The organism is uncultured Streptococcus sp., from assembly GCF_963456385.1.
Lineage (GTDB): Bacteria > Bacillota > Bacilli > Lactobacillales > Streptococcaceae > Streptococcus.
The window spans coordinates 1-57,671 of record NZ_CAUOLF010000012.1; the positions used below are offsets into that span (position 1 = coordinate 1).

Annotated in this window: 42 protein-coding genes, 1 pseudogene and 1 other annotated feature (1 of these 44 running past the window's edge); of the genes and pseudogenes, 9 read left to right on the forward strand and 34 right to left on the reverse strand. The window is 43.0% G+C overall.

The features are described 5' to 3' along the window. The 7 genes and pseudogenes from RP262_RS06230 to RP262_RS06260 form a co-directional block, all read right to left on the reverse strand. Positions 1-63: pseudogene (locus RP262_RS06230) on the reverse strand (bL21 family ribosomal protein); the annotation flags it as partial. Positions 64-96: 33 nt separating this feature from the next. Beyond that, positions 97-276, reverse strand: a sequence feature (ribosomal protein L21 leader region). 170 nt (positions 277-446) lie between these two features. Continuing rightward, positions 447-968 (reverse strand): isoprenylcysteine carboxylmethyltransferase family protein, encoded by a 522-nt coding sequence (locus RP262_RS06235; RefSeq protein WP_268688353.1) that lies wholly within the window; start codon positions 966-968, stop codon positions 447-449. A 21-nt stretch (positions 969-989) separates the two neighbouring features. Then, positions 990-2,204: a tRNA uracil 4-sulfurtransferase ThiI gene (gene thiI, locus RP262_RS06240; protein WP_125347768.1), complete on the reverse strand. Its 1,215-nt coding sequence runs from the start codon at positions 2,202-2,204 to the stop codon at positions 990-992. A gap of 3 nt (positions 2,205-2,207) precedes the next feature. Beyond that, positions 2,208-3,350, reverse strand: coding sequence for a cysteine desulfurase family protein (locus RP262_RS06245; protein WP_311154595.1), 1,143 nt, complete (start codon positions 3,348-3,350; stop codon positions 2,208-2,210). Positions 3,351-3,450: 100 nt separating this feature from the next. Next, entirely contained in the window at positions 3,451-5,361 is a 1,911-nt protein-coding gene (locus tag RP262_RS06250; RefSeq protein ID WP_311154627.1) for a fructose-1,6-bisphosphatase, read from the reverse strand. 42 nt (positions 5,362-5,403) lie between these two features. Next, complete coding sequence (locus RP262_RS06255; protein WP_080555413.1) at positions 5,404-6,222, reverse strand: pyruvate, water dikinase regulatory protein; 819 nt, start codon at positions 6,220-6,222, stop codon at positions 5,404-5,406. 5 nt (positions 6,223-6,227) lie between these two features. Continuing rightward, positions 6,228-6,857 (reverse strand): CBS domain-containing protein, encoded by a 630-nt coding sequence (locus tag RP262_RS06260; protein WP_002915339.1) that lies wholly within the window; start codon positions 6,855-6,857, stop codon positions 6,228-6,230. 244 nt (positions 6,858-7,101) lie between these two features. Between RP262_RS06260 and ppdK the strand changes: the two genes are divergently transcribed. Further along, entirely contained in the window at positions 7,102-9,723 is a 2,622-nt protein-coding gene (gene ppdK / locus RP262_RS06265) for a pyruvate, phosphate dikinase (RefSeq protein ID WP_311154596.1), read from the forward strand. A 184-nt stretch (positions 9,724-9,907) separates the two neighbouring features. Next, positions 9,908-10,324 (forward strand): DUF6556 family protein, encoded by a 417-nt coding sequence (locus tag RP262_RS06270; protein WP_311154597.1) that lies wholly within the window; start codon positions 9,908-9,910, stop codon positions 10,322-10,324. Positions 10,325-10,395: 71 nt separating this feature from the next. Here the strand turns inward: RP262_RS06270 and RP262_RS06275 are convergent, their stop codons facing one another. From RP262_RS06275 to RP262_RS06310, 8 genes are all read right to left on the reverse strand, one after another. Further along, on the reverse strand, positions 10,396-11,466 hold the full coding sequence (locus RP262_RS06275) for an ABC transporter substrate-binding protein (RefSeq protein ID WP_223312834.1): 1,071 nt from the start codon (positions 11,464-11,466) through the stop codon (positions 10,396-10,398). Beyond that, positions 11,463-12,236, reverse strand: coding sequence for an ABC transporter permease (locus RP262_RS06280; protein ID WP_002900472.1), 774 nt, complete (start codon positions 12,234-12,236; stop codon positions 11,463-11,465). The genes RP262_RS06275 and RP262_RS06280 overlap by 4 nt, the downstream gene beginning before the upstream one ends. Next, positions 12,233-13,039 (reverse strand): ABC transporter permease, encoded by an 807-nt coding sequence (locus RP262_RS06285; protein ID WP_311154598.1) that lies wholly within the window; start codon positions 13,037-13,039, stop codon positions 12,233-12,235. The genes RP262_RS06280 and RP262_RS06285 overlap by 4 nt, the downstream gene beginning before the upstream one ends. After that, the gene (locus RP262_RS06290) at positions 13,020-14,177 is read right to left on the reverse strand and encodes an ABC transporter ATP-binding protein (protein ID WP_002906676.1); all 1,158 of its coding nucleotides are present in this window, start codon (positions 14,175-14,177) and stop codon (positions 13,020-13,022) included. Before RP262_RS06290 ends, RP262_RS06285 begins: the two co-directional genes overlap by 20 nt. A 181-nt stretch (positions 14,178-14,358) precedes the next feature. After that, the gene (murB, locus tag RP262_RS06295) at positions 14,359-15,264 is read right to left on the reverse strand and encodes a UDP-N-acetylmuramate dehydrogenase (RefSeq protein ID WP_002897679.1); all 906 of its coding nucleotides are present in this window, start codon (positions 15,262-15,264) and stop codon (positions 14,359-14,361) included. A gap of 107 nt (positions 15,265-15,371) precedes the next feature. Next, positions 15,372-16,283 carry a hypothetical protein gene (locus tag RP262_RS06300; protein ID WP_311154599.1) on the reverse strand — a complete coding sequence of 304 codons (912 nt, stop codon included), beginning with the start codon at positions 16,281-16,283 and terminating at the stop codon, positions 15,372-15,374. 122 nt (positions 16,284-16,405) lie between these two features. After that, positions 16,406-17,272, reverse strand: coding sequence for a homoserine kinase (gene thrB / locus RP262_RS06305; RefSeq protein WP_268683020.1), 867 nt, complete (start codon positions 17,270-17,272; stop codon positions 16,406-16,408). Position 17,273: 1 nt separating this feature from the next. Continuing rightward, positions 17,274-18,560 (reverse strand): homoserine dehydrogenase, encoded by a 1,287-nt coding sequence (locus RP262_RS06310; protein ID WP_311154600.1) that lies wholly within the window; start codon positions 18,558-18,560, stop codon positions 17,274-17,276. 140 nt (positions 18,561-18,700) lie between these two features. On the opposite strand from RP262_RS06310, the gene RP262_RS06315 reads away from it, so the two are divergent. Then, a complete protein-coding gene (locus tag RP262_RS06315) occupies positions 18,701-19,666 on the forward strand; it encodes a polysaccharide deacetylase family protein (RefSeq protein ID WP_268682180.1) in 966 nt (321 codons plus the stop codon). Positions 19,667-19,771: 105 nt separating this feature from the next. Here the strand turns inward: RP262_RS06315 and RP262_RS06320 are convergent, their stop codons facing one another. From RP262_RS06320 to RP262_RS06355, 8 genes are all read right to left on the reverse strand, one after another. Beyond that, complete coding sequence (locus RP262_RS06320; protein ID WP_268683019.1) at positions 19,772-20,728, reverse strand: ABC transporter permease; 957 nt, start codon at positions 20,726-20,728, stop codon at positions 19,772-19,774. 1 nt (position 20,729) lies between these two features. Then, entirely contained in the window at positions 20,730-21,860 is a 1,131-nt protein-coding gene (locus RP262_RS06325; protein WP_311154628.1) for an ABC transporter permease, read from the reverse strand. Between the two features lie 487 nt (positions 21,861-22,347). Then, complete coding sequence (locus RP262_RS06330) at positions 22,348-23,883, reverse strand: ABC transporter ATP-binding protein (RefSeq protein ID WP_311154601.1); 1,536 nt, start codon at positions 23,881-23,883, stop codon at positions 22,348-22,350. 140 nt (positions 23,884-24,023) lie between these two features. Then, positions 24,024-25,079 (reverse strand): BMP family protein, encoded by a 1,056-nt coding sequence (locus RP262_RS06335; protein WP_311154602.1) that lies wholly within the window; start codon positions 25,077-25,079, stop codon positions 24,024-24,026. A gap of 71 nt (positions 25,080-25,150) precedes the next feature. Continuing rightward, on the reverse strand, positions 25,151-25,540 hold the full coding sequence (locus tag RP262_RS06340) for a cytidine deaminase (RefSeq protein ID WP_311154603.1): 390 nt from the start codon (positions 25,538-25,540) through the stop codon (positions 25,151-25,153). Further along, positions 25,527-26,189: a deoxyribose-phosphate aldolase gene (gene deoC, locus RP262_RS06345; RefSeq protein ID WP_311154604.1), complete on the reverse strand. Its 663-nt coding sequence runs from the start codon at positions 26,187-26,189 to the stop codon at positions 25,527-25,529. The genes RP262_RS06340 and deoC overlap by 14 nt, the downstream gene beginning before the upstream one ends. Before the next feature lie 17 nt (positions 26,190-26,206). After that, positions 26,207-27,484, reverse strand: coding sequence for a pyrimidine-nucleoside phosphorylase (locus tag RP262_RS06350; RefSeq protein WP_048773263.1), 1,278 nt, complete (start codon positions 27,482-27,484; stop codon positions 26,207-26,209). A gap of 1 nt (position 27,485) precedes the next feature. Further along, positions 27,486-28,073, reverse strand: coding sequence for a class I SAM-dependent methyltransferase (locus tag RP262_RS06355; RefSeq protein ID WP_268682177.1), 588 nt, complete (start codon positions 28,071-28,073; stop codon positions 27,486-27,488). A 94-nt stretch (positions 28,074-28,167) separates the two neighbouring features. On the opposite strand from RP262_RS06355, the gene coaA reads away from it, so the two are divergent. The 3 genes from coaA to RP262_RS06370 all read left to right on the forward strand — a co-directional run bounded on the left by coaA (position 28,168) and on the right by RP262_RS06370 (position 29,974). After that, entirely contained in the window at positions 28,168-29,088 is a 921-nt protein-coding gene (coaA, locus tag RP262_RS06360) for a type I pantothenate kinase (protein ID WP_268682176.1), read from the forward strand. Between the two features lie 70 nt (positions 29,089-29,158). Further along, the gene (gene rpsT / locus RP262_RS06365; RefSeq protein WP_002895661.1) at positions 29,159-29,395 is read left to right on the forward strand and encodes a 30S ribosomal protein S20; all 237 of its coding nucleotides are present in this window, start codon (positions 29,159-29,161) and stop codon (positions 29,393-29,395) included. Positions 29,396-29,452: 57 nt separating this feature from the next. Then, positions 29,453-29,974 carry a DNA topology modulation protein gene (locus RP262_RS06370; RefSeq protein WP_268682175.1) on the forward strand — a complete coding sequence of 174 codons (522 nt, stop codon included), beginning with the start codon at positions 29,453-29,455 and terminating at the stop codon, positions 29,972-29,974. A gap of 4 nt (positions 29,975-29,978) precedes the next feature. On the opposite strand, the gene RP262_RS06375 is transcribed toward RP262_RS06370, so the two are convergent. After that, a complete protein-coding gene (locus RP262_RS06375) occupies positions 29,979-30,563 on the reverse strand; it encodes a TetR/AcrR family transcriptional regulator (protein ID WP_002906696.1) in 585 nt (194 codons plus the stop codon). A gap of 134 nt (positions 30,564-30,697) precedes the next feature. Between RP262_RS06375 and RP262_RS06380 the strand changes: the two genes are divergently transcribed. Together RP262_RS06380 and RP262_RS06385 are read left to right on the forward strand one after the other, a co-directional pair. Next, positions 30,698-31,540 carry a DegV family protein gene (locus RP262_RS06380; protein WP_311154605.1) on the forward strand — a complete coding sequence of 281 codons (843 nt, stop codon included), beginning with the start codon at positions 30,698-30,700 and terminating at the stop codon, positions 31,538-31,540. A 104-nt stretch (positions 31,541-31,644) separates the two neighbouring features. Then, positions 31,645-32,418, forward strand: coding sequence for an XRE family transcriptional regulator (locus RP262_RS06385; protein WP_268682173.1), 774 nt, complete (start codon positions 31,645-31,647; stop codon positions 32,416-32,418). Between the two features lie 75 nt (positions 32,419-32,493). Here RP262_RS06385 and RP262_RS06390 read toward each other — a convergent pair whose 3' ends face one another. Next, positions 32,494-34,131 carry a hypothetical protein gene (locus RP262_RS06390; protein ID WP_311154606.1) on the reverse strand — a complete coding sequence of 546 codons (1,638 nt, stop codon included), beginning with the start codon at positions 34,129-34,131 and terminating at the stop codon, positions 32,494-32,496. After that, positions 34,121-34,864, reverse strand: coding sequence for an ABC transporter ATP-binding protein (locus RP262_RS06395; RefSeq protein WP_311154607.1), 744 nt, complete (start codon positions 34,862-34,864; stop codon positions 34,121-34,123). Before RP262_RS06395 ends, RP262_RS06390 begins: the two co-directional genes overlap by 11 nt. Positions 34,865-35,060: 196 nt before the next feature. Between RP262_RS06395 and RP262_RS06400 the strand changes: the two genes are divergently transcribed. Next, a complete protein-coding gene (locus RP262_RS06400) occupies positions 35,061-36,527 on the forward strand; it encodes an alpha-amylase (protein WP_311154608.1) in 1,467 nt (488 codons plus the stop codon). Positions 36,528-36,572: 45 nt separating this feature from the next. Here the strand turns inward: RP262_RS06400 and RP262_RS06405 are convergent, their stop codons facing one another. From RP262_RS06405 to RP262_RS06440, 8 genes are all read right to left on the reverse strand, one after another. Further along, entirely contained in the window at positions 36,573-39,644 is a 3,072-nt protein-coding gene (locus RP262_RS06405; RefSeq protein ID WP_311154609.1) for a MucBP domain-containing protein, read from the reverse strand. Between the two features lie 12 nt (positions 39,645-39,656). Beyond that, positions 39,657-40,772 carry a glycosyltransferase gene (locus RP262_RS06410; protein ID WP_311154610.1) on the reverse strand — a complete coding sequence of 372 codons (1,116 nt, stop codon included), beginning with the start codon at positions 40,770-40,772 and terminating at the stop codon, positions 39,657-39,659. A 92-nt stretch (positions 40,773-40,864) separates the two neighbouring features. Beyond that, positions 40,865-41,911: a M42 family metallopeptidase gene (locus RP262_RS06415; protein WP_311154611.1), complete on the reverse strand. Its 1,047-nt coding sequence runs from the start codon at positions 41,909-41,911 to the stop codon at positions 40,865-40,867. Between the two features lie 119 nt (positions 41,912-42,030). Then, entirely contained in the window at positions 42,031-42,498 is a 468-nt protein-coding gene (locus tag RP262_RS06420) for an ABC transporter permease (protein WP_311154612.1), read from the reverse strand. A gap of 263 nt (positions 42,499-42,761) precedes the next feature. Beyond that, entirely contained in the window at positions 42,762-45,179 is a 2,418-nt protein-coding gene (locus tag RP262_RS06425; RefSeq protein ID WP_311154613.1) for an SHIRT domain-containing protein, read from the reverse strand. Between the two features lie 388 nt (positions 45,180-45,567). Then, positions 45,568-54,585 carry an SIALI-17 repeat-containing surface protein gene (locus RP262_RS06430; RefSeq protein ID WP_311154614.1) on the reverse strand — a complete coding sequence of 3,006 codons (9,018 nt, stop codon included), beginning with the start codon at positions 54,583-54,585 and terminating at the stop codon, positions 45,568-45,570. Between the two features lie 210 nt (positions 54,586-54,795). Next, on the reverse strand, positions 54,796-55,869 hold the full coding sequence (locus RP262_RS06435; protein WP_311154615.1) for a hypothetical protein: 1,074 nt from the start codon (positions 55,867-55,869) through the stop codon (positions 54,796-54,798). Further along, positions 55,856-57,671, reverse strand: the 3' portion of a protein-coding gene (locus RP262_RS06440; protein ID WP_311154616.1) for a phosphoenolpyruvate synthase. Its footprint extends 668 nt past the window's final position; 1,816 of the gene's 2,484 nt are visible here — the last part of the coding sequence; its start codon lies off the right edge, out of view; it ends in the stop codon at positions 55,856-55,858. Before RP262_RS06440 ends, RP262_RS06435 begins: the two co-directional genes overlap by 14 nt.

A 57,671-nucleotide genomic window follows, 5' to 3' on the forward strand; every position in this document is an offset into this window, starting at 1 on the left:
TGCTTGACCAACTTCAACTTTAACTTGTTTTCCGCCAGTTTTAATGATTGCGTATGTGCTCATTATGCACCTCCTATGATTTTTAGGGTTTCCCCGGATTTTGTGAAGACTCGCCTAGCATCGTGGGACGAACCACTTAAGAGAAGAGCTCTAAGTATAACAAAGAATAAACTAGGAATTGAGCCGAAGGCATAACTTGTGTTAGGCAAGGCGATAATGACGAAGTTTAAATTTGTTATACGACGAGCAACGATGTTCGTGCGGTTGCACAGGAATGTGCATAGTCAACTCTACAAGTATAGCACTTCTGCCGCTCTTTAGCAAGCTTTTTCATCTCATGAAAACGGATTTTCAAGGATTATCTTTAGATTTTGTCCACTAATGAACATAGACAATTTCAGTTATCCGCTAACCTCCTTGTTAAATAATGATTAGATAAAAAATTTCTAAATATAACGCCGCACCCTATCTTGATAGTCTTGGTAAGACTTTCCGAATTTTTCAAGACACCAGCGCTCCTCGGAGAGGATAATCCAGTGGGCCGAAGTCTGAAACATGACTAAAATAAGACAGAAAATCATTGACTTAGTCAAAAAAGCTATTCCCAAAAAACAAACAAAGTAAGCTACATACATGGGATTACGGGAATAGCGATAAAGGCCCTTTGTATTCATGCCGTTTGCATCTGGTCTAGCAAAATCCCTCATACTGATAGCACACAAAGCCAAACCAAGCAGGTAAATAGCCACTCCAGCATAAAAGAAAACAGAAAAATCAAACTTAATTTCAAGCAAAAAAGGAGTTATGAACACGGCTAGATTGCTCAATTGATAAATCATATAAGCTATCTTTTCCTTTCCTTGGACTGGTGCAAAATAAGCTGCGCGTGACAAAGCATTTTTGCCAAAATGACTTAATAAAGGAAAACGAATCAGCAGAAAAGGAATTAAGAGAAAAACAGCAAGCATAAACGTCACCTTCTCTCGCTTTTACAAGAGCCCCTCAATCAGCTCATCAACTTCGTCGGTCTCAGCTTCTGGTCTGATTTCTGTAATCATGATTCCTGCAACAGCGCGCTCCACCAAGCCTTCAACATCTAGGTAAGCTTCGTACTTCTCAGCATTCTTGATTTTCGGATTAGTTTTAGGTCGGTCTGGAGCAAAAATGGTACAGCAGTCTTCAAATGGTTGGATAGAGATTTGGAAAGTATCAATTTTCTCTGCAATCTCAATGATTTCCAGCTTGTCCATGGTCACGACAGGACGGATAACCGGTGTATTGGTCACAGCGTTGATAGCCTGCATACTTTCAATGGTTTGACTTGCCACCTGACCAAGACTTTCTCCGTTGATGATGACTTGAGCGCCCCTCTCCTCCCGAATCCGGTCCGTAATGCGCATCATAAAGCGACGTGTCAGTGTCATGAGGTAGGCTTCTGGAGCCTTGGCCTTGATTTCCTCCTGAATCTCTGTAAAAGGGACTTCGATAAACTGGATGTTGCCGCCAAACTTGGTCAGTTTCCGCGTCAAATCCTGAGCTTTTTTCAGAGCACCTGGACTGGTATAAGGCGGACTGGCAAAGTGAACTGCTTCGATGTCTACACCCCGCTTGAGAGCTAGATAGCCTGCTACCGGTGAGTCAATCCCGCCAGAAAGCATGAGCATACCCTTTCCTGAAGTGCCGACTGGCAGGCCTCCAGCACCACGAATGGTCTCATAAGAGATATAAGCCGCTTCTTCACGAATTTCGACCCGAAGTTCAATATCTGGCGCTTTCATCTTGACCTGAACATTGGGAATGGCCTCAAAAACAGCATCACCAAGTGTCTGGTTAAGCTCGCGGCTATCCAATTCAAAACTGTGGTCACTGCGCTTGCTGGTAATCTTAAAGGTCATGCCTTCCTGATAGACTTGCTTCATGATGGTTTGAACAGCTTCAATCAAGGCTGGTACAGACTTTTTAACCCTATAAGATGGCGAGAAATTCTGAATCCCAAAAATCTGCTTGAGTGATTCAGCAACAGGCTGATAATCGGTTCCTTGCAGATAGATATGAGTGCGGTCACGGTCAGCCTTGACATGGACCTGCGGATAGACTGACAAAACAGCCTGAATATTGCGTTTGAGTTTGTTGATAAAGCGCATGCGGTTCTTGCCCTTGGTAGACAGCTCACCGTAGCGTACCATAATTTCTGAATAATGCATTGTTTACCTTACTTTTCTAGTTTTTTCGTAAATGATTCTAAAAGTTGTCAAAAACTGCTCCATCTGGCTCATATCGTTGTTAAGATCCAAACTGATACGGACAGCAGTCTGAGCGAGAGATTTCTCAACGCCCATAGCGATTAGGGTTCCTGCTGGCTTTCCAGCCTTAGAAGAGCAAGCACTGGTAGTCGAGATATAAATCTCATAGTCTTCAAATGCATGAACGACAACTTCACCTCGCACTCCCTTGATACCAAAGGTTAGTATATGGGGCGCAAAATCCTCCATGTCTGAGAAAATCATCACATCTGGATACTTCTGCAACTCTTCAAGAAGAATTCTCTTCATCTGAGCCGTCCGCTGGGCAAATACTTCTTGCTTTTCCATGGACAAACGCAGAGCTTTGGCTGTCGCTGCAATGCCTGCTAGATTTTCCGTCGTTGAGCGCTTATCCGACTCCTGGCCGCCACCGGTCAAGAGCGGGCTGATTTTCTTGCCAGACTTGATATAGACAAAGCCTACTCCCCGGACACCGTGAAATTTATGACTGGAAAATGTCGCAAAATCCACGCGATCCGTCAGATAAGCAGCTGTAGGAATCTTCGTAACAGCTTGTACTGCATCCACATGAAAGGAAATAGTCGGCTTGTCTGCTAGTAGTTCGGATATCTTCTGAATGGGCTGAATACTGCCGATTTCATTATTGACAGCCATGATGGAGATTAGAGTGGTGTCTGGTCGAATCAACTCAGCCAGCTTGTCTACCTCAATAAAACCCGCCTTGTCTACTGGGGCAAAATCTATTTCAAAGCCTTGACTCTGAAGCCAGAGGGCTGATTCTTTAACTGCAGGATGCTCAATGTTAGATACGATGATGTGTTTGCCAAAAGGAACCTTTTCAAAAGCAACTCCCTTTAGCACCCAGTTGTCCCCTTCAGTCCCTCCAGACGTAAAAAAAATCTCCGAAGAAGACTTGCCTAAAAGCTCTGCAATTTGCCTGCGTGAAGCTGCTAAGAGACGGGTTGCCTGACTGCCTAAACTGTGCAGACTGGATGGATTGCCCCAGATTTTAGAAGCGACCTCTGTGTAGGCGGCCAAAGCCTCAGGATAAGGCTTGGTTGTCGCTGAATTATCTAAATAAATCATGTTCTTTCCTCTAAATTTCAATACTCCTATTGTAACACGAAAGAGAAGCTGGAACAAGAAAGAAAAGGCCCTAAATTCTGTTAGAACTTAGGGATAAATATCACCGGTCATAAAACTCATGCAGCAAGCTAAAGAGTTCCTGTTGTTGAGCTAACAAGCTCTGACCTATGGTAGTAGATTTGATGAGGGTTCGTTCCTCTACATTTTCAATCACCTTTTTCAGAGAGGTCTGAGCAAAAGGAGATTCAACGACTTTTTGAGCGTTTTGGAAAGGCTGATGAGTCACCAACTGGAAGCCATAGGAATTATTGAGCAGTGAATAGCCGGCCGTTCCAGTTTTCTTCTGATATGCCTTGCAGAGGCCACCATCAATGACAAAGAGCAAACCGCCACCACGGATAGGCGACTCTCCCTTGCCCGTCTTAACCGGAGTATGACCATTGACCATCCTAGACTCTGGAGAAAAGAGGCCAAATTCTTCCAAAATCAGCTGGCAGACTTTCTCAGAATTTCGATAAGAAAAATAAGAATTTTCCACTTCCTTGTGGGTGTCCTTATCTTCGATGAAATAGCGCTCCAAGGTAGTCATCTTTTCTTTTCCAAACAGGGGCGATAGCTTACCTTTCCAGCAATACCAAATCAAGTCAGTCGACAAATCATCGCCCACTTCCTTGTTCTTGGCCGACTGTCGAATATGATACTCAAAGAAATCCAGCAATTCCTTGCCTGAATAATGGGCTTGATTGAGAATGAAAGGCTGGAATTCTCCTGACGGCTCCAGAGGAATGCAACCGTGAAAAAGCAAGTGCTGGTTGTAAATCTTATACATAGAGCCCTTGTTCATCAGAAGACTCATATGCTCAGCCATCTTAAGAGAATTTTGGAATGAGGCCATCATACTGTCTACAGCTTGATTTTCTTCTGGTGTCAAAGCTGATGGATTTTCCGGATTGATAGTTTGGAAGCAGGTATTAACCAGGGCATGTTTAGTATCGTCAATCGTAATGCTTTCTTCCCAATAGTCAATCTTGTCCAACATGACATGGTCCTGCATCTGGAATTCAGGCCGTCGTTTGATGAGTTGATTTTCCAGCTTGAACTGGATAATCGCTAAGGCTTGGTGAACCTTTTCCAGCTGCAGAATTTCCTCATCTGAAAATTCCTGCTCTCTGCCTCCAAGAATGGGTCTAAACTTAGGATTAGACTGGTAAGTCTTATCCGCAAAAAGAGTCAAGGAGCGTAGGTTTAAACCATAATCTTTCTCGATATCCCAGAGATAGCCATAGCGAGCTGCGATGCGCAGCACATTGAGCAAGCAGGCCTTAGAGCCAAAAAAGGCTCCCATCCAGATAATGTCGTGATTGCCCCACTGAATATCAAGCGAGTGAAAATGCTGCAGTTCATCCATGACCTGAGCACTGCCAGCTCCTCTGTCAAAAATATCTCCAACCACATGCAGATGGTCAATCAACAACTGCCGAATACTTCGGGCCAAGCCTAGAATAAAAGGCACCGCTTCCCGCAATTCAATCACATAAGTCAGGATATTCTCAAAATAGGATTTTTTATCAGCTAAAGCCCGGTCACTATAGAGCAACTCCTCGATAATATAGGCATATTGTGGCGGCAAGGCCTTTCTGACCTTGGACCGACTGTATTTGGCACCTGCAAAAGCCAGCAAGTTCAAGAGCTGGGGAATGGTTTCCTGATACCAGTCTTTGCCTTTAGTTTCTTCCCCCAGCACAAGCTCAGGATAGGAAACCAGCGCTGACAGGCGGTCTTTGTGATCTTCTGACAAGCTGTCTCCAAAACAGTCCTTAATCTTCTCATTGAGGATACCTGCACAGCTTCTCAAAATATAGTCAAATGCAGCAAACTCCCCGTGAATGTCACTGATATACAGCTCCGTTCCTTTGGGCAGATTCAAAATTGCCTCTAGGTTGGTCAGCTCTGTAATGACCTTCTGCCGACTGTCAAATTCTTTCAGTAAAATACGCTTATATTGCTCCATCATATGCCCTCACTCTATAACCGCTTTTTGCAATCTTCTCTCTTATCTCAATTTCTTCAAATGATCTTCAATCAAGAAAGCCGTCTCCTCGATTGACTTATCGGTGATATTGATGACATGAGCCCGATACTTTTTAAAGACTTCTTTTGAGTAGTCTAGTTCTTCGTATATCTTTTCCAGATCCGTGTAGCTGGTCGACTGGGTTAATCCCAGAGAATTCAAGCGATTACTGCGTATCTTAGACAGTTTTTCTGGCTCACATAAAAGGCCGATAATCCGCTCCGGATCAACCTTATCCAAAACTTGAGGCAGAGGGACTTCTGGAATCAAAGGCAGGTTAGAAACCTTATAGCCTTTATTAGCCAGATAAATACTGAGTGGCGTTTTAGAAGTACGTGAGACACCCAAGAGGACCAAGTCTGAATCTAAAAATCCTTGTGGTGCCTTGCCATCGTCGTATTTGACTGCAAACTCAATAGCAGAGATTTTATTAAAATACTCAGTGTCTAGCCGGTGCAGAGTACCCGGCACCTCTATAGGACTGGTGCCCGTCTTTTCTCTGATAATCTCAAAAAATGGATGCATCAAATCCAGATAAGCAAGGCCATTGGACTTACTGAACTCCCTAGCAGCTGCTGCCAAGTTGCCATCAACCAGTGTACTGATGACAAGGGCATCATCCTTGATGGCATCACGTAGAATTTCCAGCAATTCTTCTTCCTTGTTGATAAATGGGAAACGATAGCTGTTATTAAAAATAATATCTGGGTACTGGGCTGTCACTGCAGACAGCAACTTCTGCGAAGTCCCCCCCAAAGAATCTGAAATGCTGTAAACAATAATTTCTTTCTTCATGTTCATTCCTCTTATCTATTAACCTCAGCGCTTCTAGCCTCTTGAATAATATAATCCAGCAGAGCTGACTTGGTCACAGTTCCTAAAATTTTACGCTCATTATCCTCATCGACTACCGGCAGTGAATCAATCGCAAAATCCTGCAAAACTGCTGCCGCTTCCAAAATATTCATATCCTTGTAGCAAGTTTTAATATGGGGCATTCGGGTCATGCAGACCGCTACGGGTGTGCTGTCAATGTTAGTATTGAGCGAAGCCCGCAGCAAGTCTTTACGCGACAAAATCCCCAAGAGCAGCTTATGCTCATCAATGACATAGAGAACATCCGCATCATACATAAATAATGTAATAATGGCATCTTGAATAAAAGAATCATGAGATACCAAAACAGGCGAAGTCATAATCTCAGCCACTTCCTTTCGAAAGGTATCGAAAAAGAAAAGCGTCTCTAAATCTGAGCCTGAGTATGTGTAACCAACTTTAGGTGTAGCCTTCAAAATTCCAACCAAGGTCAGAAAAGACAGGTCCGAGCGCAAGGTCGCCCGAGAAATATCCAGTAATTCAGAGATTTTCTCACCGCTGAGTGGCTGGTGTTCTTTTACAATTTCTACAATTTTCTTTTGCCGTTCACTTAATTTCAAATAGGTCTGACTCCTTTATTCTTTATAATAGATGATTAGCCTGATTTCTCTTAAAAGTTGTTATTATTACTCATATTTCATTTTCAGACGTTTAAATAATCATCATTTTGTAACACATTATAACAAAAAAAGAAAAATTGTCAATAAAAAAAGATACTTTTTTCGGTTGACAAATATATGTGATGTATATTACAATGTAGTTGTCCTACAATATGACACATATTTCATAATTTTGGAGGTAAATATGGCGAAATGGATTTACTCCTTCGAGGAAGGATGTGCAGATGACAAAGCTCTGCTTGGCGGAAAAGGAGCCAACCTAGCTGAAATGACCAATTTGGGACTGCCTGTCCCTCCAGGTTTTACTATTACCACAGAAAGCTGTATCGAATATTTAGAAAAACCTTATTTCTTTGAATCTTCTTTAAAAGAAGATATTTTGAAAGCGGTTACTGATTTAGAAGAGAAAACAGGTAAATATTTCAGCGGCAACGACTCTGCCTTGCTCTTAGTGTCTGTTCGAAGCGGAGCCAAGTTTTCCATGCCGGGCATGATGGACACTATTCTCAATCTAGGTCTGAACGATTTAAGAACCCAGACTCTGGCTGAGCAGACCAATGCTGACTTTGCCTACAACTGCTACCGCCGGTTGCTGCAAATGTTTGCTGATGTGGTTTATGGAATTTCCAAGGATGAGTTCGATGACCTCTTGGGCTATTTTGAAAGAAATGCTGGCAAACAGGCCAAGGATTTCACATTGGAAGAACATCAAGCATTAATCGACCAGTACAAGCAGCTTTATCGTGAGCATCATCAAACCTTCCCGCAAAGCTCAAAAGAACAGCTCTATGCAGCTATCAAGGCGGTCTTCAAGTCTTGGAATAATCCCCGAGCTAAGGTTTACCGCAACTTGAATGATATTCCTCATGATTTGGGAACAGCGGTAAATGTCCAAGCCATGGTCTTTGGCAATAGCGACCAAGCCAGTGGTACAGGAGTCGTCTTTACGAGAAACCCTGCCAGTGGTGAGCATCAGCTATTTGGCGAATTTTTGCTCAATGCACAAGGAGAGGATGTCGTAGCCGGTATTCGGACTCCTGAGCCTATCGCTGCACTTGAGACAGCTCTCCCTCAGGCTTATGCAGCCTTCCAAGACTATGCTAAGATTCTCGAAAACCACTATAAGGACATGCAAGATATCGAATTTACCATCGAAAAGGGTAAACTCTATATTCTCCAAACTAGAAACGGTAAACGGACTGCCAAGGCATCTTTGAAAATCGCCTTAGATCTGGTAGACGAGGGCATTATCAGCAAAAAAGAAGCTCTCCAGCGTGTATCTCCTGCTACGATTAGCCAGCTCATCCATCCTGTATTTGAAGAAAAAGCTCTGCAAGATGCTCCTTTCTTGGCTCAAGGACTGCCAGCCAGCCCTGGTGCTGCAACTGGTGAGATTGTCTTTACAGCTGAGCGCGCCAAAGACTACCACTCCTTGGGCAAAAAGGTCATTTTAGTACGGCAGGAAACTTCACCTGAAGACATTGAGGGCATGGTCGTCAGCCAAGCCATTGTAACCAGTCAGGGCGGCATGACTTCTCACGCAGCTGTCGTAGCTCGAGGAATGGGAACCTGCTGTGTGGCTGGATGTGGAGAGTTGAACATCAGCGAGGATAGCAAGACCGTTTCCTGCGGAAGTCTTGTCTTGACTGAAGGTGATGTCATTTCAGTTGATGGCAGCTCTGGGCGCATTTATAGCGGTGAGATTCCGACAGTTCTAGTCGAAAATGATCAAGAACTCCACCGCTTGCTTTCATGGGCAGATGAGTTCGCACAACTCAAAGTCCGTGCCAACGCAGAGACCGTTCAGGATCTGAAAACAGCTATTAAGTTTGGGGCAAAGGGTATTGGTCTGGCTCGTACCGAACACATGTTCTTTGGTCAAGAGAGGATTCTGGAAATGCGGCGCCTGATTCTAGCCGACAATGAATTGGAAACCAGATCCGCCCTCAAAAAACTACTGGAGTTCCAAGAAGAAGACTTCTATCAAATGTTCCAAGCAGTTCTGGACAAACCAATGATTATCCGTCTTTTGGATCCACCGATGCATGAATTTCTACCTAAAGATTCACAGGAAATCAAGGCTTTGGCTGACAAGCTGCACAAGTCACCAGAAAAACTGACTCGCCGCATTGAACAACTGCAAGAAAGCAATCCAATGCTAGGCCACCGCGGCTGCCGTCTGGGGATTACGCAACCAGAGATTTACAAGATGCAGGTCGAAGCAGTCTTCAAGAGTGCTATCAAGCTGAGTCAGGAAGGATTGACCGTCAAGCCAGAAATCATGATTCCGCTGATTGCAGACAAGGCTGAGCTGAACTCTGTCAAAGCCTTTCTCACCAAACATATCAACAAGCTCTTTAGGCATCAAGGTCAGGAGCCTTTCCCTTATGAAATCGGCACCATGATTGAACTTCCGCGCGCCTGTCTGGTTGCAGACCAGCTGGCTCAGGAAGCAGACTTCTTCAGCTTTGGTACTAACGACCTGACCCAGATGACCTATGGCTTCTCACGGGACGATATTGGAAAATTCATCGGCCATTATAAGGAGAAAGAAATCCTTCCTTTTGATCCTTTCCAAACTGTCGACCAAGCTGGTGTTGGTGAATTGATGCGGATAGCCATCAGTAAGGGCCGTCAAGTCAAGCCTGAACTTCCTATCGGCATCTGTGGCGAGGTCGGTGGTGATCCTACTTCCATCCCCTTCTTCCAAGAAATTGGTGTCACCTACGTTTCCTGCTCTCCTTATCGGGTTCCAGCAGCTAGGCTGGCTGTCGCTCAAGCGGCACTCCAAGATGAGAAGGCGTGATTACTTTGCTATTCTAGCTCAAGAAGCTGCTCAACCAAAATTTGAGCAGCTTCTTTTCTTAACAACAATATTCTGTGTGCGTTTTCATAGATAAAAATTTGATTTTTTTAAGACATTTTCAGATAAAAAACGTATAATGAGAGATAAGAAATCATTGAAATTTTAAAAGGAGATTCTTTCGAGCATGGAAAACTATTCTCGCAGCAATAAAAACAAGACAAAATCATCTAAAAAACCTACTAAACAGCATATTAAAACTGGTCTTTCAGCCTTCCAAAAAACTATTGCAACTGTTGCCAGTATCTTATCTATCATCATTGCCAGCATCACGATCATGAATCTAACGGACCAAAAGGATGAAAAATCAAAAACCGATACCAGCAGCTCTACTGCAACGACTACCATTATAAAGGAAATCGAAAAAGAAACAAGCAGCCCTGCTTCAACAACTGCAACTGATACAGCAGCTTCCAGCAGTGATACAGCAGCCGTTGAGACTAGTGCGTCTAGCTCTGCTGCAGATACAGCAGCAGGCGATACTACTGCCTCTAGCTCTGCGGCAGACACTGCAACCAATACTCAGACAGAATCTTCAAACTAAGTAAGCAGCAAACGCCCAGCTCATTGAGCCAGGCGTTTTTCTTGTATTCATCAAGCAAACTTGTTTGATGATCACTTCCGATACATCTTGACTTGAAGATAGAGGTCGTTGTAGGTTCCCAACCATTTAGGGCCCAACTGCTCATAAACTTCCAGATGTTTCATCGTTTCCTCAGTCGGATAAAAAGCCTCATCTTCCTGAATTTCCTTAGGCAACATGGCTTTGGCAGGAAGATTTGGTGTCGAATAGCCGACATAAAGAGCATTTTTATAAGCATTTTCCGGTCTCAGCATAAAGTTAATAAACTGATAGGCCGCTTTTTTATTTTTGACCGTTTTGGGAATGACAATATTGTCAAACCAAAGATTGCTGGCTTCTGTAGGCACGACATAGCGCAAGTCTTCATTGGCCTCCAGCATCTGCCGAGCCTCGCCAGAAAAGGTCACACCGATAGCAGCATTGTTCTGAATCATATAACCTTTCATCTCATCAGCCACAATGGCCTTGATATTTGGTGTCAAAGTATAGAGCTTGTCGACAGCCTCCTGCAGCTGATTAGCATCTTTGGAGTTGAGACTATGACCGTCTGAGTTCAGACCAAGTCCCATGACTTCACGAGCTCCATCAATCATCATAATAGAGTTTTTGTATTCAGGACGCCAGAGGTCATTCCAATGCTCAGGAACTTTATCAACCATTTTTTCATTATAGACAATACCCAGCGTTCCCCAAAAATAAGGAATCGAGTATTGATTTCCAGGATCGAAAGGCTGGTCTAAAAAGTCAGATCCGATATTTTCCAAACCTTTAATCTGGCTATGATCTAGCTTCTCTACCAAGCCTTCTTTCATCATCTTGGCAATCATATATTCACTGGGAATAGCAATGTCGTAGGTTGTGCCGCCCTGCTTCACTTTTGTATACATGGCTTCATTGGAGTCAAAGGTATCGTACTGGATTTGGACACCAGTTTCCTTAGTAAACTCAGTCAGAAGTTCAGGATCGATATAGTCACCCCAGTTGTAAATGACCAGCTTATCGCTCTCCTTGCTCTGCGTCCGACTTTCAATCTGGTAACTGACACCCCACAAGACTAAGATAATCAGCAGAATCCCCGCTAAAAATGAATAGAGTTTTCTCATACAGTCTCCTCCTTCTCACGGGTGATAAAGTAATACCCAATTACCAAAGCAATGCTGAAGAGAAAGACCAAGGCTGACAGGGCATTGATTTCCAGAGAAATTCCCTGACGAGCGCGGGAGTATATCTCAACAGACAGAGTCGAGAAGCCATTGCCTGTAACGAAGAAGGTCACTGCAAAGTCATCTAGCGAGTAGGTAAAGGCCATGAAGTAGCCAGCGATGATGGCTGGAGTCAGATAAGGCAGCATGATTTCTTTCAGCATTTGCAATTGGCTGGCGCCTAAGTCATAGGCAGCCTTAATCATATCATCATTCATTTCCTTCAGACGCGGAAGAATCATCAGCACCACAATCGGAATGGAAAAGGCCACATGGCTAGCCAGCACAGAGAGAAAGCCCAGCTGGAATTTAGCTGTGGTAAAGAGAATCAGAAAACTTGCTCCAATCATGACATCCGGCGCCACCATGAGGATATTGTTGATAGACAGAAAGGCATCCTGATATTTCTTGCGGGCTTGATAGATATAGATGGCTCCAAAAGTTCCAATCAGCGTCGCAATCAGTGATGACAGGAAAGCCAGAAAGAAAGTCTGAACCAAAATCAGAATCAAACGTGAATCCTCAAAGAGATTCTGGAAATGGCTGAGACTGAATCCTGTAAAACGATTCATATCTTCCCCTGCATTAAAGGCATAAGCAATCAGGTAAAAGATGGGGATGTAGAGCACCAAAAAGACAAAGGCCAGATAGAGATTTGCAATTTTTTTCATCGCCCTCTCCTTTCCTTGGTCGCCCACATGGTAAAGAGCATAGCAAGAATCAACACCACACCGATAGTGGAGCCCATGCCCCAGTTCTGAGTAGTCAGGAAGTGCTGCTCAATGGCAGTTCCCAGAGTAATTACTCGATTACCGCCGATTAAGCGAGTCAGCATGAAGAGACTGAGACTAGGGATAAAGACAGACTGCACTCCACTTCTGACACCATTCAAAGACAAAGGGAAAACAACCCGACGGAAAGTCTCCCAGCGATTAGCTCCCAAGTCGTAGCTGGCATTGATAAGATTTGGATCCAAATCATCCAGAACATTGAAAATGGGCAGAATCATAAAGGGCAGCTCGATGTAGCTAGCTACAAAGATAAATGAAAAGTCCGTAAAGAGAATCTGCTGCGGTCCTATTCCGATAAAAGTCAGAAATTGATTGATTGAGCCATTCTGACCGAAAATACCAATGAAAGCATAAGCTTTGAGCAGGAGATTGATCCAGGTCGGCAAGACAATCAGCATCAGCCAGAGCTGCTTGTGCTTGAGCTGAGTCAAAAAGAATGCAGTCGGATAGGAAATCAGCAGGGTTACAACAGTAATAATCCCTGCATAAAGAATCGAATTCAGACTCATCTTGAGATAGGTCCAGTTCTGCGATGTGAAGTAGGTCTGGTAGTTTTCCAGAGTAAACTGGCCTTCAATGTTAAAGAAGGATTTCCAGATAATCATGACAACAGGTGCCAAGACAAAGAGGAAAATCCAGAGCAGGTAGGGCAAGAGAAAAAGATTAGAGGTTGTTTTCTTCATCGCGTTCCTCCTCAATAGCATTGATCAGACCCGCTTCCTGCTCTTCTACTTCAACATATTCTTCGATACGGGCATCGAACTCTTCTTCAGTTTCATTGAGACGCATGATATGGATATCCTCTGGCTCGAAATGCAGACCAATTTCTTCTCCGACAATGGCCTTGCGAGTCGAGTGAATCATCCATTCATTGCCCAGTTCATCATAAGCGATAATCTCATAGTGAACGCCGCGGAAAAGCTGGGTATCAACTTTAACCTGCAGCTTGCCTTCTTCTGGCAGAGTAATCCGCAAATCCTCCGGCCGAATCACCACCTCGACAGCTTCATTTGGGCGCATCCCACCATCTACTGCTTCAAAGCGCTTGCCGTTAAACTCAACCAGATAGTCTTCAATCATCTTACCTGGCAGAATATTGGACTCGCCAATGAAGGTTGCAACAAAATGATTAATGGGCTCGTCATAAATATCGACAGGCGTCCCCGACTGAACAATTTCACCGTCATTCATAACGAAAATCCAGTCGCTCATAGCTAGGGCTTCCTCTTGGTCGTGCGTGACAAAGACAAAGGTAATGCCGAGACGCTGCTGCAATTCCCGCAACTCATACTGCATATCTGTACGCAGCTTCAAATCCAGAGCAGACAGCGGCTCATCCAGTAAAACAACCCGCGGCTGATTAATGATTGCCCGCGCGATGGCTACACGCTGGCGCTGACCGCCCGACAGTTTGCGAATAGAACGGCGCTCAAAGCCTTCCAGCTGAACCATTTTCAGTACTTCAGCAACCCGCTCTTGAATTTCTTTTTTATCAACCTTGCGCAGACGCAGCGGAAAGGCCACATTTTCAAAAACATTCATATGCGGAAACAGTGCATAGGACTGAAAAACAGTGTGGACGTCTCGTTTATTAGTTGGAATATCATTGATGCGGACGCCATCAAGAAAAATATCCCCGTCCGTCGCGTCCAAAAGACCGGCAATAATGTTCAGAATCGTTGATTTTCCTGAACCAGAAGACCCCAGCAAAGTATAGAACTTTCCTTCTTCCAGCTCGAAATTAATATCTTTCAGAACGACAGTATTATTATCTTCAAAAACTTTTGAAACGTTTTTAAACTCGATGATTGGTTTTTTCAATTGTCATAAATTCCTTCTTTCTCGTATTAACAGATTAAGGGTTCTGTCAGACCGCTGCTACCTCGTGAGGGCTGTAAAGGCCCTTTATAAATTCCGTGTCGATAGGCTTTCACCCCCTTACTAAGTTGCAGCCAGCTGCAGTTCCTTATCCAGCATACTTCTACTGGAAATCATATCTGTCTTACAGAGATTCACCAATGATGCGGACTTCGCGCTCCAGAGTAATACCTGAATTTTCCCGCACTCTTTCAATCACATGGGCAATAAGATTTTCATAATCTTGAGCCGTTCCTTTATCGACATTAATCATAAAGCCGGCATGCTTCTCGGATACTTCTACACCACCGATCCGATGGCCCTTGAGGCCTGCTTCGCTAATCAGCTGACCAGCAAAGTGACCCAAAGGACGCTTGAAAACAGAGCCACAAGATGGATATTCCAAAGGCTGCTTGAGCTCCCGCAGATGGGTTAAGCGCTCCATTTCCTGACGAATCGTTCTGTGAACACCAGGCGAAAGAGCAAACTTAGCAGAAATAACAATGTCGCCTGTTTCTTGAACAAGTGAGTGACGATAACCAAACTTCATATCCCGAACATCCAGCGTTTTGACTTGACCCTGAGGAGTCAGTACCTTGCAAGATACCAAGACATGAGCAATCTCGCCACCATAAGCCCCAGCGTTCATAAAGACAGCTCCGCCGACGCTACCAGGAATGCCACAAGCAAACTCAAAGCCTGTCAGACTATTCTGCAGGGCGATATGGGTTGTCTGAATCAGATTAGCTCCAGCCTCTGCCTCAATCATATAGCCATCTACTGCTACATTGTTGAGCTTGTCAAACATAATCACGAAACCTCGGATACCGCCATCTCGCACAATGATATTACTGGCATTTCCCAGCACCATCCAAGGAATGTCTTCTTGATTGGCAAAATTGACAATACGAGCCAGCTCATAACGATTACGAGGGAAAACTAAGAAATCGGCTGCGCCCCCGACCTTTGTATAAGTGTATTGGCTCAAAGGCTCATTGAAGCGAATGTCGATTCCCTCTAATTCAGATTTTAATTTCTCTAGTTTTTGCATGATTTTCTCTCTTTTATGTAAACAAAATACACTCTATTATATCAAAAATCTATGGCATTTACGATAGATTACAAAGAAAAAGCTGAGAAAGTTCAGCTTTTTAATGGTTATAATTTTCTAGTAGCAAAACGTTGTGTTTGAGTAGAAAGAGCATTCCTGATGGCACCGAAAGCTCCCGCTCCAGTGAAAACATAGAGCAAGATCAAGTTGAACCAATAGTTATCTGGGATGATTCCATTAAAAATTGATTCGTTAACAGCTGAAAAGGCATCAAATATATTCGCGTCTGGATATTCTCGAACAAGTAACAAAGCATAGTCAAACTGATTGACTAAGAAAGTCACCAAGACCATAAACACGATACTAATAGCAATACCTGCTTTAGATAGCTTTTTACCCAGCAACTCATACCCTTTGATAGTACAGTAACCCATGGCCAACCCTCCAGCAACAGCCACATAGTTCATCTGTGCAATCAACAAGATCACCGCTCCTCCGATGAGACTGCCAACAAAAGCACCAACAATACCACCAACGATACTTTCTTTTTGATTGTCATAGATCTGATTTTCCAGCGAAAGACCTGAACTCAGAGTCTCAAAGCTTTGTCGCGACAAAATCAGGATATTTCCTCCCAATTGATAGACATCAATCTGCCCAGGCTCACCACTCTGCTCACAAACATTTACAAATCCTCTTTCCTTGAAAAAGACAAGTGCTTCTTGAACAGCTTGTGCAAGAGCTTGATTGGTTTTGGCTTTAGCATAAAGTACTAGCTTATAGTGATTCAGTTGGCTACTGGTTAGAACCTCTGAGTTTTTAATCAAATCATCAAAGGCATTTGGCGCAGTAAAAGCATCGCCAGCCTTAACAGAAAAACAAATCCTATATTGCTTTCTTTGCTCTGTAGGCTCAATATAGAGCGTGTAACCTTCTATCTGTCCGAAGACAAGAGACGAAAATTCATCAAACTGTAAGCCTAGCTCAGTCGCTAGAGCCTGTAATTCTAAATGATCCATAAAGTGAATTAACCTCCTTTAAGCTAGACCCATTATAGCACAGTTAGGTATAAAAAGATAGGGATATCAAATCCTTATCTTACGAAAAGAAAAAAGAGGCTCATGGAAAACCTCTTGATGATTTATTTTTCTACTCGGACGCCCTCAGTATCCACCTGAAGTCGGAAGATTTGCCCTTTGAAATTCTGTTTTTGCAGAAGCTGATAAATCGTCTCCGTCTTGTGCTTAGGCGATAAGACCATAACAGTCGGCCCCGCTCCTGAGATATAGGTTGCATAAGAGCCGTTTTTTCTGGCCAAGAACTTAATATTTGAAAATTCCTTGATCAAAGGCTGACGGTATTTTTCGTGGAACAAATCAGACTCGATAGCCCGACCAGCGATTTTCATATCACCTTTTAAAAGAGCTGCAATCGCAACATTGGCAATGGAGCTAGCTGCAACAGCTTCCTTGTAAGAAAGCCGATTTGGTAAGACTTGGCGGCTCTCAACCGTCCGAAGCTCATAGTCTGGGATATAGGCGATGAAGTCTGCGTCCGGAAAGTCCGCTACCACAGCAGACACCTGATTTCTAGATGAGCTAGATACGATCAAATTACCATAAATCGCTGGCGCAACATTGTCAGGATGACCTTCAATCTTTGTAGCGATTTTCAGTTTCTGATAATCCGACAAATTAAGATGAGCCAGCTGGTTGGCCAATTCAATCCCAGCCACAATGACCGAACTAGAAGACCCAAGTCCACGAGCCAATGGAATATCACTGGTCATTTTCAAACGGCGTGGCTGAATATCTGGAGCCAACTGCAGGGCAATCTTAACCAGTAAATTGCGTCGGTCCTTAGGAATTCTCGGATTGAGGTCATGCTCAATCACCCACTCCTGACTTTCTTCCAAGACTTCAATTTCCAGATATTTTGACAGGGCTACCCCAACAGAGTCAAAGCCAGGACCGATATTGGCACTGGTCGCTGGTACAATAATTTTCATCTTAATCTCCTAATACTTTGAAGGTATTGAGCAAGTCAAACTCAGCAACTTCTTTGAGCTTAGCAGTGACATTTTCCAGCTGTGTCTTGCTGACAGCATGGGTAATAATCACCACGCGAGCCTTCTTACCGTCAGTACCTTCCTGCAGAATCTGCTTAAAGGAAACATCCTCAGCATTGAAAATCTCAGCCAAATGCAGAACTTGACCTTTAGAATCAGGTGCCAAGATAGAGAAGTAATAGCTGCTCTTCACATCTTCTGGCTTAGCCAACACAAGCTCACGGCTGAATTCATTAAAGGCCTTGCCAACTGTTCCTTCATTCAAACGGCGGCTAATACGGACAATATCTGCCACAACACTAGTTGCAGTTGGTTTTTGACCTGCTCCTGGTCCGTAGTACATGGATTCTCCGATGCCGATGGATTCGACAAAGACGGCGTTCATTACCCCATTGACACTAGCCAAAGGATGCGCTTTAGGCAAAAATGTTGGAGCTACTTCTGCTGCAATACCTGATACTGTTTCTTCAATAGAACCTACCAGCTTGACTACATAGCCCAAATCTTGAGCAACAGCCACATCTTCTGGTGTGATATGACGAATTCCCTGATGATCCACATCTTCAAATTTAACATTCATACCAAAGGCAAACTGGCTGAGAATGACCATCTTGTAAGCCGCATCAATACCATCTACGTCATTGGTTGGATCACTTTCAGCATATCCAAGTTTCTGAGCTTCAGCAAGAGCGTCTTCATAAGACCACCCCTCTTCCACCATCTTGGTCATCATTAAGTTAGAGGTTCCATTGACCACACCCAAGATACGGGTAATTTTGTCAGAAGCTAATGAATTAACCAAGGTACGGAGGATTGGAATTCCGCCTGCAACAGCTGCTTCATAGTAGAGAGCCACATTTTGCTTTTGAGCAATTTCCAGCAACTCCGCTCCGTGAACAGCTAGCAAATCCTTATTAGCCGTTACTACATGTTTGCCAGCTTCAAGAGCACGAGTGATGAACGTTTTCGCTGGCTCGATTCGTCCCATCAATTCTACAACGATAGTAATCTCAGGATCCTTCAGAATTTCTTCAACATTTGTGACAAAGTTAAAGTCATTTCCAGCTGCTAAAAGACGCTCTTTTTCAGCATCATCTTTTACCAAGACTTTAGCAACCTCTATCTCTGAATGAGCTGCTTGAACGATTTTTTCTCCGTTTTCTTTCAGCAAAAAAGGCACACCGCTGGCCACTGTTCCAAAACCAAGTAAAGCTATTTTAATAGACATGAAGCACTCCTTGAAAATTTCTTGTATAAAAAATATTATAACAAAATTATATAAAAATGCCTACAAAACTACTTCTTTATTTGTTATAATAGATGTAAATTTCCGCAAGGAATTATAATTTTTTTTAAAAAGGAGATATTATGACAGGAAAACACAGAGGAAATCGCATGCAGCAACGCAAAGCTAGAAAAAGAGCTATTTTGCTTTCTTTAACGAGTTTATTACTTTTTCTCGTCCTGATTGTAGGTGGCTTTTCTTTACTAGCCAAGCTGCAAAACTCGCACAACCAAAAAGAAGCTAATAACGTGTCAACGAATCAGGTCAATACTTCATCTAAAACTTCGTCAGCACCAACTCGGGAAAAAAAGACAACTTCGGATGACAGCAGTAAAGACAAAGTCAAATGGGTCAAGCAAGACCAGCCAGTTCAAGTTCCTATCTTGATGTATCATGCCATTCACGTCATGGACCCATCAGAAGCAGCTAATGCTGGTTTGATTGTAGATCCAGCTACATTTGAAAGCCATCTGAAAGCCTTGAAAGACGCAGGCTACTATCCACTAACACCGGCAGAAGCATACAAGGTACTGACGGAGAATGTCTTGCCAGAAAATAAAAAAGTCGTCTGGCTGACCTTCGATGATAGTTTAAGGGATTTCTATACTAATGCCTTTCCACTTCTCCAGAAATATGACATGAAAGCAACCAATAATGTCATTACCGGATTTGTTCAAGCTGGACGCGAAGATATGCTGACGCTAGATGAGATAAAGGAAATGAAGGACAAAGGCATGTCTTTTGAAGATCACACCGTCAACCATCCTGACCTCTCAGCGACTGCAGAAGACCAACAAAAAATTGAGTTAAAAGATTCCAAGTCTTACTTGGACAAAGAACTGTCTCAAACCACAACAACCGTTGCCTATCCATCTGGACGATACAGTGATGCAACCTTGCAGATTGCTGAAAGCCTTGGCTACAAGATGGGACTGACAACCAATAACGGTCTAGCCTCCCTATCCAATGGCTTGCTCACACTTAACCGAGTACGCGTTAATCCAACCACCACTGCAGAAGACCTGCTAAATGAAATCGCAACAAACTAATCTTAAAAAGCCCGCTTCACCTGAAGCAGGCTTTTTTTATTCCTATGATTATAGCTTCTTACAAATACCAAAAAAACACCAGCTCCAAAGAACTGGTGTAAAGGTTTATTTAGACTTGATATAGTTGATACCATCCGCTTTGGGAGCAACAGCTTTACCAAAGAATGCCGCAAGCACTACAATCGTCAATACGTAAGGCGCAATCTGCAGATAAACCGTTGGAACACTTGAAAGCAATGGCAATTGGTTCCCGATAACCGCCAAACTTTGGGAAGCTCCAAAGAAGAGACTCGCCAACATGGCACCAATAGGACTCCATTTACCAAAAATCATAGCTGCCAAGGCGATAAATCCTGGACCTACGATAGTTGTCACAGCAAAGTTAACAGAGATTGACTGAGCATAAATAGCTCCGCCAATACCACCGAGCAATCCAGAGATCATGACACCACAATAACGCATGAGGTAAACATTGATCCCCAAGGTATCTGCCGCCTGCGGATGCTCTCCGACTGAGCGAAGACGTAGCCCGAATTTAGTCTTAAACATGACAAACCAAGCAAGGAAAGAGAAAGCAATGGCAAGATAACCAACCAAGCTTGTATGCTTGAAGAAGATGTCTCCCAAGACTGGAATATCAGACAGGATAGGGAAATTAAACTTGCCGAATGAACGCTGAATGTTATCCGTTTGTCCCTTGTTATAAATAGCTTTAACAAGGAAAATTGCCAAGGCTGGCGCCAGCAAGTTCAGCACTGTACCACTCACAACGTGGTCAGCACGGAAGGTAATGGTCGCAACAGCATGGATAAGAGAGAAGACAACTCCGACCAAACCAGCAGCAATCAATGAAAGCCACGGAGTCGCGCTACCCAAGCTCTTCTCGAAAGTCAGGTTAAAGAGAACGCCTGTAAAAGCCCCCATAACCATGATTCCTTCCAAGCCGACATTAACCACACCAGCGTGTTCAGAGTAAGCCCCGCCAATACTTGTGAAAATCAAGGGAGCCGCGTAAATCAGCATAGATGATACTAATAAACTTAATATCGTTACAATATTCATCCTAGTTTCCCTCCTTCACTTTTTTAGCTTCTTGGCGACGATTTTTAAGGAAATCAAAGATTGTCATACCTGTCATACGCTCAATCAGATAGTGCGCACTGACAAAGAAGATGATAGAAGCTGTTACGATGTTTACAAGTTCTGTTGGAATCTGAGCCACGTTCATACCTGGAGCACCAACACTCAGAACCGCAAAGAGGAAGGCTGCAAATAGAATTCCAATTGGAGAATTGGCTGCCAAGAGACTTACCGCCATACCATTGAAACCAACACTCAAGGAACTTCCTTGAACAAAGACATTCTGATAAGTTCCAAGTCCTTCTACTACTCCTCCAAGTCCTGCAAGAGCACCTGAAATAATCATAGATATGATAATAGTACGCTTAGATGACATCCCTGCATATTCAGATGCATTTGGATTAAGCCCTACAGCACGAATTTCAAAACCAAGTGTTGTTTTCTTAAGCAAATACCAAATAACCACTACTGCAATCAAGGCAAAGAAGATACCGATATTCATCCGAGAGTTAGATGTAAGACTTCTCAACCACTCTGTTTGATAAATCGCATTGGCACTGACACGCTTACTAGAGTCAACACTCTGCATCACAGATTCTGGGAAACTATGAATAAGGGCATTTCCAATAAAAAGAACAATATAGTTCATCATAATGGTTACGATGACTTCACTCGTTCCCAGATAAGCACGCAGAATTCCTGGAATAGATCCGATAATACCACCAGCTACTGCTGCAATGACTACAGTCGCCAATAACATCAGAGGTCGAGGTAAATCAGGGAAGGAAAGTGCAAACCAACCAGCCAAAATCCAGCCAGCTAAGGCTTGACCAGGAAGTCCAACATTAAAGAATCCAGCACGGCTAGCTACAGCAAAGCCCAAACCAATGAGAATCAGAGGTCCCATCGCACGAGAAATCTCACCCAAACTTCTCAAAGAACCAAAAGCTGTTTTAAAGAGGGATTCATACCCCCAGATAGCATCATAACCAAAGATGGCCATGACAACCGCTCCCAATACCAGTCCTAATAAAATAGATATCAATGGAACAGTTATTTGTTGTAAGCCATTTGGTAATTTAACTCTAGAAGAAGATTCTTTCTTATTCTCAATATTTTTACTACTTAATCGATCTTTTATAATCGAAGAAACTTCCTTTTTATATTCAATAGAATAGCTCAAGTTTTTTGTTTCATTTTGTTTAAAAATAGTTAAAAGAATTAAAGCAAGAATTACCAAAGAAGAACAGAGAGAAATAATAATACCAATTCCAATGCTAGCAGATACACTCAATTCCTTCAATCTATCAACTTGATTTATAGTATTCTTTAAATTAAATATATTTATTAGTAATAATACAAGATTAGAAACTGAAAAAATTAATATACTTACGTTTAATAATTTAGATTGTTTCTTTAGAAAGTTACTCAGAATCGCACAAATCCCAATCAAAACTGTAAGAATCAAAGAAACTTTACCTTGATTACTATCAATACCATTAAAATGATATACTACTTTTGCTCCTACCGAGGCTACACTCCATTCTAAAAAAATGCCAATCAATGATAAGATAGAAACAAGAGTAATAAATAGACTTTTCTTAGACATTTGCAGCTCCTTTCTGAATCTTACCACCTGCCATGAGAATACCAAGCTCTTGCTTATTAGTTTCCTCTGGAGTTACAATCCCCTGAATCTTACCATCGTGGATAACCGCGATTCTATCAGAAACATTAAGTATTTCATCTAGCTCAAAGCTGACAACGAGGACAGCTTTACCTTGAGTCCGCGCTTCAATCAAGCGTTTGTGGATGTATTCAATAGCCCCCACGTCAAGTCCGCGAGTTGGCTGACTGACAATCAGAAGGTCTGGATCACGGTCCATTTCTCTGGCAATGATAGCTTTCTGTTGGTTTCCTCCTGAAAGAGCTGAAGCAGATACATATTCATTTGCAGCACGAACATCAAATTCTTCCATGAGTCTTTTTGCATAGTTGGTTATATTCTGATAATTTAAAATACCATTCTTACTAATAGGTTCAATATAATAAGTCTGCAGAGCAATATTTTCAGAAATGGACATTGCCAGGACTAAACCATCACGGTGGCGGTCTTCAGGAACGTGGCTGACTTTCATTTCAGTTATCTGCCGCGGCTGCTTACCAATAATAGACTGGTTCTTAATTGTAATCTCGCCAGAGCTAGCTTTTCTAAGTCCTGTAATAGCCTGAATCAGCTCGGTTTGACCATTGCCATCAATACCAGCAATACCAACAATCTCACCAGCTCGGACATCAAGAGAAAGTCCCTTAACAGCTGGAACACCACGGTTTTCTTCAACAACAAGATTTTTTATTGACAAGACCGTTTCTTGAGGATTAGCTGGCTCTTTCACAGTCTTGAAGGAAACAGCCCGTCCCACCATCATTTCAGCCAAATCTTGGTTAGTTGCACCAGCAATTTCAACTGTTTCAATGGATTTTCCGCGACGAATAACCGTTACTCGGTCAGAAACTGCCCGAATCTCATCCAACTTGTGAGTGATAAGAATGATAGATTTTCCTTCTTTAACGAGATTCTTCATGATTTTCATCAATTCATCAATCTCAGCTGGTGTCAAAACGGCTGTCGGCTCGTCAAAGATGAGAATGTCCGCACCACGATAAAGAGTTTTCAGAATCTCAACCCGCTGCTGGGCACCAACAGAAATATCTTCAATCTTAGCAGATGGATCAACTGCCAAGCCGTATTTCTCAGAAAGTTCCTTGATTTCTTTAGTCGCGCCTTTCAAGTCCAACACACCATTTTTGGTGATTTCACTTCCAAGGATGATATTTTCAGCGACAGTAAATGCTTCAACAAGCATAAAGTGCTGGTGCACCATCCCAATACCAAGTGAGGCCGCCTTTGATGGAGAGTCCAGTTTAACTGACTTTCCATTCACTACAATCTCACCGCTGGTTGGCTCAAGCAGGCCAGCCAGCATATTCATCAAGGTTGACTTGCCGGCACCATTTTCTCCCAAAAGAGCGTGAATTTCACCTTTTCTGAGTTCCAAATTGATTTTATCATTGGCTACAAATTCACCAAAAATTTTGGTAATTTCTCGCATTTCAATGACATTTTCATGTGTCATGGCTCTTTCCTTTCCAGAATTTCATTTTATTTCAATAAAAGTTACTGGCACTACTTGTGCTAATAAATTCTATTGATACAAAGGCGTCTCAAATTTCAAAAAGAAGCGACCCTGCAAGGTCGGATCGCTCTTAAATTGTTTTATTTGTCAGGAACAGTGATGCTGCCGTCAAGGATTTTTGCTTTCGCTTCTTCAACAGCCTTTTTCACATCTTCTGACAAGTTTGTTGTCGTCAAGTCAACTCCACCGTCTTTCAGACCGAAGGTTGTAGTTTTACCGCCTGGGAATTTACCTTTAGCAGTTTGGTTAGCGATGTCTTGGACAGTCTTACCAACTTGTTTCAAGCTTGATGCCAAAACAAAGTTAGACTCTTTACCATCCTTAGACTTGTATTTACCTTCTTCAGTTTGGTCACGGTCAACACCGAGTACCCAAACTTTTTCATCTTCATTTCTTGTTTCGTTGATTGACTTAGCTTCGTTAAATACTCCGGCACCAGTTCCACCAGCAACTTGGTAAACCACATCTGCACCTGCAGCATATTGAGCAGCAGCAATTGTCTTACCTTTAGCTGCATCACCAAATGAGCCAGCATAGTCTACTTGAATCTTGATAGATGGGTCAACTGATTTCACACCAGCTTCGAAGCCTTTTTCAAAACGAGTGATAACTGCGCCTTCTATACCACCTATGAAACCAACTTGTTTTGTCTTAGTAGTTTTTGCAGCAGCAACACCAGCAAGGTAAGCAGCTTCATTGTCAGCAAAAATAGCTGAAGCGACGTTCTCTTTTCCTTTGATAACATCATCAACAATAACATAATTGATGTCTTTGTTATCTTGAGCAGCAGATTCAACCGCATCACGAAGAGCAAATCCGATACCATATACTAAATTATAACCATCCGTAGCAGCTTGGTTCAGGTTATTTGCATATTGAGACTCATCATTAGACTGGTAGTAAGTAAAGCCGTTATCTTTAGAAAGACCGTTTTCTTTACCCCAAGCTTGCAAGCCTTCCCATGCAGACTGGTTAAATGACTTATCATCAACACCGCCAGTATCAGTTACGATAGCAGCCTTCAAATCAGTTTTCGCGTTTGAAGAATCTGAGCGAGAAGCACGGTTTCCACATGCAGCAAGTCCGAATGCTGCGACAGTTACTAGACCAAGACCTAGCCATTTTTTTTTGTTCATTTCTGAACCTCCTAATTAAGATGTGCAACACAGTTGCAAGTTTGAGTTTGGTCAGATGACCGATAACAGACTTATGTTAAATCTGTAAAAGAATATGGAAGTAATTCCTTGACCGTCATCACGACCGTCGATTTATCTTTAGCGACCAAGGTCACTTTTAGATCCTCAGCAAAAAATTCTGCCATTACTTGGCGGCAGGCACCACAGGGCGATATGGGTTTTTCCGTCTCACCATAGACAATCAGCTCCTCGAAGTCTAAAGCTCCTTCTGAAACCGCCTTAAATATAGCTGTCCGCTCTCCACAGTTGGTCAAGCCAAAACTGGCATTTTCAACATTAACGCCGGTAAATACTCGTGCGTCTTTAGCGACTAAAACCGCTCCGATGGGGAAATGAGAATAGGGAACATAAGCATTTTTGCTGGCTTGGACAGCCAAGTCAATCAACTCAGTAGTCGCCACTAGCTTCTTCTCCCTTCATAATCGCCACACCGGCTGAAGTTCCGATACGAGTCGCACCTGCTTCAATAAAGGCCAGCGCATCTTCATAAGAACGAGCACCGCCAGAAGCCTTGACGCCCATGTCAGGACCAACTGTTTTTCTCATAAGGGCAACATCTGCGACTGTCGCACCGCCAGTTGAAAATCCTGTAGAGGTCTTAACAAAATCAGCTCCAGCTTTCTGAGCCAGTTGGCAGGCCTTAACCTTCTCCTCATCTGTCAGCAGGCAAGTTTCCAGAATTACCTTGACCAAGGTACCGTTTGCAGCTTCTACAACCGCACGGATGTCTCGCTCTACCAAATCGTAATTTTTAGACTTCAGAGCGCCGACATTGATGACCATATCCACTTCGCCCGCACCCTTTTGGATTGCGTCCTTAGTTTCAAAAGCCTTTACATCGGAAGTATTGGCTCCTAAAGGAAAACCAATTGGCACACAAACCTTGACATCTGAGCCTTTCAGCTGCTCCGCAGCAAACTCTATCCAGGTTGGATTGACACAGATACTGGCAAAATCATAAACTTTTGCTTCTTCAATTAACTTCAGAATCTGCTCTTCTGACGCTTCTGGTTTTAAAAGCGTATGGTCTATGTATTTGTTTAATTTCATGTTGGTTTCTCCTAGAATCAAGCAATAACCTCGATAATCTCGCTTACTGCAACGCTTTCATCACCTATTTTAACATTTTTTTGAAAATCTGTAACTAGTTCTTGAGAAATTTTTTCATTTGAATAAATTTTTGCGAAAACTTCTCCAATTTCAACCTTGTCTCCGACTTTCTTTTCGAAAACAATTCCAGTTTCATAATCTAAGTCGTCAGATTTAACTGCACGTCCCGCTCCAAGTCTCATAGCAAAGAGTCCAAATTCCATGGCAGGCAGTTCAGTGATATAACCTGCCTGTTCTGCTTTCACATCTACAATATGAGCTGCACTGGATGGACGATAGAGATCTTCCAAGTCACCACCTTGAGCTACAACCATAGCTTCAAATTTCTTCAAAGCAGCACCGTTGGTCAGCTGTTCTCTTACTTCTTCCACCGTTTTCTCAACATCTGCCAGTCCGAGCATAATCTGAGCCAACTCACAAATAAAAGTTGTGATGTCTTCACGACCCCTGCCCTGCAAGATATCCAAAGCTTCTAAGATTTCCAGACGATTGCCAATGCTGGTTCCCAAAGGCTGACTCATATCTGTCAAAACAGCTACTGTTTTTCTGCCGACAGCCTTGCCCAAATCTACCATAGTACGTGCTAGTACACGAGCGTCATCAATATTTTTCATAAAGGCGCCTTCACCAACAGTCACATCCAGAAGTATACTGTCTGCACCAGCAGCAATTTTCTTACTCATAACAGAGCTCGCTATCAGCGGAATCGTATCAACAGTTGCTGTTACATCTCGCAAGGCATAGAGCAACTTATCCGCTAGCACCAACTGATCAGACTGACCGATAACGGACAAGCCGATTTCCTGCACCTGCTTGATAAAGTCTTGCTGACTGCGCTCTACCTGAAATCCTTTAATGGATTCCAATTTATCAATGGTTCCTCCAGTATGGCCCAACCCGCGGCCGCTCATTTTAGCAACAGGCACACCGAAACTAGCTACCAATGGTACCAAGACCAGAGTTACTTTATCACCAACACCGCCAGTAGAATGTTTATCTACTTTTATTCCCGCGATTTCTGACAAGTCAAACTGCTCTCCAGTTCCAACCATGGTCATGGTTAAATCCGAAATTTCCCGAGTCGTCATGCCCTTAAAATAGACAGCCATCGCAAAGGCTGCCATTTGATAATCAGGCACCGTCCCGTCCACATAACCCTCAATCAGCCACTGGATTTCCTGACTGGTCAGTTCCAGACCGTCTCTCTTCTTTTGGATAATATCTACAGCACGCATCCTATTTTTCACTCCTTAGTATATAGTAGCCTTTGTCCTTCTTAACAATCTCACAATTACCGAAGATAGCTTCCATCTTCGACTTGGCACTGGGTGCTCCCTGCTTTTTCTGAATCACAAGGGTCAAATCTCCGCCTTCTGTCAAATGCTCATAGCTTCCTCTGATGACGTCGTGCACGACTTGCTTACCAGCACGAATAGGCGGATTACTGATAATATGGTCGAAAATTCCAGTAACCTTTTCATAGACATTTGACTGGAAGATATGAGCAGATACCTGATTCCTCTCAGCATTCTTCTGAGCTAAGTCCAAGGCCCGCTGGTTGATATCCACCATGGTCGCAGTTACTCCCTGCGCTTTGGCTAAGGTCAAACCTAGAGGCCCATAGCCACAACCAACATCCAAGACCCGTTCTCCAGCTTCAAAGTCCAAGACAGACAAAAGAACCCGACTGCCATAATCAATCATCTTTTTACTGAAGACACCAGCATCTGTCAAAAAAGTCAGCCTCTGTCCTAACAGTTCCACATTTAATTCATGAATATCATGTTTGGCATCAGGATTTTCTGCAAAATACATTTTAGTCATACAACCATTTTATCATAATTTTCCTAGAATTGTAAATCGTTTTCATTTCTCCAAAAAGTATGTTATACTAAAGTCCATCATACAGGAGTAACTTATGACTAACGAATTTCTTCACTTTGAAAAAATCAGCCGCCATACATGGCAAAACCTGCACCGCAAAACAACTCCGCCCCTGACTCAGGCTGAACTTAACTCTATCAAGAGTTTCAATGATAAGATCAGTCTGCAGGACGTAACTGACATTTATTTACCCTTGACCAATCTCATTCAGATTTATAAACGTTCTAAGGAAGACTTGGCTTTTTCCAAGGGGATTTTTCTACAAAAAGAAAGCCGGAAACAGCCCTTTATTATCGGAGTTTCTGGCAGTGTGGCCGTTGGGAAATCCACCACCAGCCGTTTGCTGCAGATTCTGCTTTCTCGGACTTTTTCAAATGCAACTGTCGAGCTAGTTACCACAGATGGTTTTTTATTTCCGAATAAAATCTTGGAAGAACATGGCATTTTAAACCGCAAGGGTTTTCCAGAAAGCTATAATATGGAGCTGCTTCTTTCCTTTCTGGACAGCATAAAAAACGGTCAGGATTTCCAAATTCCCGTCTATTCACATGAGACTTACGATATCGTCCCTCAGGAAATGCAGGAGGTAAAGGCTGCAGATTTTGTTATCGTCGAAGGCATCAATGTTTTCCAAAATCCACAGAACGAGCGCCTCTATATGACAGATTTTTTTGACTTTTCTATCTATGTTGATGCAGAAGTCGAAAACATTGAAAACTGGTATCTGGATCGCTTTAAAAAAATGCTGACGCTGGCTGAAAACGACCCCAAAAACTACTACCACCGCTTCACCACTCAATCAGAAGAGGAAGTAGTAACCTTCGCCCATAATGTTTGGAAAAGCATTAACCTTGTCAACCTGCTAGACTACATTGAACCAACCCGCAATCGGGCAGAAATTATCCTGCACAAAGCCGGAAATCATGAAATTGATGAAATTTACTTAAAAAAATAAAAAAGCTTGTCAAATCCTAACTTTTCATATATAATTAGATAGTTAGTATTTTCAATGGAGGTGAAAGAACTTGGCAAACATTAAATCAGCTATCAAACGCGCTGAATTGAACGTGAAACATAACGAAAAAAACTCAGCTCAAAAGTCAGCTATGCGTACTGCAATCAAAGCATTTGAAGCAAACCCATCTGAAGAACTTTTCCGTGCTGCTAGCTCAGCTATCGATAAAGCAGAAACAAAAGGTTTGATCCACAAAAACAAAGCAAGCCGCGATAAAGCACGCCTTTCAGCTAAACTTGCTAAATAATGCATACAAAGGGAGCTCTCAGGAGCTTTTTTTGTTTCTCACACAAAGGAGAAAAGGATGAAAATAGCAATTATCGGTTATTCCGGTTCTGGCAAATCCACTCTAGCAGTACAACTGTCCAACCACTACTCCATTCCCAAACTTCACATGGATAGATTGCAGTTCCAACCTGGCTGGAAGGATAGCGACCGTGATTGGATGAGTGAACAGATGGACAATTTTCTGTCAAAAAATACCGACTGGATTATTGATGGCAACTACTCTTGGTGTTTTTATGAACGGCGGATGGCAGAAGCCGACCAAATCATCTTTCTGAACTTCTCTCGCTGGAACTGTCTTTATCGAGCTTTCAAACGCTATTTAAAATACCGCAATCGGACCAGAGAAAGCATGGCTCCAGGCTGCCCCGAAAAGTTTGACTGGGAGTTTATCTGCTGGGTTCTTTGGAAGGGACGACGTCAGACAGCACTGGCAAGATATAAGAGAATCCGACAAACCTTTCCTCAGAAATTCTACGAATTAAGGAACCAAAAAGAACTGAACAGCTTCTTACAGAACCTAAAAACAAGCGAGCCCTAATGACTCACTTGTTTTTATTTGATTTCTTTTTCTGTGGGAAAAGAGGTAGGCCTAAAGAAGCTATTTTTTCAGCTGGAACCTTCATGCCGTCCTTAATCCACTTGGAAAGAACGGAAACAACTGCCGAACTCCAGAAGGAATTCATGTAAGAGTTAGTTGTTTTCTTAGCATTGCGATTGCGCTTTTCCAAAAAGTCAAACACGGCCTGAGTCAGCAGCTTTTCAAAATTATAGTCGATGGCTAGGCTGATAACCCGAGCTTCTTTCTTAGCTTCCTTAAAAAGAAAAAGCCAAATTTGGTACATCTCCGTTTTAAAGTTAAACTCTTCCAATTTATCCGTAATGCCTTGAACAGTGTTTTTAAAAATCTCTTCCAGAATCTGCTCTTTAGAGCTATAATTGCGGTAAAATGCAGCGCGGGAAACCCCTGCTCGCTCAACCAGCTCTGAAATTGTGATCTTTTTGAGTTCTTTCTTCTCCAGCAACTGCATGAGAGAAATTTCCAGAGACTCTCTCGTGATTTGATTGGATTCCTGATTGTATTTCTTTAAATTCGCGAGTGATTTTTCCGATATTTTCTTTTCCGACATAACAATTTCTTCCCTCTTGTATCAGCTGACAGTTTCCGCTTTTTAGTAAGCATTCTTCATGTTATAATTTTAAAAAAAGACAGGTTTTTTGTCAATTTTTTTATTGTACATACTTGACAAAAAAGGAGAAAAATATGACTTGGAAAATTATAGCCGACTCTGGCTGTGACTTTCGTGAAATGACAAACTTAGCTAAAGACACCCAGTTTGAAAGTGTTCCCTTGACCATTCAAGTGGAAAATGAAATCTTTGTAGATAATAAGAAACTTGATATTGACCTGATGATGGAGAAGATGTATGCTTCTTCTGCTGCTTCAAAGTCCGCCTGCCCTAGTCCAGATGACTATCTCAAAAGCTTTGAGGGAGCTGACAAGATCTTTGTGGTGACTATCACTGGAACTCTATCTGGCAGCAATAATAGTGCACAGGTTGCTAAGAAAATCTTTTTGGAAGAACATCCTGATGCCCAGATTCATGTCATTGATAGTCTTTCTGCTGGCGGCGAGGTGGACTTACTTGTGACTAAACTCAATGAACTCATTCAGCAAGATCTCAGCTTTGATGAAGTTGTTGAAGTCATTAGTCGCTATCAAGAGAAAACCAAGCTTCTCTTCGTTCTGGCAAAGGTAGATAACTTGGTCAAAAACGGCCGGCTTAGCAAACTTCTGGGAACCGTTGTCGGCTTGCTCAATATCCGTATGGTTGGTGAAGCTAGCCAGACTGGTACGCTAGAGCTTCTGCAAAAGGCACGCGGTCCGAAAAAGGCTCTCGCTTCTGCAATCGAAGAACTACTCAAAGCTGGTTACAAGGGTGGCAGACTCATCATCGCTCACCGCAATAACGAAAAGTTCTGCCAGCAATTTAGTCAGCTGATACAAGAAAAGTATCCCCAAGCTCAAGTCGAAACGGTGCCGACTTCAGGCCTCTGCAGCTTCTATGCTGAGGAAGGCGGAATCTTAATGGGCTACGAAATCTAATACGACATCTAAAAAAGTAAAGGATTAGGCTAAGATAATTGACCTAATCCTTTACTTTTTCGATTTAATTCGCTATAATAAAACCAAGTAAAGGAGTTGATATTATGGCCAGAGGAAGAGGCGCCGCAAGCCCCCAAGACAAGGAAGCAAGTCTTCTCATTTCTAAAAAGCTCAAAGAACTTCTCAAGGAAACAGGTAAGAAGCAAGTCGAGCTATCTCGTGAAACAGGCATTCCTGCTAGTACGTTGACTGGCTATATCAAAGGGACATCTCTGCCTATTGCAGCCAATCTAGAAAAGATTGCAAGATTTTTTGAGGTAGAGGTTGAAGAAATTGACCCTCGTTACCGACTAATTGCAGACATCCCTCAGCAATTCCCCGATTTAAATCGTATTTATCAACAACTTGACCAAGACAGACAGGGGAAAGGATTAAAGCTACTGGAAGCTAGCCTGACTGAGCAAGAAACACATGCCAGCTTAAAGGACGACTACTTTCCCTACTTGGTCTATGAGAATTACTATCTCTCTCAACATAAGCCTGAACAAGCTGATTTAGTCTGGTTGGACAGAGAAATTGACTACGATATTGCTCTTTGGGTACGAACTGACTCTCTGGAGCCCAAGTATCCGAGAGATTCCGTAGCGCTAATCAAGCAGACTCATTTCGAGCTTGCTGGCGCTATCTATGCTATCGATTATGACGGCCAAACCATTATAAAAAGGGTCTTCAACGATCCATCCGGTATCCGTCTGATTTCCCTTAATAAAAAATATAGTGATAAGTTTATCCCGCATGAGGAAGAACCTAAACTTATCGGTCGAGTCATGGCGACTTTCATGCCACTGGATATAGAAAAAATAAAGAAAAACAAATAACAGTTCTGCAAATGTACAGAGCTGTTATTTTTACAGTCAAAAAATCAGAAAGTCTTTCGACTTCCTGATGCTCTTTTAATAAAATACTGCTAACTCTTCATTCAGCTTTTTCATGTAGTGTTTGTGGACTATGTAAGACAACACAGTTAATCCTACTAGAACTAGAGCCACTATCGTATAAATTACCAGAGGCGCAAGAACATTGGATATAAAGAAGAGAAGAGTAATGACAATCACCATTCCTAAAATAAGAGCGATGGCTAAGAGAGTTTTCACCATATTGTTATCTCGGCTCATCAATTCTGTGACATTGGACCAATTAGTCACAAAATGCTTGTAGTCTCGGTAGTAACCCCAAGAACTCCACATTAGGCTAATTAAGGCCCAAACAACCACCATGCCCAAGAAAGTCACTGGATGCATACCGGAAATAAGGCTAGTTATCAAAAGCAAGGTCAGAGGCAGGATAGACTGGACGGCAAAGAGCTGCCAAAACTTCAGACGAATATATTGCTTCAAATCAAAGGGGAGAACCTTGAGATAATCAAAATTTTCCCTTTCCAGAGAAATCCCAATAGCCGTAAGGTTGCTGCCGCCTGAGTTTAGAGTTGCAATCAAAACAGCCAGAGCCATCATTGGCAAGAGGAAACGTGGTCCCAGATAAGAAGTCAAAGACAGGCCACCTTGTATCATGCCCATTCCCATACTGAAAATGACAATGTAAGGGAGAAAGGCCGACATAAAGATAGCTTGCATAATGACAGAACCCTCGCTCAAGAGCCTGATATTGTAATGCCAGACAAACTTTTTGAGATTTTTTGCTTCCGCAATATTGATGTCATGCACGCGCTCCCGCTTTCCTACTGAAGAGCCCGTCATGAGAGCTGCCTCATAAAACTCTGGAATCACCTTGGTCTTTACGATGAAAAATAGAAGAGCCGCAACTGCAACCCATCCCAAAAATCCCAGCAAGGAAGCTGTATGAAAAGGATGAAGGATAAAATCATAAAAGGCCTGAACTGGCGGAAAGAAAGCTTTGACCTCTGTACGATTTACAACGCTTCTGCTGTTCATTTGATTAATCATAAAATAGAGGAAAAAGGATCCAACGGAAACAAGAGCCAGAATGACATTGGACAGGATGGTCTTGTACTTCCTGAAAAAGACTGTCTTGGTAATGAAATGGACGGCAATCAGAATCAGAAAGGTGATGACTGAACTTAAAATCAGAATAGCAAGCAGAGCTAAGGGCAGGCCCAAGAAAGGATTACCACCTTGGAAAGTCAGAACCAAGAAATAACTGAACATAGGCAAAATGGCAATCAGCAAGGTCAGAATAACTGAAATGCTTTTGCCGACAATGATTTCTGCTTCGCTAAAAGCGTAGGGACGATAAGACTGCAAGTCCTTGCTTTCATAAAAGACATTGTAAAAAACCAGAAAGCCCTGAGACATAGAAAAGAGAGCAAAAGCAGAAACCAAATTGGCAAAGAGACCAGGATTGCCAACCAGTTGGTTCAGGGAGCCCATCAAGCCGAAAAGAAAGAGATAGACCAGTCCTAAAATCAGATACATGCGGATGGCCTTCAGCGATACATTGACCTTGCGCTCAGGATTCTTAGCTTGCATCTTGCGGTACTGTTGCAGCTGAGACGGCTGAATAGCATAGAGGATGTTGATATCAACGAGTTTTTTTATAGCTTTAATGCGCATCAGGACTCACCTCTTCTCTGCGGCCTGCTAGACCAAGATAAATGGTTTCAAGAGACTGTTCTGGATGTTGGCCTTTTAGTTCTTCAATGGTTCCATAGAAAATCAATTTCCCTTTTTTGAGAATAGCCACCTTATCACAGAGCTGCTCTGCAACTTCCAAGACGTGGGTTGAAAAGAGAACTGTATTTCCTTTATCTGCATGCTGGCGCATCATCTGCTTGAGGTCAAAAGCTGCCTGCGGATCAAGACCCGTCAGCGGCTCATCCAGCACCCAAATATCTGGATCAGACAAAAGAGCTGCAATAACGAAGACTTTTTGCCTCATCCCATGAGAAAATGATTCAATGACCTCATACCGATGAGAGCCGAAGTCGAAAATATGGAGCAGATTTCCCAACCGCTCTTCAACTTCTGCATTTGTCATATCGTAAGAAGTCGCAACCAGTTCCCAGAACTCATTGGCAGTTAGGCGCAAAAATAGATCTGGTGAATCAGCTACATAGCCGATTTTTTTCTTGACTTCCAAGCGATTAGCTGATAATTCTTTCCCATCTACAAAAATCTGTCCACTACTAGGATTGATAACGCTGACCAATGACTTAATGGTGGTAGATTTTCCCGCGCCATTGTGACCAATCAGACCGACGATTTCTCCACTTTGCAAGGTCAGATTCAGCTGATTGAGAGCTACCGCTCCTTCATAAACTTTAGTGACATCTTTAAATTCAATCATAAGAGAGCTCCTTTACCGATTTCTATACAGATTAGTATACTCTTTTTGCGGCTTTTTGTCTCAGCTAAAAATGTTTCATTTTCAATTTTAAAAATATTTTTCAAATTATAAAAGAGTTAAATATCTATGAGAGTGAAAAAACGCAAGCGATTGCGTCTTTCTGCTTCTTTTGGTACAATAAAGCCAATCAGTGAGAATGAAGAGGAAAATTTATATGGAAAACCAAACCTTAATGCAGTATTTTGAATGGTATCTGCCAGATGACGGTCAGCATTGGAACCGCTTAGCGGAAGATGCACCAAACTTAGCAGCAAAAGGAATTCGCAAAGTCTGGATGCCGCCAGCTTTCAAAGGAACAGGCTCTAATGATGTCGGATATGGTGTATACGACCTTTTTGATTTGGGAGAATTCGACCAAAAAGGGACCGTCCGCACAAAGTATGGATTGAAGGAAGAATACCTCCGAGCGATTGAAGCGCTTAGCCAAAACGGTATCGAAGCTATTGCAGATGTTGTCCTCAATCACAAGGCCGCAGCTGACTATAAAGAGCGCTTTACCGTTGTTGAAGTTGATCCTAACGACCGCACAAAGGTCTTGTCAGAACCTTTCGAGATTAAAGGCTGGACTAAGTTTGTCTTCCCAGGCCGCAAAAAAGCCTACAATGACTTCGAATGGCACTGGTACCACTTCACTGGCACTGACTATGATGCAAAAAAAAACAAGTCAGGCATTTTTCTCATCCAAGGCGACAATAAAGGTTGGGCAGATGATGAGCTAGTAGACAATGAGAATGGTAACTACGACTATCTCATGTATGCGGATATTGATTTCAAGCACCCCGAAGTCATCCAGAATCTCTACGACTGGGCTCATTGGTTTATTGAAAGCACTGGTGTTCATGGCTTTCGCTTAGATGCTGTTAAACACATTGATTCATTCTTTATGAAGAATTTCATCCGCGATATTACTGAAAAATACGGTGAAGATTTCTATGTCTTTGGGGAATTTTGGAATAGCGATGAGAAGGCCAATAACGATTATCTAGAAAATATTGACTACCGCTTTGACCTAGTCGATGTTAAACTTCATCATAATTTATTTGATGCTAGCAAATCTGGAGCAGATTATGACCTGCGAACTATTTTTGATCAGACACTTGCAAAGAATCATCCTGAATCAGCTGTAACCTTTGTGGACAACCACGATACTCAGAGAGGTCAGGCTTTGGAGTCTACCGTCGAAGAATGGTTCAAGCCTGCGGCCTATGCTCTCATACTTTTGCGAGAAGCTGGATTGCCCTGTGTCTTTTACGGAGACTACTATGGCATTAGCGGAGAATTTGCCCAAGAGAGCTTTCAAGAGCTACTGGATAAACTCCTAGACATCCGTCTCAATCTAGCCTATGGTGAGCAGACCGACTACTTTGACGATGCAAACTGTATTGGCTGGACTCGCCAAGGTATGGACGATGGTCAGCCAATCGCTGTCCTTATCAGCAATGACCAAGCAACCAACAAATCCATGCTTGTCGGTCCAGAATGGGCTGGCAGAGAATTCAGTGACTATCTAGGCAACAGCTCTCAAATCGTAACTATTGACGACCAAGGCTGGGGAGAATTTCCTGTGGAGGAAAAATCAGTTAGTGTCTGGAGTGTCAGATAAGTCACAGAAAACATATGGAAAAAGAAAAATAAGACCGAATTGGCCTTATTTTTTTCTTCTTTCTTTCTTGGAATGTAGTAAGCCAATAGAAGCCAGAAGGCTGATAATTGCTGCTCCCAAGAATGATGAATTTGTGTTTCCAGTATTTGGTAATTGATGTTTGGACACTCGAGACAGAACAGGAGTAGTCTCAGAGTTCTCAACCCTTACAGGACTCTTCTGCTCAGAAGTTTCTGTTCCCAAAGGTGTTTGAGTGTGCGTTTTTGGCTTGTAAACATAAGTGCGAACGCCATTTGCATCCGCTACAGAAACAAAACCATATTTTTCAAAATCCTTTGCATCAAGTAAACCAAATTCCTCAGCTGCTAAAGGTCTTCCTTCTACATCTACAAAGCGAGTGATTTCGATAGAAGGCTTGTCCTCAACCGGAGCATCTTTCGGCACTTCATGCACGCTGGCACGATAGACATGAGTACGAATGCCATCCTCCTCAGTACTAGACTGGAAATCATAGCCAGCAATACTCTTAGATGCCACCAAACCGCGCTCAGGAGCTGATAATTCTTGACCAGTTTCATCTACAAAATGAGTCATTTCTAAGACTGGTTTCTCTTCTCGTGGAGCGTCTGTCGGAAGTTCATGCACACTTGCGCGATAGACATGAGTGCGAACACCATCTTCGTCGCTGCTGGACTGGAAGTCATAGCCGGAAATACTCTTAGACGCTACCAAACCACGTTCAGAGTCTGACAGCTCTTGACCGCGTTGATCTACAAAGCGAGTCATTTCCATGACGGGCTTGTCTTCACTTGGTGCGTCTGTCGGCAGTTCATGCACGCTGGTACGATAGACATGCGTGCGAATACCATCCTCGTCACTGCTGGATTGGAAGTCATAGCCGGCGATAGTCTTAGACATTACCAAACCTCGTTCTGGATCTGACAGCTCTTGACCATTTTCATCTACAAAGCGAGTCATTTCTAAAACTGGTTTCTCTTCTCGTGGAGCTTCTGACGGTACTTCATGCACGCTGGCACGATAGACATGAGTACGAATGCCATCCTCCTCAGTACTAGACTGGAAATCATAGCCAGCAATACTCTTAGATGCCACCAAACCGCGCTCAGGAGCTGATAATTCTTGACCTGATTCATCTACAAAGCGGGTCATTTCCATGACGGGCTTGTCTTCACTCGGAACGTCTGTCGGTACTTCATGCACACTTGCGCGATAGACATGCGTGCGAATACTGTCCTCGTCACTGCTGGACTGATAGTCATAGCCAGCGATACTCTTAGAAGCTACTAAACCTCGCTCTGGGTCTGATAATTCTTGACCTGATTCATCTACAAAGCGGGTCATTTCCAAGACAGGCTTGTCCTCGCTTGGTGCATCATTTGGAAGCTGGAACTGGCTGAGTTCATACTCATAGACGATTTCTTTGGTTCTTCCTGCTTCATACTCTCCCGATTCAGCATCATAGGCAGTTAGCCGAGATTTATAAGTATAGAGCTTGTTATTATAGGAAATTAGAGGTTTAGGACTGACTGTGTATCTGGTCGTACCTGGTTGCTCATCCGTAATAGGGTTAGCAATAGCATGCCCCTGCTCGTCTTGGTAACGGACAAGAACCTTGCCCGGTCCGGTCTCTCTCTCATTAACCTTCTTAACATCTGAAAGTTTAAAGACGAAGCCTTCAGCTTTGACTGTTCTAAAAGCTGCATCTATGCCCTCTTGGTTAATTTTTAAGCCAAGTAATGTCTTACCTCCCCTGTAAAAAGTTGGTTCAACAGATTTAAGTCCACCATCAGGCGTCTCAATTAAATTATGTACACCCTCAATTTGGATCGTATAGTCTCTATCGATATAATAGCGAGTCCTGTCATGAGGTTTCATCAGATACAGTTTGTAGTGGAAGGTTTTAATATTGTTTTCACCAAACCAAGGCTCCATTACAGTCGGATTATTGCCCATCCAGTCGATATACACTAGGTCGTTATATTTTTCTAATCCCATACGACCTAGTCGAAAAATTCTACCAATTTGAGACTCATTGAAACGATAATTTTGTTGTCTCCATGGTTCATTGGGATCTCTATAACCAAAGGCTAAGGGATCCGTATCTCGTGTATCAAGCAATCCAATCTTTAGATTCGTATTGTAATTAGGGACATCAAAATCAATTTCCTTTTGATTAATCACAATTTTCTGAAAGTACGGATTGATAGGTCCTTTTTCAGATAATTTCCTTTCAATAGGATACGCTTCAACTCGGAACATATCAGGATTTTTAGAATATATCTGTCTTATCTCTTTCATAGATAATATCCTACGATCTGACGAAGGCAGATATTTTCTAGAAAAAGCCTCTTCATAGGTTTTCCAACCATGCCATTCTTGTGGAGTATACGCTGCACTCAAAAACACTCTTTTGGGCATAGATTCATTAACTGTCAAATCCAATTCGGAGCGTGGAATAATAGCTTTGGGTATCTTGGCTACTTCTTCTGGGGTTGGATTTGGATTGAATATAGACTCCCACTTATTCAAAAAGAAGAGGGCTGTATCATTTTGGATAAGTGTTGCCACTCGAGAACCTACATCCCTAAAATCCTCATCTCTAACTAGATTTAAATTTTCTACTTGTTTTAAATCAATATATTTAAAGACACCATCTATCTTACGGATAGCATAAGCACGATCATACTTTTTAGCTTCTTCTTCTATTTGCTCCTTTGACTGCATCTCAGGCATAACGGAAGTTAAGGTTGCAGCCTTAGTTATTTCAAAGCTATTTTCCTTAGTATGATAGTCATAAAACTCTTGAGCTAATTGTTTGATTTCAGGCGTGACTTGGGCTGCGCCCTTCTCTCCTTCTTCTGAGATGGTCAGACCGGAAGCTTCCTCTGCTGGTGTATTTTTGATTGTCCCATCATTTGGCAGTTCTTGAGTGATAGGAGGAGTCACTTGGTTATTCTGGACTTGATTCCCCTCTGTTTCATTATTTACCTCCTCCGCTTGTACAGTCACTGCCATTGTCCCAGCAAGCAGTAAAGACAGAGGAATTGGGACTAATTTCATTCCCAGTTCTACTTTTTTTCCTAAACTCTTTTTCATATTATTCTCCTTTTAATCTCCTATTTTTGACATTTTAAAAACTTTTTCCCATAGATTGACTAGTAATTCTTTGTGATAGCGATTGGCAAGTTCTTTAGATCTTGCCGAAAATTCCCCCCATTCTTTTTCTCCAAATTGACTAAATTGCTCTAGATGGGCAATATACTGATTAGCGTCATTATGCGGTATCAGCCAGCCATTCTCTCCATGCTTAATATAAGCGCGATTGGCATAACGCACATCCAAACCTATCAGAGGCAAGCCATTGACCAAAGCCTCATAAAGTGATGTCGCAAAGGCTTCCGATAAGGAGGTGCTAATATAGGCATCATAAGCTTGATAAGGCACCTGAGACTGATAGCCCTTAAAATGAACCATATCTTCCAAATCATTGAGCTGAACTACATCTTGCAGCATAGCCATATCTGAACCATCTCCATAGATATCTAATCTAAATTGCTCATACCCTTTAAATTTTAGCAAAGCCATGATTTTCAGCAATAACAGAACATTTTTTTCCTCAGACAAACGACTGACTGTCACCAAGCGAATCTCCTTAGGATCAAAGACTCTCTCTCTTGGATATTGGACCACTTGATCTGCATAGGTTGTTGGAATAAAGAGGGCCTTATCCCTCATCTTTTGAGGTAGATAAGCCTCTTGGCCTTCCCCAACTAAAACCAAAAAGTCTAACACATCCTGATCCAGCCAGCTCATCACCTTTTTATTTAACTCTTGTCCGAGGGCAATCATATGATCCTGATGAAGGACGCGCACTACATGAAAATCTTGTCCACGTCTCAAGAGAATATTTTCTGGAATATCCAGACGTTCCATCATCAGCCAGTCTTCTGGCTCAAGCTCCTCCTCAGCAAACTCCTGCAGACTCCTACCAGCTAATTCTAAGCCCAGAAAACGGACTTTACTCCTATCAATTCCCAAGGCTTCATAACTATCCAGCACAAGCTGTCTAGAAGAGGCATTAGCATATATATCTGTATCCGTTTCAGAAACCCACAATTCATAAGGCACTTTCATGCCTTCAAAAAGTTCAAATCGATTGCGGAGAGCTATGTCAATCCCAAACGCCCTAGAACGGATACAAGAATCCACACAAACTACTTTCATTTTCTCCCTTTTAACCTAAAGTAATTCTATATATGAACGTAACACATTTTTAAGAATTATACCAATAATTTGAGCAATATTTTTAGACATTATTAGACTCTCTGTCCGACTAATCCGTTTCTAAGATATGCATCCACCATACGCTCTGTTGCGACGACTGAATCAATATGGGTACGCTCATAAGAGTGGCTAGATTCGATACCTGCCCCTAGCAGAGCATGCTTGACTTCTGCTCCTGCACTCATGGCTGCAGAGGCGTCTGATCCGTAAAAGGGATAGATGTCCAGTTTGTAAGGAATGTCCTGCTCCTTGGCCAAATTTACCAAATGCTGGCGGAAGCCATAGTGATAAGGTCCTGATGCATCCTTGACACAGATGGAAACTGTATACTCATCGGTCTGCTGGTCGTCACCCATAGCCCCCATATCAACCGCCAAATACTCTACCGCTTGCACCGGCAGGCTGGAATTAGCCCCATGACCAACCTCTTCAAAGACACTAAAAGCAAAATGAGTCGTTACCGGTAGCTGAATATTTTCCTCTTTATAAACGCGCAAAAGATTGAGCAAAATAGCTGCGCTGACCTTGTCATCCAGAAAGCGGGACTTGATAAAGCCTGACTTGGTAACTGTGGTACGCGGATCGAAAGAAATAAAATCTCCGACTTCGATTCCTAAATCCCGCGTTTCTTTCTCACTCGTTACCTTTTCATCCAAACGGACTTCCATATTGTCCTGAGTTCGCTCAACCGTTCCAGCATCCTTATAGACATGGCAAGATGTCTGGTGAACCAAAATAGTCCCACTGATAGTCTTACCGCTACTTGCCACATGGACTAGACAGTTTTCTCCTTCAATCATGTTCCAAGGGAAACCGCCAATCCGATCCAGTTTAAGACGACCGTCTGGCTTGATTGCACGCACAATAGCCCCCAGTGTATCCACATGGGCAGTCACTACCCGATGCTGGGCATCATTTTCACCCTTAACCACAAGATGAACGCCGCCTTTATTGGTCCGGACAGGCTCATAGCCCAATCCCTCCAGCGTTTGTACCAAATAGTCTGCCACCTCAGCCGTAAAACCCGTTGGGGAAGGAATAGCTGTTAATTCTTGTAAATATTGAACAGTTTGATTCATGAATGTCTCCTTATCGTTTTTCTTTATTATAGCACAAAGAAAGCCTGAGAAAATAGATTTTCAGCAGGCTTTTAATGATTTTGAGAAATTATAACACCTCAATTGCTAGCGCTGTACTACTACTCTTTCTCCTCCTGGACTTCAATCTTTTGCAACTCCCAAAAGAAGAGATTACCCAGAAAACCTAAGAGAAAAAGCAAGAGAGGAATGGCATAAGGTGCTAGGGGATTATAAGCTTCTCCAGCACTAATTTTCATCTGAGGGCCATATGGAGCTATCAACTGATAATAATTAAGACCGCAAAACAAAATCGAAAAGAAAAAAATAGAAAAGTAAAGCCGATAGAGATGCCCTAGCAGCTGTCCTTTGAATAAATAAGTAACTTCCCCCATCAGTGTTGCAAAATTCATAACAGCAAGTACAAAATAAGCAATGACAACAGGAACTAATAAAAGAAAAAGGTAAAGATAACCATAAGCAACCTCCGGCTCTGGCTCAATTCCCGAATAACCGTACAGATACACCAGTAGATACAAAACTAGGGGCAAAAAAGGAATCACCCTAAACTTCCTATTTTTCATCAACATCTCCCTTTAAACAAAGAAACTTTTTCTTATTTTATTGTAACAAATCTTCTTTATAAAACAAGAATTCACTTTTATTTTCAAGTATTTATTGACTGTAAAATCAAGTTTAGCAAATATTAGCCACCGTAAAAACATCCATTTGAATGACTGCTTGCTTTAGAGTTTATAAATTTAACCGTCAGTACATTATCAAGGATAGATGATGACAAAGACAAGAAAAAATCATCTCAGCTAGCTGAGATGATTCATTTGGCTAATATTAATTAGCTTTTTTTGAAACGATAGACAAGAGCTGATAAAAGAATCAGAGCAAATCCTGCTGCTATCGCAAAGATAGATGTTTCGCTGCCAGTTTTCGGCAAAACTTTTTTGCCAGTTGCTGATCCAGTAACATCTTTTCCATCTTTATCTGTCGAATTACCTGGGGTTCCATTTGTCGAACCGCCTGGTTTATCACCAGATGATGACGGTGGTGGTGTCGAACCTGAAGAAGGTGGTGGTGTACCTGGTCCTTGTGGACGTCTAGCTTCAAATGTCCATGTGCCTGTAAATTTGACATCTGCGCCTGCAATAGTTTTACTATCTGCGTCATATTTGAGGAATTTCCAAGTACCATCACTTGCTTCAACAGTTTTCTTAGCTGGCTGAACCGATTGAACAGTAGCACCGTCTGCATATTCAGTGGCATCATTTGGTAACAATGCTGTGACTTCTGCTGGCAAGCTACGGTTCGGATCTGCGCTTACAAATTCATAAGTTGCCTTATATTTTGGTGCTGGAGTGAAATTCCATTTACCAGTAAATTTAAGGTCTTTATCTGCAACAGTCTGGCTATTCGTTTCCGCATAGCCTTCGAAAGTCCATGTGCCTTCAGTAACTGTAACACTTGTCTTAGCAGGCTGCTTAGCGTCTACATTAGTACCACTAGTGTAGCGATTAGCATCTGCTGGAAGCAAATCAGTTACTTCTTTTGGCAGATTTGGAAAGGCTGGATTGCTGCTGAGAAACTCATAGCTAACACCATAGTCTTTATAAGTGTTTGTGAATACTGGATTATTTCCTTCGACGGTAGCTTCCAATTTGCCATTGTTTTCAGTCACTGTGACAGTCACAGTATGTTCTGTACTGTCGTAAGTCACTCCAGCTTCACTTCCAGCTACTTCTTTCAGCTTGTAGGTATAAGTCCCTTCTTTATCATAGTTGATTTCAGGAAACTTGATATTACCATTGGCGTCATTTGTTGCTTGAAGTTCTAAGTTATTTCCGCCAACCTCAGTCAGTTTGAAAGTATACTTTTCAGCTTCAAGTGCTTTACCTTCCAGAACTTTCTTAGCGGTAATCGCTGCAGTTGCTGGCTCTAACTTGTAGGTATTGGTGAAAGTCTCACGGTCATAGGCAACAGTTGCTGTCTTAACACCGTTGTTGTCTGTTACAGTAACAGTAACATTGATGTCTGAATTGGCATCATTTGTCACACCTGGCAGATTGCTTGCGCGTTCACGAATGACGTAGTTAAAGGTTCCTTCTTTTTTGAAACGAAGTTTCTTAAAGGTTACGGCACCCGCTTTATTGGTCACCGTTTGGACAACTTTATCGTTGTCATCCTTATTAATCAAATCAAAAGTAAATTCACCATCTGCCAAATTGCGGCCAGTCAATTCCTTTTTGACTTTAAAGATAACTTCATCAGAACGGGTACCTTCGCCAACACCATCAAGAGTTGTCAAAGGCGCGAATGGACGTGCTAACAAATCAGGCAACTTTTGCCCATTAGATGTAACAGTTACATCGTTAAAGGCTTTTTTGGTTACCTTATCTACTGGCTCAGTCAAACGGGTCCGGTAGATAACATAAATACCTCTTCCACTCAAATCCCCAGCATTAACTGTGAAATGATTGGAGTCTGTAATTGAAACGACATCGCTCGGGTTAAAGGATTTACGTGTGCCAGAAGCACCTTCCCACTCAGTAAAGTAGTAACCTGTAATCCCTGTATCTTCATCCAATTCTTGGTCTTCTGGAATGGCGTCCTCAATGACAACTTGACCAAGATTTTGGACATCGCGATTGACACGGATACGCCAGTTGACATAGTTAGGATCCTTAGAATCCTGAACACCCCACTTGGAATACCCTTGAGGTTCTTCATCAACCTTGATACGCTTCAGTCTATAGGTTCTAGCACCTGGGAAATTAACTTCTTGCTCTTGGTCATAAGGCATATTATCAGCCCAAACCACTGTGAAAGAAGATTGAATAAGCTTGGTATCTGGCATTTTCGCAAAATACTCAGCATTTGTGACAGTAATGGTTGCTGTATTTGTAACAGGATCTGTCACCAACTTAGCAACAACAGTGCCATCCGGTGCGCTTATGTTTTCCTCCAAAGTTCGCTCAATTTTGAACTGTGATGGAACACGATAAACCATGGTATCACCATTATTTAATACTTTGCTATCTGCAAATTTATAGGTCGGTGCAATGTAAAATTTACCTTCACCGTAGCCAGTATCCTTTAAAGGATTAGTATTAATAGTGACGTTTGTAGTTAGTTGATAGTCGCCATCACCTAACTCTGCAGCAGAAACCCTAGGACTTGAGCTTAACAAGGGAATAAAGGTTGATACCAAAAGCAGCAAAGTCATCAGAGCATGAGACACTTTATGATAAGTTTGTTTCACCTTGAATGCGGTCCTCCTTCTTTTTATATTTTATTTTAGACAAATGCTGGCAGGCACACCATCACTTGTCTACCCCCTCATTTTCAGTCGATTCTAAATCAAGATTTATTACCAAACTAAAAATGAATGTATTTGTATATGATAAGCAAATATGACATATACATATCAATTATAACATAAAATATTATAATTGACTCTTTGTGAACTATAATTTTTATTAGCATTTTTCTATTCTTTGTCTACTTTCGTTACAAAAAAGTTACAAATTATTTTTTTAATCAAACTCGGATGGATTATTATTGTTTTATTAGAAATAAATAGCAGAAAAAATACCTAGACTTTTTACAGTCTAGGTATTTTTAAACATATACGGAAAACAACTTATTGCTTACTTATTAAAGATTGACTGTCTGAAGTCATCTGTCTCACGAAGATAAGCATTGTAAATCTTCTTCTTGAGCAGGTTGACCCAGCTGGCATCAACACGGCTGGTAGCATTGGCAATGTTGCTCACATCCTCTGCTACTGCTGCGTCCATCAGCCTTTGCATGTCTGCATAAGAGCGAATGGTTACTTTCTTAGTACTGTTTGGATTTCTGAGTTCGTACTCGATGGTGATTGGCTTGAGCTTGGTCAGCTTATCAATCCGCTCCTTATACATAGCTTTCTTAAAGGCTACCCAGGAGTCATATTCACCCTTAAATACATTTTCCAAGACTTTCTGGTCTGTCACGAGACCGACATCTCTTCCAGACCATCCGTCCCACGTTTTCTTGCCTTCATCGAAGGCTTCCTGAGAGTACTTACCAGAAACATAAGGGATAAATCCTTCATGGTAACCCTTGGCTGCCAGCAACTCATAGGCCGTCCGGCGGAACATGACGTCACCCGGCGCTCCATTCGGATTGCTCAAAGCTGAGTAGATTGGTGAGAAGAGACTGAGGCTGAGGTAGCCATTTCGTCCATATCTACCACTGTCCTTGTTCTCCCGACGAGTGATGACATCATTTTCAATCAGGGAGTTAAAGGTTTTCAGCTGCTTGATTTCCTCAGCAGTAAAGCTTCGTGTCTGGTTTCCAGCATGGGTTTCCTTACCATACTTATCTGTAACGTAGTAATTCTCCATCTTTCTGAACCACTGGAGCTTAGCATCATCGCTCTGCTTCAGCATAGAGGTACCTTCTAGGTAATCTAGGGTGTAGATCATGTCAAACATACCATGGACATAGTGCTGCAGGTCTTCTGCATTTTGAACGCGGTCCTTGAAGTTATAAGTGTGCAGGCGCGTCTTAGAATCCTTGTCCACCTTGAAGAGGGTATTGAGCGTAATGGTTGCCTCATCCGCACTTGGAGTGGACTGCAGGAGTCCGCGAGCATAAAGCTCAGCTCCCAGACCTTCGCGGCGGCCATTGCCCTCAAAGTAAATGCCACCGTCAGAATTATGGGTCATTTCATGCGTGTAGACAGAGTTACCATAGTCTTCTAACAATTTAGCTGCATCAAAGTGGGTTACACTTCCTGTAGCATAGGCATTATAGCCCTTGCTAGGATACCACTTGCCGGCTGGTCCAAAGAATTCCTGCATAGCCAGTGATTTTTTGTCATTAGCTGGAGCCCAATATTTTTGACCATTCTTGTCAACCAATGAGAATCCATCGTAAACCAGAACAGAACGGAAGAGCTTGTCCTTGCTTTCATCGCTTAGAATCTTATACCAGAAGTCATAGTGATCGCGCTGGTATTCAGCTGTTTTTCTCACTCGGTCTTCGACAAATTCAGCTAGCTCTGCATCTGTCCGAACCCTGCCATTGGCATCAAGACGATAGCGATCATAAGCCCCCATGGAGATGGTAGACATATTGGAAATAGCATAGACACCTTTCTCAGTCATGGTCAAGAGTGGCAAGAGCATGCCCTTGTGTTCCCAGTTATCAGCAGTAATCTTGTCGTAAACGCCGACAGAATACTTGTTCTTGTCCTCGGCTGCATCCTGAAGCTGTCTAGCTTCTGCTATATCTGACTTAGCCTCAACGATGTAGGCTTTTGTATTGGTCTTGAGCCATTCATTGTTGCTCTTGTCCGGAAGGAAGAGCTGACGATAACCTTCTAGATAGTTAAAGAGTCCACGCTTACCAGTCGCTTCAGAAAGCGAGGCATCATAAGCCATATAGTTGTTCTTAGCTTTAAGATTGTTCATGCCTGACTTACCAAGTGAAATAATGGTATCTAAGGTTGAAGCATTATGATTTCCAAAGAAGTCAAACTTATAGGCCGACAAATCCTTAACATTGATATTGTCATAGTTGATATTATACCAACGGTTGAGATAGGTTAGACCCAGTAGGAAGGCTTCCTTATTGGCTGTAATCTTCTGAGCTACATAGTCAGCCACGACATCGCCTTCAGTATTGATGGACTTGTCCATAGCCAGAACTTTGCGCAACTCTTCTGACAGCTTGGTCTTGACTTGGTCAAAGGCTGTATCCAGATAGAGATCATCCAGAGAAGTGTCAGCATTCACGCCTAAAACAGTTCGCATAGCGGGGGAGTCAAGGACAACCTTGTTCAACTCTGGCAGCACTTGATTGAGAACCCTGCTGTAGTCTGATAGGAAGGCTTCTGGTGTATAAAGGAGGTCTAAGCCATTTACGCTGTACTCTGCAATTGCCTTATATTTGAAATCTCCCTTATAGGTCAGATCCAGGTAGTCAACCGTATTATCCTCAAAGTGCAGCATCAGACGGTTAATCCCAGTCTTGTTGCTATTGATATCAGTGATAATCTGGTCGCCTTTCATCGGAACAACGTCCAGCAAGTACTCTGTATTGAGCTTGTGATTATCTGGAAGTTTATTTCCATAGGCAACGATGGTCTCCTTATTGTAGAATGGAAGGAGTTTTTCCATGTTAGCATAAGCTATCAGACGGTCTTCTCGAGCATTCTTTTCCAGAGCATAGTTGACAGAATAAAGGTTGAGATTCGTGTCTTCCAGCGTGGTCGTAATGTCTAAACTAGCTAGCTTCTCTTCTGCCTCGTTCAGGGTCAGTGTTGATGTGACAAACTTGTCATTTTCCAGTGTCTTATTTCCTTCAACGGCATAAGCTTCTGTGATACGGTTGTTTTCATATCCCTGATCACCAGAAATACTGTAAACATTTGTACCGCTGATGTTGCTGATGACATTATCAATCAAGCCATTGAAGTAATTGGAACCAACCACACCACCAATCTGACCGTTCTTAGTAGAGTTTTGAATCTTTCCAGCTACATAAGAACGGCTGATGCGGGCATTGTTTTCTAAACGGCCGACTAAACCGCCAAAGCGTTGGTTGTTGGCTCTAGCGCCTGCTAGAATGGTCACATCTGCCCTGCTCTGGCTAATCAAGGAGTTTCCTCCCTTAAGATTGGCAACCAAACCACCGACATTGTATTCCTTACCCTGTTTATCATTAGACACGATAGTTCCAGTAAAGGAGCTATTGGTAATTTGCGTATTGTTAGCAATAACGACCAAACCTGCTACCTGTGAAGCATTTTCTTTTACTTCTACTCTACCTTGGACTGAAACATCTGTGATTCGAGCATTTTCTGCATTGCGAGTTAGGGCAGCTGAGTCGTAAGTACCGACAATATTGACTTCTTTCAAGTCCAGATTAGAAATAGAGGAACCACTCTTGAGGTTTTCAAATAAAGGCTTGGCTAGATTATAAATCGCGTACTGCTTGCCATTATGGTTACCTGTCAGACTGCCTGTGAAGTTCCCTTTGAGGTAGACATAGTCCGCAGGTGCCAGACTAACTTCGCTAGCATCCAAATCAGCTCCCAGAACATAGTTGCCAGCCATATTTTGCTTCATAGCGTCTACCAAACCAGCAAAGCTAGTGTAGACATTTTGCTGGCTAGGGACTGCCTTACTGATATAGAAGTCATAGCCAGACTTATAGCCTGTCTCACCTTCTTGTACCAGCTCAGGCAGAGAGACTGTCACCTTATAGACATCCCTGCCATCCTTATGACTTTCCGCTATGCTGTGAACCGGTAGGAGCATTTCCTTAGATTCACTTGATTTAACTTTGACAAAGTAGGTAGACAGATCCGTAGGCATAGAGCTCATGGACACGACGCGCTTAAACTGGTCGTTTTCTTTTCTGTAAAACTCGACCGAATCAATATCTCGGAAGGCAATCTTCTTGTATTCCAATTCAAAATTGCGGCTGTCGGTTTCAAGGTCTGTGAAGCTGCCATTATCCAGTTCATAAGTCAGCTTGGTTTTTAGCGTATAACCTGTGTAGTAGTCTAAGTCGCCAATCTTCAGACTTCCTGCGAAATTGGTAATCGGAAGAGTGCGGACAAGCTGATCTCCCTGGTACAATTCTGCAGTCGCTGAACGGAAGGACTGGGTCTGGTCTTCCAGTCTATATTGGACTGTAACCGACTTATCATCAAGATTTTCTGTCAGACTTAGAATAGAAACTGTCGGCTTGACTTTAGGCACTCCATTTAGAGCTTCTTTGGCTGCTGTCAGGCTAGCAAATGCTTGGTTAACCTGCACTTGTGTGGCAGTTTGATTGTTCAGAACTCCTTCTGCCTTGGCTAATTCGTCAGTATAGGCTGTCTGCTTATCTGAATCTGCATTCTTATATTTAGCATTTGTTTTAACTGTTGGATTTAAATCGTATTCATTTTGAAGAGCCGTTTTGACAACCTCAAGTCCGCTTAACTGTGCCTTGGCTTGATTGATTTGTTTAACAAGCTGGTTGACTTCTGCTTGGCTGGCTTGGGATTGGCTCAGAATCGCTTGACCAGATACCAAAGCGTTATCATAGCTAGCCTGATGCTCCTGGCTATCATTGAAATAACGTGCCTGAGCTTTAATCTGATCCGCTTCCGCTAATAGATTATGTAGTGGAATTAAATCGAATTCTTCTAAGGCTGCTGCTTTTGGTGCATCGTTCGGTACCATATGCGGCTTAGCCGTTCCGACTTTGACAACTTGCGTTACTGGAGCTAGAGTCTCCTCATTGGAAAACTCTTGTCGGTCAACTTCTTGACCGTTGGAACTGTAGACACGGGTCTTGATAGTTCGCTCACCTTGAACTCCCGGAGTCGCTATTTGACGGGCATCACGAACCAATTCGTCCGTTTCTTCTTCACGAATGGTGAAGTTAATCTTCTCAACTCGAGTTTCGTCCGTGTAAGTCAACGGGTACTCTGGAAGAGTGTCTGCTTTCGGTGCATCGTTTGGAACCATGGCTGGCTTAGCCGTGCCAATTTTGATAACTTGAGTAACTGGAGCTAGAGTTTCTTCGTTAGACAGCTCCTGACGGTCAACTTCTTGACCGTTGGAACTGTAGATGCGAGTCTTGATTGTTCGCTCACCTTGCACACCTGGGGTTGCGATTTGACGGGCGTCTCGTACAAGTTCATCCGTCTCTTCTTCACGAATGGTAAAGTTGATTTTCTCTACGCGAGTTTCATCCGTATAAGTCAGCGGGTACTCTGGAAGAGCGTCTGCTTTTGGTGCATCGTTTGGAACCATGGTTGGCTTAGCAGTTCCGACTTTGATAACTTGCGTTACTGGAGCTAGAGTTTCCTCATTGGACAACTCTTGGCGGTCAATTTCTTGACCGTTGGAACTATAGACGCGAGTCTTGATTGTTCTCTCACCTTGAACTCCCGGAGTCGCGATTTGACGAGCATCTCGAACTAACTCGTCGGTCTCTTCTTCACGAATCGTGAAGTTGATTTTCTCTACGCGGGTTTCGTCCATGTAGGTCAGTGGATACTCTGGCAAAGCTGCTTCTTTCGGAGCCTCACTTGGAACCATATGTGGCTTAGCTGTACCAACTTTGACAACTTGCGTTACCGGAGCTAGAGTTTCCTCATTGGACAACTCTTGGCGGTCAATTTCTTGACCGTTGGAACTATAGACGCGAGTCTTGATTGTTCTCTCACCTTGAACTCCCGGAGTCGCGATTTGACGAGCATCTCGAACTAACTCGTCGGTCTCTTCTTCACGAATCGTGAAGTTGATTTTCTCTACGCGGGTTTCGTCCATGTAGGTCAGTGGATACTCTGGCAAAGCTGCTTCTTTCGGAGCCTCACTTGGAACCATATGTGGCTTAGCTGTACCAACTTTGACAACTTGCGTTACCGGAGCTAGAGTTTCCTCATTGGACAACTCTTGGCGGTCAATTTCTTGACCGTTGGAACTATAGACGCGAGTCTTGATTGTTCTCTCACCTTGAACTCCCGGAGTCGCGATTTGACGGGCGTCCTGTGGCAATTCATCAGTGTATTGTTCTTCAATATTGAAGGCAATTTTCTCAACACGCGTTTCATCTGTGTAAGTTAGCAGATATTCTGGCAAAGCGTCTGCTTTTGGCGCATCGTTCGGAACCATGGTTGGCTTAGCCGTTCCGACTTTGACAACTTGTGTTACTGGCGCTAGAGTTTCCTCGTTGGACAGCTCTTGACGGTCGACCACTTGGCCATTAGAACTGTAAACACGGGTCTTGATAGTTCGTTCACCTTGGACTCCCGGAGTTGTGATTTGGCGGGCATCCTGTGGTAACTCATCTGTGTATTGTTCTTCAATATTGAAGGCGATTTTCTCTACGCGAGTTTCATCGGCATAAGTCAACTGGTACTCTGGCAAAGCGTCTGCTTTTGGTGCATCATTTGGTACCCTATTTGGCTTAGCAGTACCAACTTTGATGACTTGCGTCACTGGAGCTAGAGTTTCCTCATTGGACAACTCTTGGCGGTCAATTTCTTGACCATTAGAGCTGTAAATACGGGTCTTAATGGTACGTTCACCCTCAACACCTGGGGTCGCGATTTGACGGGCGTCCTGTGGCAATTCATCAGTGTATTGTTCTTCAATATTGAAGGCAATTTTCTCAACACGCGTTTCATCTGTGTAAGTTAGCAGATATTCTGGCAAAGCGTCTGCTTTCGGTGCATCGTTTGGTACCAAATGTGGCTTAGCCGTGCCTACTTTGACAACTTGCGTTACTGGCGCTAGAGTTTCCTCATTTGACAGCTCTTGACGTTCAACCTCTTGACCGTTGGAACTGTAGACACGGGTCTTGATGGTTCGCTCACCTTGCACACCTGGAGTCGCAATTTGGCGAGTACCTTGGACTAGCTCGTCAGTCTCTTCTTCACGAATAGTATAGTTGATTTTCTCTACGCGCGTTTCATCCGTGTATATTAATGGATACTCTGGCAAAGCGTCTGCTTTTGGTTCATCACTCGGTATCATGTTTGGTTTAGCTGTACCAATTTTAACAATTTGCGTTACAGGAGCTAGAGTCTCTTCATTAGATAGTTCTTGACGATCAATTTCCTGACCATTGGAACTATAAACACGGGTCTTGATGGTTCGCTCGCCCTCAACTCCTGGAATCGCTATTTGACGGGCGCCTTGGACTAGCTCGTCAGTCTCTTCTTCACGAATTGTGAAGTTGATTTTTTCAACTCTAGTTTCGTCCGTGTAAGTTAGCGGGTATTCTGGGAGTTCTTCAACCTTTGGCGCGTCAGCCGGAATCAGACTTGACTTACTTGTTCCAACTTTAATAATCTGAGTGACTGCTGCAAGAATTTCTTCATCCGATAAAACTTGGCGGTCAATCTCTTGGCCATTCGAGGTATAGATACGAGTAGTAATAGCCCGCTCACCCTGTACACCCGGTGTGACAACTTGGCGACTGCCTTCTGGAATCTCATCAGTATACTGTTCTTCGACAGAAAAATCTATCTTTTCTCTTCTTGTTTCATCCGTCGCAGTCAGCTCTAATTCTGGGGCTTGATGCACGGGTGCTTCATCTGGTGCGGTACCATAAGTTGTTAGTTCCGGAACTTCTTGAACTGGCGCTGTATCGGGCGTCGTTCCATAGGTCGTCAATTCGGGTACTTCATTTACAGGTGCGCTATCCGGTGCAGTGCCATAAGTCGTTAGCTCAGGCATTTCTTGAACCGGTGCAGTATCGGCCGTTGTGCCATAAGTCGTCAATTCTGGGACTTCATTTACAGGTGCGGTATCTGGTGCAGTGCCATAAGTCGTTAGCTCAGGCATTTCTTGAACCGGTGCAGTATCGGCCGTTGTGCCATAAGTCGTCAATTCTGGGACTTCATTTACAGGTGCGGTATCTGGTGCAGTGCCATAAGTCGTTAGCTCAGGCACTTCTTGAACCGGTGCAGTATCGGGCGTCGTTCCATAAGCCGTCAATTCGGGAACTTCATTCACAGGCGCAGTATCTGGTGCAGTGCCATAGCTGGTAAACTCTGGGACTTCTTGAACTGGCGCTTCTTTTGGAACAGATTTTACTGCAGCAGTTCCAACCAACACAATTTCCGAAACCGGCTCTGCAGTTACCTGGTCTGAAATCACTTCGCTTTTTACAATTTCTTTACCTGCTATATAATTGCGAGTGACAACAGTGCGTGTTCCAGCGACACCTGCACGAATAACCTGTGATTGCCCCTCTGCGAGTTCATTTGAATATTGGTATTCTGTTTGATAAGGCAGGACTTGAGTCTGGCTGCTTTCTTGGCTCTTGAATTCCAGTTCTGGTACTTCAGTGACTGGAGAAAGCCGAGCAAATTCGCGCTCTTTGGCAGCAATAATTTCTTTTTCTTGCTCGGTTAGTTTGTCTGTTTCAGTAGATGCTGGCTTGTTGGCAGCACTCGGGTTCCCAGAAAGACTAGCAGATTTGCCCGCCTGCTGATCGACTTCAACAGCTGACAAGTCCTTTTGTGCCGTAGGAAGCTGATGACTTCCTGCTGCGTTCTCCTTGCCCTGTTCACCGCTTTTCAGATAGCCAACATATTCGAAACCAGCAATCTCTAAAGGCTCCGGCAGCTTATCTCCCACTGTCAAATTCAGCCTTTGATTGTAGGCGGCTAATTCAATATTGGTCACTGCAAATACAGAAGGAGCTAGGAGAATAGATCCTAGACCCGTCACCAGCAAAATAGAAGACAGGTATCGCTTACCATTTCTACCTCGTGCAATTACTAAGACTGCTAAAGTCAGTCCAGCAGCTGCAAAAGTTGCTTCCCACAGACTTGAGTAGCCCGTCTTTGGCAAACTTTTTGCCGAAAGCCCCTGGGTCTTAGGACGGTAAACCAGATAATAAGCATCAGAGTTTTCTTCCACAAACTTTGGAAGCTCCTTAACAACTGCATTCTTCTCAGCTTCAGTCAGCTCAGACTCTACTACGTAGTGATACTGGACTGGAACGGTTTTGCCGGCTGAGACTTCTGCAGCCTCAACCGTGCTTATATTTCCCCCTATTGCGGTACTCAAAAAGAAGCTTCCGATAGTGGCGGAAACCAATCCTACTGATAACTTTCTAAAAGAATAGCGCTGGAGCGTATCACCAGTGATTCTTTTTTCCATAATAATTCCCTTTTCTTCATATAATAATCTCTTAAAATTTTACAGAATTTCCTACAAAAATTCAATGCTTTTGCTTAAAAATATATCTTTGAAGACTGAAATCTTTTGATTTTTGAACAACCTGAAAATAGTGTTCATTTTTACCTAAAAAATTAAAAACAAATCTTCGGTTAGAAAATTTGTTTTTTTAAATATGATTTATTTTGTTAGTCAGGAGTTCAAATCAAATTCAAAGAGACCATACTCATGCTTGTCTCCTTGCAGTTCTGCCGCATAGTGGCGCGTGACTGTTTTTTGATGAATCAAGGCTCCAATAGCTGAGGCTTGACGCTTCTGCGCTTCTTTAAAAATCGGGTAGGCCAAGGCAGAGCCTAATCCCAAGAATTCATCATCTACTCCCAGATACATAATCATATAACGTTTTGGAAAACGCTTGATCCAAAAAAGTTTAGCTAGGTTGAGAGGAGTCAGTTTTTGATAAACCAGAGAACCGTAGTCCGGCATGGCAATCAGAAAACCAGCAAGCTTATCCTCCTTATAAGCCAGCTTAACCATAGAAAAATCAAGAATATACTGGTATTTCTGAAAAATCTGACTGAACTGTTGACTGGAAATAGACCGATAAATCGGAAAATCTTGATAGAGGCGATTGAGTAGCTCAAAAACCTGCAGCGAAGCTTGATCCCACTCCTTCTTCTTTGGAGAACAAATGGTAAAACCTGCTTCTTCAAAAGACTCAAAGCGATGAGCTAGCTTGTCCTGATGAATTTGATTGCTGACCTTGGGATAAAAATTGGACAGATAGCGCTCCTTGAGCTCAAAACCAGCAGCCTGCCACAGCTCAGGATAATAGGCCGGATTATGAGGTTCTCCAGTAAAAGGGAGCTCCTCTGTTCCAGTCAGCTGCATTCGATAGCCCAGCCAAAAACTTGCCTGTACGGGACCAATTATCTTAATCGCTCCGAGACTGCGAGCAAAACCTGCTAAATGCTCAATAAAAGCAGATGCAATCTGCTGGTCATTGATTGACTCGAAAAATCCCAAGTAAGCAGCCTCATCATCTGGATAGAAGGTCAGAAGTCCTCGAATACAAGGCCGACTGTCCACATAGCCAATAAAAGCATAGGTTTCTAAGTCAGAACTCAGCGGGTGACTGCCTTCAATCAAAGCTAGTTCTTCCTCTTCCGACTGCATGAGGTGGTCTGGCTGGTAAATCTGCTTGGGAAGGGCTAGAAAATCGGCCAGCTCTGCAGTATTGGGTTTGACTGGTTTAATTTCCAGCATGGTCTTCCTCCTTGATTAGTCGAATCTTGCCAGTAAGGCCATCCATCTCAATCCAGTCGCCATTTTGCAGCTGGCTGCAAGCACCTCTGACATTGACAATGGAAGGAATACCTAACTCGCGGGAAATAATGGCCGTGTGCGAGAGCAAAGACCCCTGCTCGGCAATGACACCCTTGGCTTGGGTCAGAAGATAAACCCAGCCCGGATCGGTCATCTTTGTCACAATAATCCGGTACTGAGCAGACTCAATCTCCTGCACATCTTCCACGACCAAAACCTGAGCCTTAACGCAGCCAGGTGAGCAGCCAATCCCTTGTAAGGCTTGATTGCCCGTATTATGACTGCTGGTGTGGTTTTGCGGTTTCAGGTATTTCTCAAAGACATCTCCTGCAAAAACATAGCGACTAAAGGTTGGCAGTTCTTTATCAGCCTCCAACTTCTCTCGACGCTCGGCTATCAAACCGCTGACATCTCTGGGCTTTCTGGTCAACTCAAATAATTCTTCCTTTGTGAGGTAAAAAACATCGTCTGCTGTAGCCAGAAGCCCTTGCTCGGCTAATTGCTGCCCAAGCGTTCGGAAAATCTGTCGCATCATGCCATAAATTCGTGTGCGGTTTAAACGAGAGCTTTCCCGATATTTAACACCAGTCATGGCTCGCTTGCGGAGAAAATTCGTCCACCAGCCTGATTTTTGAACATCTTCTTCAAGTTTCTGAGGGGCCAACTTCTTCTCCTCTTGCTGGCAAATTTGCAGCAGGAGCTTGAGCAGACGCTCTGGGTGCGTTCGAAAGGTGGGAGTTTCTAACTTCAACTCTTCCGGAGCCCGATCACCAAATTCATGGATAAAATGGACTATTTCTTGAACCAAAGGATGCTGGCGATTTAGAAAGACAGCTGGACTTTCACTTGCCATGGCCTGTCTAATCTCTGCATTTTCTTCTGCTTTCAGCTGAGCTGTTAAAGCCTGCAGAGCCAAGGCCGGCCGCATACTTTCAATCTGCTCAATTCCTGCAATTTCAGCTTGAACAGCTCCGCCGCGACGCGACTTCTTCAGGAGTCCAGTATATACAAAAGCATAGAGGTCATTGACCAGCGTAATGTCCCAGTGAGCCAGAATATCCTCTTTCAGCTTGCTGACCAAGCCAATCAAGGTCTCCGCATCTGCGTCGGGAGAAAAGCTCGCTTCATATTCGTGCTGAATCTGGGCGAACTGCTCTTCCAATTTCCGCATTTGCTTGGGTGCCGTCCAAAACTCTCGGATGATTCGGAGCATGATTTGCAGGCGTTTGAAAGCAGATAGGTGCACTGGCATCTGAGGCACTTCTGTCTCTCTCACTCCCAGCATATCCTGCCAGATAGGAATGATTTTCTTTGAAAAAGGCAAAAGCTGCAGCAACTGATACCAGCTCTGAATCTGGTAATAAACCCGGCTGTTGACCGGCTGCAGCATATTTTGAAAAGTAGCTTCATAGGCAGCCAACTCAGGGGCATCCTTGCCAACCAAGCGTTGAGCCAGACTTCGGAAAATGCTGGCATAGGCCTCTTGGATAAAGCTAATAGTCAGAGGACTGGAAACGCCTGGATAGCTCTCGACAATGTTGCTGTTATCCAGAATAATCCGCTGTCCCTCAGGCAAGGTGGTAATAGGTCGTGCCTGCAAGAGATATAGCTGGCCATTGGCAAAAGTAAACTCCACATCCATAAAGGGTCCGAAAAGCTGACTTACCTGACTAGCCAAGGCTTGTAAGTCCTCGAGTTTTTCCTGTGATACGCCTGGTGAGTCCTTCGTCTGCTCTGTATAA

What these genes read in the sequence shown, in the direction of transcription:
- RP262_RS06235 (WP_268688353.1), bottom strand. Translation starts at nt 968, where the DNA reads ATGCTTGCTGTTTTTCTCTTAATTCCTTTTCTGCTGATTCGTTTTCCT.
- thiI (WP_125347768.1), bottom strand. Translation starts at nt 2,204, where the DNA reads ATGCATTATTCAGAAATTATGGTACGCTACGGTGAGCTGTCTACCAAG.
- RP262_RS06245 (WP_311154595.1), bottom strand. Translation starts at nt 3,350, where the DNA reads ATGATTTATTTAGATAATTCAGCGACAACCAAGCCTTATCCTGAGGCT.
- RP262_RS06250 (WP_311154627.1), bottom strand. Translation starts at nt 5,361, where the DNA reads ATGGAGCAATATAAGCGTATTTTACTGAAAGAATTTGACAGTCGGCAG.
- RP262_RS06255 (WP_080555413.1), bottom strand. Translation starts at nt 6,222, where the DNA reads ATGAACATGAAGAAAGAAATTATTGTTTACAGCATTTCAGATTCTTTG.
- ppdK (WP_311154596.1), top strand. Translation starts at nt 7,102, where the DNA reads ATGGCGAAATGGATTTACTCCTTCGAGGAAGGATGTGCAGATGACAAA.
- RP262_RS06270 (WP_311154597.1), top strand. Translation starts at nt 9,908, where the DNA reads ATGGAAAACTATTCTCGCAGCAATAAAAACAAGACAAAATCATCTAAA.
- RP262_RS06275 (WP_223312834.1), bottom strand. Translation starts at nt 11,466, where the DNA reads ATGAGAAAACTCTATTCATTTTTAGCGGGGATTCTGCTGATTATCTTA.
- RP262_RS06280 (WP_002900472.1), bottom strand. Translation starts at nt 12,236, where the DNA reads ATGAAAAAAATTGCAAATCTCTATCTGGCCTTTGTCTTTTTGGTGCTC.
- RP262_RS06285 (WP_311154598.1), bottom strand. Translation starts at nt 13,039, where the DNA reads ATGAAGAAAACAACCTCTAATCTTTTTCTCTTGCCCTACCTGCTCTGG.
- murB (WP_002897679.1), bottom strand. Translation starts at nt 15,264, where the DNA reads ATGCAAAAACTAGAGAAATTAAAATCTGAATTAGAGGGAATCGACATT.
- RP262_RS06300 (WP_311154599.1), bottom strand. Translation starts at nt 16,283, where the DNA reads ATGGATCATTTAGAATTACAGGCTCTAGCGACTGAGCTAGGCTTACAG.
- thrB (WP_268683020.1), bottom strand. Translation starts at nt 17,272, where the DNA reads ATGAAAATTATTGTACCAGCGACCAGTGCCAATATCGGTCCTGGCTTT.
- RP262_RS06310 (WP_311154600.1), bottom strand. Translation starts at nt 18,560, where the DNA reads ATGTCTATTAAAATAGCTTTACTTGGTTTTGGAACAGTGGCCAGCGGT.
- RP262_RS06315 (WP_268682180.1), top strand. Translation starts at nt 18,701, where the DNA reads ATGACAGGAAAACACAGAGGAAATCGCATGCAGCAACGCAAAGCTAGA.
- RP262_RS06320 (WP_268683019.1), bottom strand. Translation starts at nt 20,728, where the DNA reads ATGAATATTGTAACGATATTAAGTTTATTAGTATCATCTATGCTGATT.
- RP262_RS06330 (WP_311154601.1), bottom strand. Translation starts at nt 23,883, where the DNA reads ATGACACATGAAAATGTCATTGAAATGCGAGAAATTACCAAAATTTTT.
- RP262_RS06335 (WP_311154602.1), bottom strand. Translation starts at nt 25,079, where the DNA reads ATGAACAAAAAAAAATGGCTAGGTCTTGGTCTAGTAACTGTCGCAGCA.
- deoC (WP_311154604.1), bottom strand. Translation starts at nt 26,189, where the DNA reads ATGAAATTAAACAAATACATAGACCATACGCTTTTAAAACCAGAAGCG.
- RP262_RS06350 (WP_048773263.1), bottom strand. Translation starts at nt 27,484, where the DNA reads ATGCGTGCTGTAGATATTATCCAAAAGAAGAGAGACGGTCTGGAACTG.
- RP262_RS06355 (WP_268682177.1), bottom strand. Translation starts at nt 28,073, where the DNA reads ATGACTAAAATGTATTTTGCAGAAAATCCTGATGCCAAACATGATATT.
- coaA (WP_268682176.1), top strand. Translation starts at nt 28,168, where the DNA reads ATGACTAACGAATTTCTTCACTTTGAAAAAATCAGCCGCCATACATGG.
- RP262_RS06370 (WP_268682175.1), top strand. Translation starts at nt 29,453, where the DNA reads ATGAAAATAGCAATTATCGGTTATTCCGGTTCTGGCAAATCCACTCTA.
- RP262_RS06375 (WP_002906696.1), bottom strand. Translation starts at nt 30,563, where the DNA reads ATGTCGGAAAAGAAAATATCGGAAAAATCACTCGCGAATTTAAAGAAA.
- RP262_RS06380 (WP_311154605.1), top strand. Translation starts at nt 30,698, where the DNA reads ATGACTTGGAAAATTATAGCCGACTCTGGCTGTGACTTTCGTGAAATG.
- RP262_RS06385 (WP_268682173.1), top strand. Translation starts at nt 31,645, where the DNA reads ATGGCCAGAGGAAGAGGCGCCGCAAGCCCCCAAGACAAGGAAGCAAGT.
- RP262_RS06390 (WP_311154606.1), bottom strand. Translation starts at nt 34,131, where the DNA reads ATGCGCATTAAAGCTATAAAAAAACTCGTTGATATCAACATCCTCTAT.
- RP262_RS06395 (WP_311154607.1), bottom strand. Translation starts at nt 34,864, where the DNA reads ATGATTGAATTTAAAGATGTCACTAAAGTTTATGAAGGAGCGGTAGCT.
- RP262_RS06400 (WP_311154608.1), top strand. Translation starts at nt 35,061, where the DNA reads ATGAAGAGGAAAATTTATATGGAAAACCAAACCTTAATGCAGTATTTT.
- RP262_RS06405 (WP_311154609.1), bottom strand. Translation starts at nt 39,644, where the DNA reads ATGAAAAAGAGTTTAGGAAAAAAAGTAGAACTGGGAATGAAATTAGTC.
- RP262_RS06410 (WP_311154610.1), bottom strand. Translation starts at nt 40,772, where the DNA reads ATGAAAGTAGTTTGTGTGGATTCTTGTATCCGTTCTAGGGCGTTTGGG.
- RP262_RS06415 (WP_311154611.1), bottom strand. Translation starts at nt 41,911, where the DNA reads ATGAATCAAACTGTTCAATATTTACAAGAATTAACAGCTATTCCTTCC.
- RP262_RS06420 (WP_311154612.1), bottom strand. Translation starts at nt 42,498, where the DNA reads ATGTTGATGAAAAATAGGAAGTTTAGGGTGATTCCTTTTTTGCCCCTA.
- RP262_RS06430 (WP_311154614.1), bottom strand. Translation starts at nt 54,585, where the DNA reads ATGGAAAAAAGAATCACTGGTGATACGCTCCAGCGCTATTCTTTTAGA.
- RP262_RS06435 (WP_311154615.1), bottom strand. Translation starts at nt 55,869, where the DNA reads ATGCTGGAAATTAAACCAGTCAAACCCAATACTGCAGAGCTGGCCGAT.